Origin of the sequence: Glutamicibacter arilaitensis Re117, from assembly GCF_000197735.1 — a bacterium.
In the GTDB taxonomy this organism is placed as follows: domain Bacteria; phylum Actinomycetota; class Actinomycetes; order Actinomycetales; family Micrococcaceae; genus Glutamicibacter; species Glutamicibacter arilaitensis.
Genome location: NC_014550.1, coordinates 283,484 through 340,852 on the forward strand (window position 1 = coordinate 283,484; position 57,369 = coordinate 340,852).

The window sequence follows — 57,369 nt, forward strand, 5'->3', positions numbered from 1 at the left end:
CTGTCAGCAGAATTGGCCTATAACCCGGAAAAGGCCAAGCAGTTATTGGACGAGGCCGGATGGAAGCCGGGCGCAGATGGCATTCGGGAGAAGGACGGGAAGAAGCTGGAAGTCACGGTTTCCACCTCCAATAACTCCGTAGTCATCAAGCCAGCGTTCGAACTGATTGAGCAGCAATGGCGCGAGATCGGCGTCCAGCTGATCAACCGCGCGGCGGACAATACTTTCCTGACCAACGCACTTGTCGACGACAAGGTGGAGTTCTACGGAACTCGCCAGTTTGCGTACGGCGGACTGGGCCCGGTCTATGCACCTGCGAACAACAACCAGACCCTTCGCGCTGATCCTGAACTGAACAAGCTTTTCACCAAAGAGCAGTCGGCGACCACCGATGAGGAACACCTGAAGCTGGTCGAAGAAGAACAGCGTGCCCTGGTGCTGGACAAGGCCCTGACGCTGGTTCTTTGGGACGAAGTCCAGGTCTATGGCGCCAATAGCTCGGCGAACGTCGAGTTCACTTCCGGTACCGCGCCCATCTTCCAAGGTGCTTGGAAGAGCGAAGGCTAGGAACCAAATCCATGGGCACTTACATCGTAAAACGACTGGGACAGGCGCTTCTGGTCATCTGGCTTGCCTACACAGCGGTTTTCATTGCCGTGCAATCCTTGCCGAATGACCCGGTCACGATCTTCCTGAGCACTGACTCGGCGGCGGATCCGGCCACCATTGCCCAGATGAAGGCATACTACGGATACGACCAGCCGCTCTTCGTGCAGTACTTCTCGCAGTTGCTCGGGCTGCTTCGCGGGGATCTTGGATATTCGTTATCCAATGGTTCGGAAGTGGCAACGCGCATCGGGGAAGTCGCTGGATCAACCTTGATTCTGGCTGGCAGTGCATTCGTTCTTTCAGTGGTATTCGCCCTGATCATCGCGTCGGCTGCGAGCCTAGCCAGAGGCGGGAAGTTGCGCAAGGCGCTGCTGAACCTGCCACCTTTGATGGTTTCGATACCTGTTTTCTGGTTGGGGCTGCTGCTCTTGCAGCTGTTGGCCGTGCAGCTCGGCGTGATGTCGCTGTTCCCGGATGGATCGTTCATGTCGTTGGCGGTGCCAATCTTCGTGTTGGCCGTGCACCTGAGCGCTCCGATTGCCCAGGTCCTGATCAAGAGCGTGCAGGAAGTGAATAGGCAACCGTTTATTGAAGTTTTGCGCGCCAAAGGCGCAAGCGAAGCATGGATCTTCTACCGGCACACCTTGAAGAACGCGGCCCCGGCCGCGCTATCCATTGCCGGTATCACCATTGGTGCCTTGCTCGCTGGTTCCGTCATCACCGAGACCGTGTTTTCCCGCGCGGGATTAGGCCAGCTGATCTTGCAGTCAGTGACGGCGCAGGACATTCCACTGGTCCAGGGATTGGTGCTGCTGACCGCGGTCGTTTTCACCGCAGTCAACTTGCTCGTTGATCTCATCCACCCGCAGCTCGATCCACGCATCGTCACGTCAACAAGCGGCGCAACCCGCTCGCTTGTTGCGTAAGGAAAGTAGGACTAATGAGTCTCATAACCGAACACGTTGGATCGGTGGCCAGTGATGTCCAGCCGATGGCTTCAACCAAGCCTGCAACCAAAATAGGAAATCCAGCAGCACGCTGGTTTGCCGCCTGGTGGGTTCTCATTCCGCTGGCCGTATTTGTGGCGTGGGCTTTTCTTCCATCGCTCTTTACGGGCCACGACCCGATTACTGGTGTGCCGGCTGACAAGCTGCTAGCGCCATCCGCGGATCACCTGTTTGGAACCGACCATCTGGGGCGTGACATCTACAGCCGAGTTGTCTACGGAACGCGCCAGACGCTGCTGACCGCGGGCCTGGCGTGCTTGGTTGGAAGCGTTGTCGGGTCGATCCTCGGTCTGCTGGCGGGCACTGCTGGACGTTTCGCAGATACCGTGGCAATGCGATTTGTCGATATTGTCCTGGCAGTTCCGGCCTTCCTCATTGCGCTGATTCTGGTCACCGCGACTGAACCTGGACCGCTGTCCTTGGGCCTGGGTGTAGGCATCGCCTCGATCGCTGCATTCGCACGCCTCGTGCGCACAGAGGTGCTGAGGGTCCGCTCTCGAGATTTCGTGCAGGCAGCGTTAATGAGTGGCGGGAAGTACTTCACGGTGCTGCGTCGGCACATCATCCCGCATATCGTCGGTCCGGTGCTGTCCTTGCTAGCTGTGGATCTGGGTGCTGCAATTCTTGCGATCTCCGGTTTAGGGTTCCTCGGCTTCGGGTCGCCACCGCCAACCCCTGAATGGGGACTGCTGATTTCCGAAGGCCGCCAGTACCTTTCGGTGGCTTGGTGGCTGACGACATTGCCGGGATTGGTCATCGTGTCGGCGGTCATGCTGACAGCCGTACTGGGACGTGCCATCAACAAGGCATTCCGCTTCTAGCTCTACTCTTCGATGAACGGACAAGACCATGAACGCAACCAGCAACGCTTCTTCTGCGGTGATCCGCATAGAGGACTTAACAGTCCAGTATGCCCAAGGCACCGTAGCTGCTGACAGCATCAACTTGGAAATTCCAGCGGGACAAATCGTTGCCATTGTCGGTGAATCCGGCTCGGGCAAATCAACGCTGACCAAGACCCTGATTGGCCTATTGCCACAGGGGACGGAGGTCCAGGGAAGCGTGCGTTTCGGCGGTACTGAAGTCACCAATCTTTCTTTGTCCGACTGGCGTGCCATTCGTGGTGCCGGAATCGGCTTGGTCCCGCAGGACCCGGGCGCCTCGCTGGATCCCGTGAAGACCATTGGCTCCCAGATCATCGAAGTATTCCGTTTGCATCCGTCACGCTCAGTGCCAAAGGCCCAATGGCGCTCTAAGGCAATCGAACTGATGCAGAGCGTTGGCATCGACCGGGCGGAAAGCCGGCTGGATCAATTTCCGCACGAGCTTTCTGGCGGGCTGAAGCAACGTGTATTGATTGCCATTGCCTTCGCGTTGAATCCTCAACTGCTCATTGCGGATGAACCCACCAGCGCCTTGGACGTCACCGTCCAGCGCACGGTTTTGGAAGTTTTCGTATCGCTGGCCCGGAAGAAGGGAACCACTGTACTCTTCGTAACTCACGATCTGGCTGTTGCGACTGACATCGCAGACCGGGTACTGGTCATGAATTCGGGGAGGGTCCTCGAAGATCGCAGCGTTCCGGCGCTGGTTGCACAGAGCACTGAACCGTACACCAAGGCACTGCTCGATCAGGCCTATGCACATCAGGACCGGCAGCAACCTTCAACCTCAGACGACATCGCGATCACAGTGGAGGGACTCGGCAAGGTCTTCGGCAAAGGCAGCAACGAGCACCAGGTTCTTTCTGGCGTCAGTTTCGAAGTGCAGCGAGGCACCACGTTCTCGCTGGTCGGTGAATCCGGCTCCGGAAAATCCACAACAGCGAAAATCATCATGGGAATGCATCCAGCCACCGAAGGATCCGTGCGGGTCAACGGGAGAGAAGTCGCCAACATCAGCGGCAAGCAGCGCTATGACCTGTGGAGGGACGCGCAACTGGTCTATCAGAACCCCGACTCCGCTCTGGACCCGCGACAGTCGATCGGCTCGATCATCGCTGAACCAATGGTCAACTACCGTCTGGGTGATTCCGCTTGGCGTGCCCAGCGAGTAGCGCAGTTGATGGAACAGGTGAACCTGCCTGAACAGCTAGCAGGAAGACGCCCAGCAGAACTTTCCGGTGGACAGCGCCAGCGCGTCGCCATTGCCCGGGCTCTGGCAAGCGGTGCCAAAATTCTCGTCCTCGATGAAGCATTGAGCGCACTGGATGTACTCACCCAGGAACAAATACTTGAGTTGCTCGACCAGTTGCAGCGCGAAGAACAACTGACCTACCTGTTCATTTCCCATGATCTGCATGTGGTGGAACGGATCAGCCACCGCGTTGGCGTGATGTGCCGTGGACAAATTGTCGAGTCGGGAACCGTCGATGAAATCTATTCCAATCCCCAGCATGAGTACACCAGAACCCTGCTTGCAGCGAATCCCGGCAAGGTACTTCGCGAATTGGCCGATACGCGTACCGTCTAGCCATTTCACACCAATTCCAAAATCTACAAGGAGCATCCATGAGCACTGAAGCCTTGGCAACATTCCGCCCTTCCGCTCAGCAGCACACCGAGGCCGCTTACCAAGAACTTTTGGCACACTTCAGCCAGGTATTTGCCCGTATCGCGCAGGGCGCTACCGAACGCGAGCAGCAGCGCATTCTGCCTTTCGAGCAGGTGCAGTGGCTCAAGGACGCAGGATTCACCACCTTGCGCGTGCCAGCCAGCCACGGTGGTTCGCCGGTTAGCCATGAGCACCTGTTCCGCCTGCTTATCGAGCTGGCGGCAGCCGACTCCAACGTAGCCCACTTGCTGCGCAGCCACTTCTCGTTTGTGGAAACGATTGCCCTGCAGCCGCAGGAGTTCCAGGACCGCTGGTTCCCGCGGGTGCTTGCGGGGGAGATCTTCGGCAACGCCGCCACCGAGCGCGGCGGCAACGCCCTGGGCAGCACCAACACCAAGCTCGTCAAGACGGACGCCGGGTGGGTGCTGCGCGGCGAGAAGTACTACACCACCGGATCGATCTTCGCGGACTGGGTTGTCGTCATGGCCACCACCGACGGCGTTGAGGGGCGGCAGTACGCGGTAGTCGAACGCCACGCCAAAGGCGTCAAAATTCTGGACGACTGGGACGGCTTCGGCCAGCCGCTGACCGGCACCGGCACCGCGATCTTCACCGACGTCGCGGTGGACGAGCAGAACATCATCCAGCGCAAGGTGGCTTCCACCCTGGAGCCGGCGTTCTTCCAGCTCTGCCTGCTCTCGGTACTGGTTGGCATCGGCAAAGCAGCCCGCAACGAAGCCGCCCGCATCGTGGCGACCCGCACCCGCACCTTCAACACCGGCTCCGGCGCGCTGTTCAAGGACGACCCGCAGATCCAAGAGCTCGTAGGACGCCTTGCCTCGAACGTATTCGCCGCAGAATCAATTGTGGTGTCGGCGGCCCGTGACCTCGACGCAGCACTGGATGAGAGCCTCGGCCTGAACGCGGAGGAAGCCTTCCTGCGCGCCGAGCTCGCCGTGCAACAGGCGCACGTGGCCGCACCGAAGCTGGTCTTGGATGCCACCAGCGAACTCTTCGACGTCACCGGCGCCTCGGCGGTATCCACTTCGAAGTCGCTGGACCGTTTCTGGCGCAACGCGCGCACCGTTGCCACCCACAATCCGGTGGCCTTCAAGGCACGTTCGGTCGGCGACTACTTCATCAACGGAACCATCCCGACGGGTCTGCACTCGATCGGCGAAGCCAAGGGAGCCAAGTAGCCATGGGAACCTTCGAATCCCGGCCGCGCTTCCTGCTGTCGGCCTTCCTCATGAACACCTCAAGCCACATCCTCGGCGGCATGTGGCGCCACCCTGAGGCGCAGCAGCACAAGTTCAACGAGCTGGAACTGTGGGTGGACCTGGCCAAGAAACTGGAAGACGCCAAGTTCGATAACTTGTTCTTCGCCGACGTGGTGGGCCTCTACGGCGACCACGAAGGCGGCTGGGCCTCCCACGTGCGCAAGGGCATGCAGGTGCCCAGCCACGACCCGATGGTTCTGCTCTCCGCGCTGGCCGCTACCACCAAGGATATTGGCCTGGCGATGACCAGCTCGGTCATCCAGGCGCACCCGTTCCAGTTCGCCCGCCAGCTGTCCACGCTGGACCATCTCTCGCGAGGCCGCGTGGCGTGGAACATCGTCACCAGCGTGCTGGAGAACTCGCACCGCAATTTCGGCGGTGCGAGCCTGGTCGCGCACGATGACCGCTACGCCTGGGCCGAGGAATATGTGGAAGCGGCCTACAAGCTGTGGGAAGGGTCCTGGGAGGACGACGCGCTGTTGGCCGACAAGGAGTCGGGCATCTACGCCGACCCTGCACGGGTCAACAAGATCAATCATCGTGGCGAGCTGTACTCCATCGATGGCCCGCATCTGGCTTTGCCCAGCGCGCAACGCACCCCATTCCTATTCCAGGCAGGCTCCTCGCCACGAGGCTCCCAGTTCGCCGCGACGCATGCGGAAGCGACGTTCCTCTTTGCCCCGCACCCGCAGTATGTGGCGAAGAAGAATGCGCAGTTGACCAGCAACCTGCAGGCCGCCGGCCGCACCCGCGAAGACATCAAGGTCTTCGCCGGACTGTCCTTCGTGGTCGGTTCCACGGAAGCTGAAGCCAAGGCCCTAGAAGCTGAATACGACCAGTACCTGGATCCGCACGCCATCATCGCCCACATCGGCGGAGGCATCGGAGTGGATCTGGGTGGACTGGATCTGGATACCCCGCTGGGGAATGTGAAGACCGAAGGCGCCCAAGGCGTGCTGGAAGCGGCGCTTGCCTCGACCCCGGGACGCAACCCAACCCTTCGCGACCTGGCGCACTACCGCGCCAAGGCGCAGCAGATTGTCGGAACTCCGGAACAGATTGTCGATGAGCTTGAACGCTGGCAGGACGCTGGCATTGACGGGCTGAACATCATGAACCACATCCTGCCTGGCTCCTATGACAACTTTATCGAAGGCGTGCTTCCAGAACTTCACAAGCGCGGTCTGGCTCAGCGGGAGTATGTTCCGGGCAGCCTGCGTCAGAAGTTCTTCGGGCGCGGTGACAAGCTTCCGCAGAATCATCCCGCCGCGCAGTACCGCGGCGTGTTCTCCGAGCTCTCAGCGGCGAATACCGAGGTGAGCTTGCAGGAACAGGTCTAGTTCTGAAACCCAGGAGGCAGCTGGCGGGAGAGGTCCCGCCAGTTGCCTCCTGGCCGTTTGACTCTTGAATTCCGAGCATTTGCGTTTCGGGCGTATCGTGTTGGCCATGAGCGCTACACACCACAATGACCCGGAAGTTATCCGCCAACTGCTGTCAACTCCTGCGCGCTGGGCAGTGGTTGGATTAACCAACAATCCGCGACGTGTGGCACCCTCGATCGCGTGGTTTCTGAAGAACGATCTGGGGATGGAAACCCTGCCGGTTTCACTGACTGGAGAAGCGGTTTTTGAGCAACCCGGGTATCACCGTTTGGCTGCAATTCCAGGGACGATTGACGTTGTTGACTGCTTTGTAAATTAACAAAAAGTCGGAGAAATTATCGATCAGGCCATCGAGGTCGGTGCCCGCGCAATCTGGATGCAGCTTGGTGTGATTGACCACGAAGCGGCTCGCCGCGCGACCCTTGCGGGACTGGATGTGGTGATGGATACGTGCCCGAAAATCGAGTATTCCAAACTAGTTTCATGACAGATTGTGACGCGTAAATTTGTTGCTGTGTTGCGCAAAGTTGGCGGTTGCCGGATAGGCTGATCGCAGAATCATAAATTCGGGGGCTGGGGAGCCGAAGAATACTTCGAGATTCGCTCTGACTTGGGTCTGAGTGATCAATGAGGTGTGGGTTATACCTATACCTCCGATGGTGTTTAACGCGTTCCAGCGTCCCATCGAAATTGGGGAATTTCAATGTTTGGCAAGCCTGATGGGGACGGCTTTGTGCGCTCTCGCGACGCCCAAAACCGGCAGTCTCGGACTTTACATCGTGATGGGACTTGGAAAAACCGCACCCTCCGCGCAGTTGGGGGACTGTCGCTGAGTGCTGCTCTCGTGGCATCCATGTCGTTCTCGGGAGTCGTTCCTTCCTTCGCCGCCGGTACCAACCAAACGGACGAAACGGTTACGGCCACTGCAGAACCTAGCGCATCGCTGCAAACGAGCCCTTCGGATGAAGAAACGAGCTCTGCTAAGAGCCTTGACGAGGTTTCGGAGCCGACCGCTGAGAGCGAATTGGCAGAATCGTCGCGTGACGGTTCGTCCTCGGACATCGAAGCTGCGAGCGATGCTCCAGAAGCTGTGGATGAAGATGTTGCCGAACGGCAGGCCGATGTTGCTGTTTCTCCGCTAAGCCTGGACGCGAACGGAAACAGTGTTGTCAAAACACCAACACGAACTTCCACGATCATCAAGGTCACCAAGGGGGACGTGCGTACGGCGGAAACAACCATCGCCAGCAACTTCTCGACCGGGGCTCGATTCCAGCTGTACTATGTACGCTGGAATGGTTCCATCGGAGATGCAGTGACCGAGCCCTGGGGTACTTGCCAGATCGAAGCCGGCGACAACGGGATTTGCTACTTCTCAGTACCGAATACAAATAACGGCGGAGCAAATCGGACAAAGTTCTATATCCGCGAGTTAGCGCCTGCAGCTGGCTCTCTCGCAGCTCAGAACTATAATGTCTTGAGCAAGTTCAACACCGGTGCGAACGGTTCGACAGAATCTACGTATCAGTACCGCACCAAAACCTTGACTTCGAACTCCACGATTTCGATGCCTGCGGATCATGACGGTGCCTTGCGGACCGCAGACGCCAGCAGCGGGACATGGGCCAATTCAATCAAGAACCCTACACTTCCAGTTACCTGCGAATTGGGTATCAAAGTTGCTTTGGTGTTTGACCTCTCAGGCTCCGTCAAAAACGCTGGTGCGGCCGATACCCTAGGTAACGCTGGAAAAGGATTCGTTGATGCATTGAGCGGGACGAATTCATCCGTGGCCTTGTTTTCGTTTGGCAATACTTCACCGCGTGCAGGAACCCCAAACTTTCCTGAACTTCGGAATATTGACTCCGGTACGAACAGCACGCGTATCAAAAATGACATACAAGATTACATCAATTCTTTTAGCGGCGAGGGATACACGTCCAACGGAACGAACTGGGATGCAGGTCTTTGGGCTACTGCTCAAAACGCAAAACAGTATGACCTCGTAGTCGTGCTGACCGATGGAAACCCGACGTTTTCTGGCATCGAAAGCACCGTTGGGCCAGGTACCAGCACCTACTTCCGTGAGCTCGAAGCAGCAGTGTTCTCGGCCAATGCCGTCAAAGCGCAAGGAGCACGCATTATTAACGTTGGCATCGGCGAAGGCCTGAATGCGGACAATAATCTTGCCGCAACCTCGGGACCCGTCAAATACTCACCTGGCGCTTCGCTGAACACGGCCGACTACTTGAACGTAGGCTGGGAGGCCTTGAAGCCTCTGCTTGAAGACTTTGCCAAGTCAATCTCATGCCAAGCCGGTGTAACTGTTACCAAAAAAGTTAAGGATCTGGGAGGAACCACCAAGGTAGCTTCCGGGTGGACGATCGATGCCGCGACGCAGACCGGAAATGCGAGCCTGACACCGGAAACTTCGCAACAGACCAACACCGACGGTGAAGTGAAATTTGATCTCGGATTCTCGAAACCAGATGGAAAAGAAACTGTCCAGATAGCTGAAACTCAGCAAAATGGGTACAAACTCTCGTCGGTAATCTGCACGATTAACGATCGCACCGTTCAGGTCTCGCAATCGGAGAAGTTCACTCTGGCATTGACCGTAGGCGACAAGGCAAATTGCGTGATCACCAACGAAATGAAGCCTTCAACTCCCACTGTAGTCAAGACGTCCAACCCTGTTTCAGGTACCGAAATTCAGCCTGGAGAAGAGATCGAGTACAAGCTGACCTTCTCTACAGAAGGAACCTTCTCGACGGATATAGACTATGTCGATCATCTGGAAGGCGTTTTGGACGATGCTGATCTGGTGGCGGGCTCGATAACGGCCGATCCTGGGTTGAACGCAGTTCTCAGTGGAAAAACTATCAAGATCACCGGCGCTGTTTCACCGGGCAAGCCACTGAACGTGACCTACAAAGTTAAGGCGAAAACCGAAAACTTCGGTGATGGCAAGGCTATCAACTTTGTGGTGCCGAACGGACAGACACCTCCTGAAAAGTGCGGACCCGAAGATACCACCTGTACTGAGCACCCAATTGCTGGAAACCTCGTGGTTGAGAAATCTTCAGATCCGGAATCCGGAACTTCGGTGCTGCCGGGACAGCGTGTGAACTACACGCTGAACTTCGCGAATACCGGCGCTTCTGAGGTAGACGTCAACTACATCGACTACCTTGCTGACGTACTTGATGACGCCAACTTCGTCGAAGGGTCACTTGAAACTGGCCAAGGCCTGGATGCCACATTGGTTGGCGATCAGATTCAGATCACCGGCAAGCTCAAGGCCGAGTCTGCTGCAAGCGTGAGCTATTCGGTGATCATCAAGGAATCTGAATTCGGAAATGGTATCGCGAAGAATTTCCTGGTTCCTGACGGAGAAGATCCAGTTTGTGATCCGGAACAGAGCAACTGCACCGAACACCCTGTGTTGGGATCAGTGACCTGGGAAAAGGTCGACGGCGGCGGGACCGCCCTCGCGGGTTCGGAATGGGAACTGAGCGGTCCGGGTGCCGATGGGCAGCAGGTTGCAATTGAAGACTGCATCGAAAAAACCGCCGCAGAATGCACCGGAGCGGATAAGGACCCGGCCGCCGGAGCATTCAAACTGACCGGGTTGACCTGGGGTGAGTACACCCTGGTGGAAACCAAGGCTCCGGCCGGGTACGTCCTGGACGATGCCGAACACCGATTCACCATTGGGACTTCAGATGATGCCAAGCTCATCTGGGACCTGGGAGACATGGAAAATGAGCAGCGTCCTGCGCTGGCCTTGCCGCTGACCGGCGGCATGGGTACGCAGTCGTTTATCATCACCGGTTCCATCGCCTTAATGGCAGCCCTTGGGGTTGTTGCCTGGCGACGCAGAAAGGCCGCGGCTCAGGGGTAATCCCGGCTTCCGGCTGAAGCACCAACACTCAATTCACGTACTAGAGCTCTACCAAATTTCACTCGCGGCCGTCACTGGGGACATTGCGGCTCAAAAGAAAGGAACAGCTGAAATGGCTGAAATCAAGCACACTCGGGGGAAGCGTGTATTGTCCGGTTTGGGCGTACTGACCCTTGCCGCGGCGGGACTGCTCGGGGGAACCGGGGCCGCGCTGGCCGATGACAACTCCGCGTTGAACACCGGCAACATCGATCAGGGGCGTGAAGGATCGATCAAGATCCACAAGCACAAGCACCAGAACGGCACCTCCGCCACGCAGAATCCTGCTGGCACGGGGGACGCTATCAACTCCGAAGGTATTGCCGGGGTTGAATTCACCGCCTACCAGCTGACCGACATCGACCTCAGCGACACCAATGACTGGGACCAGCTCGATAACCTGGATCTGTCCAACGCCTGCACCTCGATCCCGGGTCACACCTTGGGCACCCCGATCGTTGCAGATGTCACCAACAGCCAGGGTGTTTCCACCCTGACCGACCTGAAGCTCGGCGCGTACGTGGTGTGTGAAACCGACGCTCCGGCCTCCGTCGTCGACCGTTCGCAGCCGTTTGTGGTTGCCATCCCCACCCCGTATGAGAACGCCTGGGTCTACGACGTGAACGTGTACCCGAAGAACGGCACCTCGGACATCACCAAGAGCATCGACCCGCAGTCGGATCTCGGACTTGGCGGTGTGGTGAACTTCCCGGTGACCGTCACCGTTCCGAAAACCAAGGGCGACGAGCTGCTAACCAAGTTCGAGATCGTTGATACCTTCGACTCGCGACTGGGCCTGAACGACGACGGCGTGGCCTCGGTGAAGCTGGGCGGCGCGGATGTCGATTCCTCCTACTACACCGTTTCCAACGACGGCCAGAGTGTGAAGGTGACCTTCAACGAGGCAGGCCGCCAGTGGCTGAAGTCCCAGGGCGAGAAAAAGGTTGTTGTCACCTTCTCCGCAGAGGTCAAGGAGGTTGGCGAAATCTCCAACGACGCCACCGCCTACATCAACACACCGGGTCATGACGGAACCATCGAATCCGACCCGGTCAACACCAACTGGGGCGATCTGGTCATCCAGAAGCTCGCCGCGGGTTCAAACGCCACCCTGGCCGATGCGGTCTTCGAAGTCTACGCGGCAGAAGCCCCGTACGCCGGCGGAAGCTGCGACACCGCAGTTGCCACCGGTTCGGCCCTGGAGGTCAACGGGCGCACCGAGTTCACCAGCGGTCCCAACGGTGTGGTTGACATTGCCGGTCTGTTCGTTAGCGACAGCGTGAACCCGACCATCAATGCCGAACAGCGCTGCTACGTGCTCAAGGAAGTTAAGGCACCAACCGGCTACGTAACCCCAACCGGCGCCAAGGCGTTGACCGGTGTTGCGGTCAAGACTGGAGCCAACACCGCAAACGTGTACGACGCAACCATCGTCAACAGCCAGCAGGATGTTCCTGAACTTCCGCTGACCGGTGCCAACGGCCAGATCCTGATGGTCATCGGCGGCACCGCAGTGTTGCTGCTCGCCGGTGGCCTGGTCATCGTGAGCCGTCGCCGCTCGGCTCGCGAGGAAACCAAGTAGGACCACACAAGTAACCGCTACCGGTCCACTTCCCCCTGATGGCGGGCGGGCTCACTGCCCGCCCGCCATCAGCGGCTTTACCCTTATGATGGTCCCAAGGCCCTTCCTGCAGACGCTTAGAGGACATGCCATGCCCGACACCATGACACCACCAGCCGGCCCGCGACCGGCGGGCGTTCACCGCGCCCGACGAGCATCGCGCCGTTGGCGTCCGGGACTGCTCACCATCGCCAGTTCGTTACTGGCCCTGGTCGGTCTAAGCGTCCTGCTGTACCCCTCGGCCGCCAGCTGGATGTCCTCCTACAACCAGTCACTGCTCATTGAAGACATGGGCCGCAGCCTGGAGAACGCATCTCCCGGGGTTGACGAACAGCTCTCCCTGGCGCAACGGTACAACGAGGCCCTGAGCACCGGGGTGAACCTGGACGCCAACGCCAACGTCCCAACGGGCAGCGGCACCAGCTCGGACGCTTCGCTGCGCTACGAAGACATGCTCAACACCGGATCCTCGGATGTCATGGCCCGGGTCCGGATCCCGGCCATCGACGTGGACCTGCCGATCTACCACGGCACGAGTGATGAGACCCTGCTGCGCGGGGTTGGACACCTGGAAGGCTCCAGCCTCCCGATCGGTGGGGCAGACACCCACTCGGTGCTCACGGCTCATCGCGGACTGGCTCAGGCCGAAATGTTCACCAACCTGGACAAGGTCGACGTGGGGGATCGGTTCACCATCGAGGTGTTCGGCGAGGTGCTCACCTATCAGGTGCGTGAAACCAAGGTGGTGGACCCGGACGACACCGACACCCTGCATGCTGTGGCGGGAGAAGACCTGGTCACGCTCGTGACGTGTACCCCGCTGGGAATCAACAGTCAGCGCATCCTGGTCACCGGTGAACGGGTCACCCCGACCCCGATTGAAGATGTCCAGGCGGCCGGCCAGGCCCCGGACATTCCCGGGTTTCCGTGGTGGGCGCTGATCTTCGGCGCCGGACTGCTGCTCATCGCAACCTATTTCTGGCGTTCCGGATACGGGGATGCCCGCCGCGCCGCGGCCCGCAAGCGCTGATACCGTAGGCTCAGAAACAAACCCGGGGGTTACCGAAGGGCAGGGTCATGGCCGAGGCGGATAAACAATCAGTTGAGCTCGCCTGGGCCGAGCTGTGCCTGCAACTGCCCTGTTCTTACGTGGATCACCCGTTTGGGCCGGATTCCACCGTGTTCAAGGTCGCCGGGCCGGACCGGTCACGGGGCAGGATGTTTGCCCTGCTGCTGAACCTGCACGGCGAAACGGTGCTGAACCTGAAATGCGAACCCGCGCTCGCCGACCAGCAACGCAGTGAGCATCCGCAGATCACCCCGGGTTATCACATGAACAAGAAGCACTGGAATTCGGTCCGACCCGGCTTGGACCCGCACTATGTGCGCGAGCTTATCGAGGATTCCTATGATCTGGTGGTCGAAGGCCTGCCCCGACGGGACCAAGAACATATCCGGCTGCAGACCAAAATTGCCGACGGGTCAATAGACTAGGAGCATGTACTTCATCGTTGTTAAATATCAGGTAAAGCCAGAATTCGCTGCGACCTTCATGGAGCACGTCGCCGAATTCACCCGGGCCACCCGCGCCGAAGAGGGCAACCTCTGGTTTGACTGGTCGGTGAGCGTCGAGAACCCGAACGAATATGTCCTCGTTGAGGCCTTCCGTGACGATGACGCGGCCGCGGCCCACGTGAACTCGGACCATTTCGCTGCGGGAATTGATGCCATGCGCCCGCTGCTGGTCTCCACCCCGGACATCGTCTCACGCAAGGTTGACGGCGAAGGCTGGGACAAGATGGGCGAACTGGTTATCGACTAGGTTGCGGTTGTCACCACAACAGCAAAGCCACGGCCTCGGCGTCCACTCCGACAGGAGTGAACACCGAGGCCGTGGTGTAACTACCGGTTAGTGGCTCCGGCGGCGGCTCAGGCTGCGAACCAGCACCAGGCCGAGGCCCAACACCACGATCACACCGGCGCTCAGGCCCAGCCACCTGGCGTTGAAACCGGTCTGGGCCAGATCGTCGCGGTCCCCGTCCGGGCTCCCCGACGTGCTCGGAACCGTACTGGAGCTACCCGAAGGGCCGGTCGAGGAGCTACTCGACGGGCTGGTCGATTCCGAGGGCTGCGCGCTAGCCCGGGTATTTCATGAAGGCCGGTAGTCATTAACTGACTTAAAAGATGAAAAGGTGACCTGAACTGGGAAAATGGGAGTGTCTAAGCTTCCAAAATACCCGTTCAAAGGATCACCTTTTCTGTGAACCATTCTACCCACGTTTTCCCTGCCATCCCGACCCAACTCACCGGCCAGTCCCTGGTCTCCCATGCAGGGTTGTCTGTCCTGACCAGCTTCCTGAACGCCTTGGACTTCCGCAGGCTCTGCGAAGACAGGTTCAGCCAATTCGTGCCCGCCACCGCAACGCACCGGCCAGGCAAGATCCTCGGCGCCCTGACTCTGTCCTTGGCAGCCGGCGGCGAGCAAGCCACAGATATTGACCAGCTACGAGCCGCACCAGATCTCTTTGGCTCCGTAGCGTCGGATGCCACGGTCAGCCGGTTCATGGGCCGGATCAAAGAACAGCCAGAAGCTTTCTCCTACGGGTTCGCCACCATGACCCGCAGCCTGCGCTCCAAAGTCTGGAATGCGGCCGGGCCGCGGAATCCAGCCCGGCTGGCTACGGCAGCCAATCCGCTGATTATCGACCTCGATGCCTCGTTGGTTCATGTCCATTCCGAGAAAGAATCCAGCGCTGGGACGTATAAAGGTGGGTACGGTTTTTCACCGATGATCGCCATGGCCGACTACGGCAAAGCCAACGGCACCGGTGAAGTCCTCGCCGTGCACCTGCGCCCGGGAAACAGGGGCGCGAACTCCGCAAAATCCCATATCGAGGTACTCACCCAAGCGCTGGCCCAGCTGCCTGACGATTTCTATGACGAGCACGGGAACCTGCACGGTGAGAAGATCCTGGTCCGTACCGACAGTGCTGGGTCGTCCAGGGAGTTCTTGCACCACCTGGATTCGTTGGGGCTCCAGTTCTCCACGTCGTATTCGCTGCCGGTGCTCAAGGAACGCTTCATCCGCTGGATCGATGAGAAGAAGTACTGGGAACCAGCCCTGGACGCTAACGGAGATCAGCGTGATGATGCGTGGGTGATTGATGCAACGAAGGTCTTGGAGTTGAGGCAATACCCGCCTGGAACTCGGATTTACCTGCGTGCTGAGCCGTTGCATCCCGGGGCGAAAGCGAACTTGTTCGATACGGATGGCAATCGGGTGACCGCGTTTCTCACGAATGCTCCGCGGTTCAACGTGGCGTTCCTTGATGCTCGGCATCGTGCCCGTGGCCGGTGCGAGAACAGGATTAAAACGCTCAAGAGCACGGGGTTGGGCAAGCTGCCGTATTGGTCTTTTGCTGCGAACCAGGCGTGGGCTGACCTGGCAATGTTCGCCTTGAACTTGGTCGCATGGCTGCAGTTGGCGGTGCTGCCTGGTGGTCATGAAGCTTCGGTGTGGGATTTGAAGCGGTGGCGGTACCGGCTGTTTTCGATGGCTGGGAAAATCGTCTCTGGTGGCCGGCAGCGCCGGCTGTTGATCCCGGTGAGAGCACCAGAAGCGCAGTTGCTTTGCCAGTTGCAGGAAGGTATTGGTGTGTTCTTCCAGCGGTGGCGGCGCGGTGAGCTGGCTGCTTGAATTGGCGGTTGTCCTGTTGTTTCTTTGGTATTGAAAGATCATTTCAGTCCAGGTCGGTGGAGCCTGGCACCCAGCGCTGGTGTTTCGGCGCTCTTTGGCGTGGGCGGAATCAGAAGCGGCCACCGCGAATCCTGGGTAGTGGATTTCGATGACCGTCAGAGACCTCATGAAAAATCTGGGCTAGGCGAGGTGGACTCGGTCGGGGTCGGGGTCGCGGTGGGCTGCGCTGCGACGACGCTGAACGCGGTCACGATGTCCTCGCGCTGGGTCTGCGAAACGATCAACTCGTAGTCGCCCGGGTCCACATCATCGCCCACCGGCAGGGTGAAGCTCACGGTGCCTGCGGCGTCGGCCGCCGGCAGGTCGGTGAACTCGGTGGTGCCCGCGAAGGCCGAGGCGGAAATCTGTGCCCCTTCGGCCAGGCCGGAGACAGTGACCTCAAGCTCCTCACCCGGGGCCACCTCGGAGGTGGACAGTGTCACCGTGGCCCACTCGGTGCCGGCCAGCACGGCGCGGCCCAGCGGAGCGGGGGTCACCACGTCGTGAGACTTGAAGTAGTTCACCGTGGCGTCCAGATCGATCTGCCCCGAATCGGCATGGTTGGTGCCCTCGGCGAAGGCCGTGAAGTTATCGCCGCCCGCGGCCAGGAAGGCATTGGCCACCACGTGGAAGGTTGCCGCTTCATCCAGCGGCTCACCATTGAAGGTGATCTGCTGGATGTGTTCGCCCACAGGGGCATCCTCAAGGTAGGTGTAGGCCAGGGCCTCGGAAATCCCCAGATGCAGCTTGGCCCGCTCTGAGCCGGCCGGCTGCCACTGCTGTTCCAGCACCTCACGGATCTGTGCTCCGGTCAGGTCGAAGGTGACCAGCGTATTGGCGAAGGGCTGCACCTCGGCGGCGTCCTTGTAACTGACCGTGCCGTCCTCACCATAGAGCAGGTCCGCGCGCAGGCCACCGGGGTTCATGAAGGCGATCTGGGTTGGCTCACCGCCATAGTTCTCATTGCTGGTGGCCCACTGGTGAATATCGGCCACGGTGTTGCCCAGGGTGGATTCCACACCACGGTCAGCCCCGGAAGGCTGGCCGCCGCGCAGGATGTCCTCGGAAATCTTGCCGACCTCGATGCTGCCGACTTCTTCGGAGTCCGCGATGGCCTGATCCACGATCTGCTGTACGGTGCTGTTGGCCGGGTAGTTAGTCTGCCAGTTGCCCTCGGCATCCTGGGAGGTCAGTGCGAGCAGTTCGGTCGAGGAGGAGACCACCTCGCCGCTGTCCTCGTCGATCTCAAGGGAGACCTTGCCCAGCGTGGTGCCATACTGGTGGGCCTGGATGACCGGGCGCTCACCGTCCGGTCCGGCGATCTGGCAGTCATAGGACTGGTGGGTGTGGCCGGAAACGATGGCATCGATCTGGGCGTCGGCCTCACGCACCAGCTCACCGTAGGAGGTGGTTTCGGAGGCAATCGTGGAGCAGTCGGCGCTTTCCGAGCCGTTGTGGGTCAGCAGGACAATGACGTCGGCCTCGCCGTTGGCGTCATCTCCATCCGAAAGCTGCCCGGCTACCCGGTTGGCGGCCTCCAACTCGCTGCCAAAATCCAGTTCGGTGATCCCGGAAGGAGAGACCAGCGAGGGAACGTCCTCGGTGACGGTACCGATGAAGCCGACGCTGACCCCGTTGACCTCGCGCAACGCATATTCGGGTAGGGCAGGGGTCGTGCTGCCCTTCTCATACACGTTGGCGCCGAGCGTGTAGTCGCCGCCGTCCCCACCGGAGGCCTGTGCATAGCGGTCGGTGACCCGGCCGATGAGGTCCTCGAAGCCCTTATCAAACTCGTGGTTGCCGACCGCGGAGACATCCAGACCGCCAAGGCCCAGAGCATCGATGGTCGGATTGTCATCCTGCGAGGCCGAGGCGAAGGTGGAGGCGCCGATATTGTCGCCGGCCGAAACGAACAGGGTGTATGGGTTCGCGGCACGCAGCTGATCCACCGCTCCGGCGAGCACGGCCGCGCCGGCCGAATCGCTGCTGGCGCCGATGCGTCCGTGGAAGTCATTGATGTCCAGCAGGTCCAGGGTGAAGGTCGACTCGGCGTCGGCTTCCGGGGTTGTGGTCGCCTGGGCTACCGTGCAGCCAGCGGCGACGAGGGCCGCGGTTGTCAAGGTGCTCAGGGTAATGGTTCTGATCCGCCCGATGGCAGGCATGCTTCTCCTCAGGGTTAAACGCGTGATGTGATTCATGTCTATCGGATGAACGTGAACCTGTCGATACCCCTGAGTGAATTTCGCGAGTTAAAGCTGGGGATTTGTCCGGGTGGAAGACTACCGCCGACGTTTGGGCCTGGCTTCTCCGGCGCTGACCGATGAGGCGCCGACAATGCCGCTGAGTAGCAACATTGCGGCGCAGATGAACATCAGGGTCGAGGTCACCCAGCATGCTGTGGCCACCGAGCGCTGGGAGGTGTCCAGGGCGAAGGCAAACAGACCGATACTAGCGAAGAGCAGGGCCGCGCCGAGCACTCGTGTTTTCATTGCACATCCTTGCACCGTAGATTGTGGCCGTGAGTTCCGACCGCGCTTTTACTGCGGAAAATAGCGAAACCTATTCGCTATCGTGTGGAATAATATCCATGCTCTCATACAAGTGATGGAAAAAACATGGTCCGCAGGTGTTAGTTTGCTGGGAACCGATCCGCCCGTGGGTGGAATCCTTAGACGCAGGCGGTGAGCAGCTGCTCAATGGCGTCGTGCTCCGCCTGTGTCATCCACGCATCATATTTCGCCTTGACTTGAGTTTGCCGGGCCACATACGCGCAGCGGAAACTCTTGTTCGGTGGCAGCCAAGACGCGGCATCCTTGTCACCCTTTGAAGCATTCGCGGATCCGTCCGAGGCCATGAGGTTCAACGGATCATTGGCAAATTCGAGTCTGGTCTGTGCATCCCATTGCTGGGCTCCCTTCTGCCAGGCATCCGAGAGCGCCACCACGTGATCGATCTGCACAGCGGTGCTTGTACCCTGCCCTCGCAGGAATTCAATGGTGGTTCCGGTATACGGGTCATCGAAGGTCCCGGTGAGTACCACGCAGGAACTACTGCCCTTATAGGTCACATCTTGTAGATCGCGTGCCAGAATGTCGTTGCGCGCATCGCAGCCGTTGCGGTCCGGATCTTTCCAGCCATCACCGAATTGGTCACGCGAATACCCGGTCTTGGGGGCACGACCCTTGATATCGATCTCATCCAGTAGCTCCAGTGCCGCGGCGTAATCCTCGGTGGAACCGTAGGCACCGGAGGTGGCGGCCTGAGCGCCATCGGTTGTTGTGAAATCCAGCGATTGCAGCGACGAACACGCGCCGAGGGTAAGCGTGGAGGCAAGAAGGACGAGCGAGAGTGCGCGGCGCGGCAGTCGCATGCGGTGGTACTACTCCTGACGGAAGGGGCAAAGACGATCATGGGGCTGAACAACTGCCCGACCCCTGAACGACTCTAGACCGTGCACCCGACACCGTGCCGATGGCAGCCCTAGCGTGTTGCCCACACCCGGGCCGGTGTCACCGATGCCGGAATCTCCGTGGGTCCGTCTCGTTGGTCCGTGCCACCAGCGTAATCTCGGGTGATGCGCAGCGAGCGTATCGAAGCAGATGAATCAGGCACCTACCTGAACCTATGACTTCACCAAGCTTGATCAGCTCGGACCGACCACAACCGCTTAGCACCTCATCTCCGGAGAAAGTTGAAATCCTCTGTCGGGTCAAACCCCAGATACGTGGTTCAGCACCTGCGGCATCACTGGAACCCCACAAGACACGCTCACCCGCAGACTGGCCCATGAACCATTCGGTCGGCGGCCGACCACACGGGTCACCCGCCACCGCCATGATCGCCGCCCAAATTACCGCCACCCGTGGCGATAAGACCTGAGCAAGGTAACTGATCCCCGTCAGAAAATCTCCCGCACCGGCCAATGCTGCCCTGGCGGGGCTGGCCTGCCATCACCTGTCAGCGGCCGGCCCTGCGCACCCTAGACCGGCGGGTCCAGATGTGGTGTGCCCATGCGAACGGGGAACTTTGAAGAATCGAGCGACGTCCCGGACTGGGAACCGATCCGAAGGATGTGGTAGTAATGGGTCATAGTGACACGGGGTGCCGCCACGCGGCTGAGATGAAACCCGTCGAACCTGATCCAGTTAGCACTGGCGAAGGGAATGTCCTGGACACCGCGATGCCCCGCATCTGACCCGGGTTCCGTTCGCCTTGATCCGCTGCTTTGAACCGCAGCTCAAGGAGTACACCGACCATGAACGCAACCACCTCACCCGCACCGGCGAGCACCACCGCTGCACTACAGCTCAAGGACCAGCTGGTCCTGGTCACCGGAGGCGCCCGCGGCCTGGGTGCCGCAATCAGTACCGCCTTCCTGGAAGCAGGTGCGCGGGTGGTCATCAACTACCGCAACTCGGCGCAGGCCGCGGCCCAGCTGGCGGCCCGCTACCCGGAGCGTGCCCTGGCGATCCAGGCCGATGTGCGGGACCCCGAGCAGCTGGCCGCGCTGGCGGCCGCAGCCGGCGCACACTTCGGCCAGCAGATCACCACCCTGATCAACAACGCCCTGGTGGACTTCTCCTTCAACGGCGAGGCCCGCTCCAAGGCCGATGAGCTGAGCGCCGAGGAACTGTCGGCCCAGTTCGCCGGGTCGGTATTGGCCCCGGTGGCAGCGATCCAGGCCGTGCTGCCGGGCATGCGCGCCGCCGGATTCGGGCGCATCATCAACATCGGCACGAACCTGTTCCAGCATCCGGTGGTCCCGTACCATGACTACACCGCGACCAAGGCGGCCCTGCTGTCTCTGACGCGCACATTCGCCGATGATCTGGGCCCGTCGGGTATCAACGTCAACATGGTCTCCGGCGGCCTGCTGCGCACCACCGACGCATCCGCGGCCACCCCTGCGGAAGTCTTTGACCTGATCGCCTCCGGCACGCCGCTGCGCCGGGTCACCACCCCCGAAGAGCTGGCCGACGCCGTGCTGTTCTTTGCCGCGCCCGGCTCCCGCGGGGTCACCGGACAGAACCTGATCGTTGACGGCGGGCTGGTCAAGGGATGAGCCTGAAACAGGCGCACTTCAACCTGTTTGCCTACGGCACCGGTCACCACCAGGCCGCCTGGCGTGCCGCTGATTCCTCCGCCGAACGGCTGGGGGAGCTGGACTACTGGGTTCAGCTGGCGCACACCGCCGAACGCGGGCTGTTCGATGCCTTCTTCCTGGCCGACGGGCAGAGCCTTTCCCCGGCCGCAGCGCAGGCAGGACCGACCTGGTTCTATGAGCCGCTGACGCTGCTGTCCGCGCTCAGCCAGCACACCGAATACCTGGGCCTGGTCTGCACGGTATCCTCCAGCTTCTTCGAGCCCTATGCGGCCGCGCGCCTGCTGGCCAGTCTGGACCATCTGTGTGCCGGCCGGGCCGGGGTCAACGTGGTCACGAGCATGTGGGATGCCGAGGCGCAGAACTACTCCCGGGAACGGTTGGGGGAGCACGCCGAACGCTATGCCCGGGCCGAGGAGTTCCTTACGGTGCTGCGCGAACTGTGGGGCAGCTTTCCACGCACGGCCCTGGAGACCGACCGTGCCGGACGGTTCGTCGATCCCTCGCAGCTGCGCGAACTAAACCATGTGGGTGAGCACTTTGCCGTGCGTGGGCCGCTGAACGTGCCCGGCAGCCCGCAGGGGCACCCGGTGATTTTCCAGGCCGGGTCCTCAGGCCCGGGCCGGGCGCTGGCCGCACGGCATGCCGAGGCCATCTATGCGGTGGCCGCAGATGAGCGGATGGCGCTGGATTATGCCCGGGATATCCGCGCCCGCGCCGCGGCCGCCGGACGTGCGGCACACCCGCCGCTGATCATGCCCGGGCTGGTCGCCTACGTGGCGCCCACCGAGGTTCAGGCCCGTGAGCTGCAGCGCCGGCTGGATGCACTGCTACCCACCGCGCAGGCGTTGCACCAGCTGGGCGTGTTCGTGCAGCAGGACACCAGCGGCTGGGACCTGGACGCTCCGGTGCCCGACCTGCCGTCGGTGGAGCGGTTTACCGGGCCGGCCGGGCGCTACACCACGATCCTGCGGCTTATCGAACTGCACCGCCCCACGGTGCGCGAACTGTTGGGGCTGCTGGCCGCCGGCGGCGGGCACTGCACCATGGTCGGCACCCCGCAAACCCTGGCCGACCAGATCGAACGGTGGCTGGATTCCGGGGCGGCCGACGGCTTCAACCTGATGCCGCCGGCCCTGCCCGGATCGCTGGAGGACTTTGTGGACCTGGTCATCCCCGAGCTGCAACGCCGCGGCCGCTACCGCACCCGGTATGAGCACCACACGTTGCGCGGCAACCTGGGGCTACCGGAGCCGACCCGGCTCGCGGGCCTCACCCGGGAAGAAACGGCTCAGGCCGGTTAGCAGGCGCGGGGCCCACCAGGCCCAGTCGTGACCGCCGGAGATCGGCTCAAAGCCGATCCGCCGGGCCGATTCACTTCCTGCGAGCGCCTCCAAGACCTGCTCGCAGGAAGTGAAGATCTCCGTTTCGTAGCAGCCGGCCTGTATGGTCACGTGCACCTGCGGGGCCAGATCGCCCAGCGCCGAGGACAGGTCGGTGTGCCACAGTGAGGGTGACTGCGCCAACGCGCGTCCGAACAGCTGCGGGTGTTCGGTGACGGCCAGCAGCGCGGCCAGCCCGCCGAAGGAGGACCCGGTGACCAGCGTGTGCTCGGGTAGCGCAGAGACCGGGAAGAACTCCCGCGCCCAGGGCAGGAACTGGGTGGCCAGCGAGGCGGTGGTGCCCGAAGCGACCGGAAGTTCTGCGGAGCGGATCTGCACCGTGGTCGAATCGACGAACATCACGTGCAGCGGGGCCAGGGTGCCGGCGTTGATCGCGGCATCCAGCGAGGCGGCGATGTTCAGGTAATTCACCCAGGTGGCCCCGTCATGCACGATGACCAGCGGGGAGTCCTGTCCGCCGTGCGGCGGCCGGTACATCCACAGGTTGCGTTCGCGCGCACAGTTCTCATCCCAGAGCACATGCCGGCTCAGCCGCGGGTGTTCCACGGCCGGCTCCGCGTCCGCCGCGCCGCCCCAGCCGCCGATGGCCGGGCCGGTGCGTTGCCGGTCGGGGGTGGCCGGGGCCAGGTGCTCGTTGCGTTTCGCGTCCGGGCCGTAGACCACGCTGACCGGTGCCCCGTTCATCGAGGCGGACACGTGCGGGTTGAGCGGGTCGGTGCCGCCGGTATCCGCGGCCAGCCGGATGGCGCGGCGCTCGGTTTCGGTGCGCCAGGGCGCCGGTCCGGCCCCGCGGTGGGGCGTGATCCGGTAGGAGGCCACCCAGTCGGTGGGGACCTGCAGGGTGATGGCCCACAGCCCCTCGCGTACCGGTTCGAATTCGCAGGCCTCCAGCTGTTCGTGGTCCACCAGCGCGTTGGCCGATAGGATCACGGATCTGACCGGGTCCTCGCCCGGGGTGTCGACCCACAGGAAGGTGACATAGGCCTGCGCCGGAGCGTCATCCTCGGTTGCCTCCGCGTCTGACGGGCGACGGTCCACCAGTGGGTAGGGCAGCTGCCCGCTGCGCAGTGCGTCGAGCACCGCGTCGATCCCGCCGGCGGCGACGCGTGAGGAGAAGAACCCGGGCACCCGCGGGGTGGCCGCGCCGCTGCCGCGCGGTTCGGGGCGCCGGAACGTGGGCCTAGTGCTCATGGGCGTGCTCGTGGTCGTGCTCGTGGTCGTGGTCGTGGTGGTCGTGTTCGTGGCCGGGGCGTTCGTAGGCCATCTCTCCGGCCACCCGGTCGTGGTTGGAGTCCTGCGCGTAGGCCACCTCGTTCATGTCCAGGTGCCAGTAGCCGATGATCAGTCGGTTTTCGCGTGCGATGCCCACGGTGGCGGCCCAGCGGCGGGCGAAGCGCACCACCTCGGACTCGGCCGACACCCACAGGTGCACCCCGGCGTAGTCGAGGCCTTCGGGCAGGGTGAACCGCTCCATGGCCTCGATGAGCAGGCGGGTGCGTCCGGCGGGCACCCCGCCGCGCGGCAGCCAGTGCACCTGCACCCCCTCCGGTTTGGTCAGCTCGTGGATCTCGGCCTCGTCGAGCACCTCGATGAACACCTGTCCGGTCTGGTCGGCCGGCATGTGCTCCAGGGTGTCGCTGATCGCCGGCAGCGCGGTCTCATCGCCGAACATCAGGGCGTAGCCGCCGGGCTTGAGCACCCGGCCGCCGCCGCCCAGTGCGCCAAGCTCATCGCCCGGCACGATGCGTTCCACCCAGGCGCTGGCCAGTCCCTCGTCGCCGTGGCGCACAAAGTCGATGGCCAGCCGTCCGGCCTGCGCGTCGGCCCAACGCACGGTGTAGGTGCGCACCCGTGCCCGCTGGTCTCCGGTGAATACCCACCGGCCGCGCTCGTCTTCGCCGGGCTGATCCAGCGGTTGTCCCGGTTGCGGGAAGTAGATCTTGATGTTTGGGACGCACGGGGGTGCGGCAAGGTAGTCGGCCACCCCGCGGCCGCCGAACACCACACGGCGCAGGTGGGGGGTGTAGTCGACGACTTCCTCGACGGTCATGACATGAGTCGGCATGGGCACTCCTTCGGATTGGTGAAGCGGTGGATTCAGGTTCGGGTCTGCGGACGGGTCAGCAGGTAGAGCAGGTACAGCCCGCCGGCCAGCGAGGTGGCCAGGCCGATGGGCACCTGGGCCTGCAGCGGCAGGTGCTGGGTGATCACGTCGCAGGCGACCAGCAGCACGGAGCCGGTGAGCGCGGCCTGCCAGATCGGCACGCTGCGGTTGCCGATTAGCTGGCGGATGATCTGACCGGAGGCCAGGGCCACGAACGCGATCGGCCCGGCGGCTGCGGTGGCCGCGGCGGTGAGGCAGACGGCGGCGAAAATGGTCAGGCGGCGGACCGTTTCGGCGCCCACGCCCAGGGCCTGGGCGGTGTCATCGCCCATCTCCAGCATGGTCAGGTTGCGTCCGTGGGCCACGAGCAGCGGCAGCAGCACCAGCAGCGCCACCCCCACCAACGCCGCGTCGGCCCAGGTGCGTCCGCCCAGCGAACCGGAGAGCCAGAGGTTGGCCTGTGCGGCCAGGTCGGCGTCGCCCTTGGCGAGCAGGATCGTGTTGACCGCGCCGAGCATGGCGCCCACGCCGATGCCGATGATCACCAGCCGCTGTCCGCCGGTGGCGTGTTTGGAGAAGGACAGCAGGTAGACCACCGCGGCGGTGAGCAGGCCGCAGATCATGGCGGAGGCGCCGGTGGCCCAGGCTCCGGCGTTGAACAGCACGATCTGCGCCACCGCGCCGGTGGCCGCGCCGGTGGTGAAACCGATGATGTCCGGGCTGCCCAGCGGGTTGCGGGAGATCGATTGGAAGCAGGCGCCGGCCGCGCCCAGGGCCGCACCCACCCCGACGGCGGTCAGCACGCGCGGGACGCGGATCTTCTGCACCACCATCACGTCCTTGGGTTCCCCGGACCCGAAGAGTGCGGCGAGCACCTGCTGCGGGCCGAGGGTGATGGTGCCGGTGCCCATGGCGGTGACGGCCACCGCGGCCAGCAGCACCAGCAGGGTGCCCAGCACGATCCTGCGGCGGGCCGGGGTAAAGCGGCGGCGGGAGGTTGTCTGGGTGCTCATCGGCCCACCTTCAATCGGCGGCGGGCCAACAGGATGAAGACCGGTGCGCCGATCAGCGCGCTCATCGCGCCGGCACCGATTTCCAGTGGGGAGGCCACCAGGCGCCCGGTAATATCCGCAATGAGCAGCACCCCGGCACCCAGCAGCATGGACAGCGGCAGGTAGCGCACGTGGTGCGGTCCGACGAGCATCCGGGCGGTGTGCGGGGCGGCCAGCCCGATGAAGCTGATCGGCCCGGTGGCGGCGGTGGCCGCGCCGGCCAGCAGCATCACGGCCACGGCGGACAGCAGCCAGGCCCGGGTGGGGTTGACCCCCAACGATCGGGCGCTGTCCTCACCCAGGGCCAGGGCATCCAGCGCACGGCACAGGCCTAGGGCGATCACCGCACCGATGAGCACCACCACGGCGGTCAGCGGCAGCACGTCATAGCCGCGGCCCTGCAGCGAACCGGTGGTCCAGGCGGCGAAGCGTTCATGGGTTTCGGTGCCGCCGCCGATGACCAGGATCTGGGTGGAGGCCATGAGCATCACCGACATGCCGGCCCCGGCCAGCACCAGGCGCACCACGTCATTGCCGGTGCCCCGGCCGCGGCCCATGAGGTAGACGATGACGCTGGCCGCCGCGGCCCCGGCGAAGGCGAAGAACAGGTAGCCGGCGGGCTGGACATAGCCCAGCGTGATCGCCACGGCCACGGCAAAGGCCGCGCCGGCGTTGACCCCCAGCAGGCCGGGCTCGGCCAGCGGGTTGCGGGTCATCGACTGCATTAGGGCGCCGGCCAGGCCCAGCGCCGCGCCGACCACCACGGCCAACAGCGTGCGCGGCACACGCAGTTCGCGCACCAGCAGGTGGTTGTTGTTTTCCGGGTCAAAGGCGGTGACCGCCTGCCAGGTTTCGGCCAGGGAGATGTTCTTGGTCCCCAGCGCACAGGAGAGCAATCCCAGCAGCACCAGGATGGCCGAAGCCACCAGCCACGGGGAAACCCGTGACCGGTGGCCGGTGATCGTGCGTTGCAACATGTGCCGTACGGTTATTTCTGCTCTACTTCGCTTCGTTCAGTCCCGGGAAATCGTTCTCGAAGTAATCCAGGATGCCGCTGGAGGAGTAGTAGTCCAGGCGGAAGGAGTTGGCCAGCGGGAAGACGTTGTCGTTCTTCACCGACGGCAGGTTGGCCAGGGTGGCGTCGTCCTTGAAGGCCTTGGCGATTTCGTCGGTGGCGGAGATCAGGAACACGGCGTCGCCGGTGGCGGACTCGGCCAGGCCCTCGTAGCTGGTGAACGCGAAGTCTTCGCGCACCTGGGTGGAGGTGTCGTACTCGGCCGGCGGCTCAACGATGTCAAAGCCCAGGGAGGAGATCAGCGCGGCGTGCGGGCCGGTGGTCTTGCCCACCGGGGAGTCATCGCCCTGGTTGTAGGAGACGATCGAGGCGGTGGTCCCGGCCGGGATGGCCAGCTTCTGCTTGATGCTCTCGGCACGCTGGTCGAATTCGTCGATCACGGCCGCGGCGTTGGCCTCGGTACCGGTGGCTTCACCGAGCTCCTCGGTCAGCTCCTTCCAGTCCTTGTCACCGTAGTTGACCACGTAGGTCGGGGCGATGTCCTGCAGCTGGGCCAGATTGTCGATTTCCGAGTCGGCACCGGAGGTGGAGACCACGATCAGGTCCGGATCCTGGGCCACGACGGCTTCCAGGTCGAAGTTGCCCAGCTGGTAGATCGGCTCCAGGTCGCGCTCCACGGCCACGTCGGCCCACTGGGTGAACCAGCCGTTCTCATCGCTCTGCGGGCTGATCGCCGCGGTGGCCGAACCCACGAGCGGGGCATCCAGGGCCAACAGCGAACCGGTGGTGGACACCGTGGTGGACACGATGCGCTCGGGCTTGGCCGGGATTTCAACCTCGTTGCCGGCGTCGTCGGTGACGGTGCGCGGCCAGGTGCCGGTCTCCGCCTCGGCGCTGCTGCCGTCGGTGGTGGTTTCGGCGGTGCTGTAGGATGCGCAGGCGCCAAGAGACAGGGTCAGGGCCGCCGCAGCGGCGGCGGATGCGAACTTGAAGACGTGTGAATGCACTGGGGCTGCTCCTCGGAGGGTGATCGCGCAGGGCGCGGTAGGGGTATCCAATAGATGACAGTCTTCGAGCCTAGCCGGGTTAATTTAGGCTCACCTTGTCCAGCCCGACCCGGTTTCGGTGATTTTCCCCGAGAACATCACGGTTTTTCGAGGTTCGTGACCCGGGCGGCGACCCAGCGCGTCTGTCGTAAAATGATTAGAAAATGTCCGTTGGTAGCACGTGGGTGGCGGTCTTCGGGCGGTAGCCGCGCAGTTTCTGATAGGCGCGGGCGAAGTTTCCCGGCTCGGTAAACCCCAGCTGGGCCGCGACGAACGGGACAGCGAAACCCGAGTTTAACAGGGCATCGGCATGCTGGAAACGATGAGCCTGACGCCAGGGCCGCAACCCCAGCCCGGTCTCGGCCAGCCAGCGACGCTGCAACTGGCGCAGGCTGAACCCGTGCCGTGCGGCCAACTCCGCGGCGCGCACCTTGCCCCGCACATCCGTGGTCAGTTCCCCGGCGATGCGGCGCAACACCGGATCGCGCGGATAGCGCAGCCCCGGGAAGTTCGGGACATGCTCCAACAGGCGCAGGGTGTTCACCCGGTCAAAGTGCACGGGGCGTAGCAGCGTGATGTGGGAGATCGCCCGGTGCAGCATGGTCTGAAAATAGTCCGCCGGCAGCTGACAGGGCATCCGGTGCGCCGGGTCGGCAGGCAGCGAACCGGCGGGCAACGGCAACGGTATCAGCAAGGACCCCTGTTCGATCTCCACACGCAGCGACTGTCCGGCCGGCACCAGCAGAAACTGTCCGGCCTGCAGGGCCTGGGTGGACTCGGCGGCGGTATGATCCCCCGGGGACAGGCGGTGCACGCTGGCCCGCCCGCGCAAGGCCCAGAGCACCAGATCATCGCGGGTCAGGTGCATCCACCGGGTGGTGAACGCGGGAACCTGCTGGGTGCGCAGCGGCAGGGCGCGGTCCAGCCCGCCCAGCTGTGCCTGCTGTCGCCACTGCCGAAAACCCAACCCGGTGTCGGTGCGAAAAGCCCGGCGCAACGTCCGCTCGGAGACGGATAGCTGGGCCGCGAAGTCCTCCAGTCGCAGCTCACTACCCGGATCGGAGAGCAGCCGTGCGGCCACCTGACGGGCGGCCGGGTGCCGCGGCATGACCAGGGGCAGCGGCGGTGTCTCGGAACGTTTGTGCGCCGCGAAATGCGTGAGCATCTCGACGATGCGCTTGCCGGGAACCTGCCCCGAATGCAGCGGGGAGAGCGTGAGCAGCATCAGGTGGAACATCCACTGCGCATGTGAGGGCGGCACATCGATCAGCACCGGTTCGCTACCCAGCCCCCAGCCGCGCCGGGCGGTGACCATGATGGACAGGGCGAGCGACTCGGCATCGTGTTCCACCATGTGCGCCACGTAGGGCGGCACCCACAGCGCCTGCCCGGCACGCAGCTCGCGGACCTGGTCCTCCAGATGGATCCGCGCCGTCCCCGAACTGACCCACACCACAATGCTGTAGGTGAGATTGCACTTCCAATGCACCACCACCGGTTCGGGGCCCGGAATCCCGGGCGCCTGTAGCCGGCTACCGCTCATGCCGCACCCCGGGGCTCGCAACCTGAACCGATTGTTTTCCTGCTCTTGGGATCCGGCGCGCACGGGCACGCCACATGAACGAATCATACTGCTGCGTCATGGGCGTTTCCCTGTCGAATCCAATGTTGCCGATGATGTGTAGCCCGCCGAACCGGGCCCGAACCTCGTTCAGCGCAGCAGGCGCCCTTCGCGCAGCGTCCAGTAGGACGAAATATGGCTGGCGCGTTTGTCCGTGTTCCAGCCAGAGCAGATGCGCCCGATGTTTTTGATGGTGGTGCGTTCGGCGTGGGCAATGACCCCCAGACCATGCCCGGGAACCTGCAGGGTCTGCATGGTGTAGGGCAGCGCATCGCTGCGCCCGGCCGGGGATCCGTCGCGTGAGAGCCAGCGCAATTCAACTCCTGCCGGATGTTTCACGTCAAACATTGCGCCTTCATCGGCCACCTCCAGCAGTGCCACGCCCTCGGTGGTGTCCGGCAGGGCCTCAAGCACCTTGCTGATGGCCGGGATGCCGGCCTCGTCCGCGGCCAGCACGTAGTAGGGCGCGGTGAGGTTCACCGAATGCTTGCTGCGGGCCGGGGAGATGACCAGCGCCGCCCCCGGCTCCACCTGCCCGGCCCAGTGCCCGACCGTGCCCGGCTCGCCATGCACCACGAAGTCGATTGCCAGTTCGTCGACCACCGGGTCGACCCAGCGGATCGTGTAGGACTTGGAGCGCGGCACCTGCTCGCGCGGCAGCCGCTGACGCAACGCCTTAATGTCATAGGGCGGCACCAGGCCCAGCGCGGGATCGGCGACGAACACCTTGACGTACTCATCCAAGGCCCCATTGGAACGGTATCCGTCCAAGTCCGGTGCGCTGGCCACGATCCTGACCAGCTGGTCACTGAGGCGTTGTACCCGGGTGATGGTCAGTACGTGCTGCGTCACCTTGCCACGTGGGGCCTCGTGATAGCTGATGGGTGGCCGGTACTCGGCCAGCGGCTCCTCATAGGTCTGAGCGTAGGGGAGAGCCGGTGGCGCTTCCTGCGCGGCGGGAGCCGGAACCGCGGTCGGAAAAGCGGTTGGAACTGCGGCCGGGGGAGCGAGCGGTGCGGTGGGGGCCGCTGGTTCGGCACCGGCGCCGTGAAAGGAGGTCCGCACGGTCTTGTCCAGAACCTTGCGGGCCGCGCTCAGCGCTGCCGCGGCGCCCGCGCGTTCGGCCGCGGCCAGCAGTTCCTCGGCCTGCGGCCCGGTGAGTGCGGAGCCCGTGCCGATGCTTTGATACAGCATGGCCTTGGCGACGTCATGTCCGGCCTTGGCCCCGGCCTTCTCCGCTTGCCGAATCACGTCCAGCGTGATGCCGTCGCGGGCCGAAACCGTCACCTGGGGTCCGTACTTGTTGTACTTGTGGTGCTTTGACATGCTGTGCCCCTTAGCGCAGGTCCGGACGTTGCTTCCTAAGCCTTAGTTTGCGCGACTTTCCCGGTCTTTACAAGACGGTTTGCCCGTGAGCGGAACGGGCAAATCTCACATCCATTCCGTCCGATTTTCGGTGTCTGCACCCCGGCCATTCGATAACCGACCTGTTCGACAAACCCCTGGTCGGCTCACTAAAATTGGCCGCATGTCTGAAACCCTGCCGCCGTGCCCACAGTGCTCCAGCCCGTACACCTACGAACTTGACGCACTGTTGGTCTGCCCGGAGTGCGGCCACGAATGGAACGCCGAAACCGAGTCGGCCGAGCCGACCGAGCAGGTCATCAAGGATGCAGTTGGCAACGTCCTGCAGGACGGTGACACCGTCAGCATCACCAAGACCCTGAAGGTCAAGGGGGCGCAGGGCGCGCTGAAGGCTGGCACCAAGGTCCGCAACATCCGTCTGGTGGCCGGCAACGGTGACCACGACATCGCGGCCAAGGTTGACGGTTTCGGCCAGATGGAACTGAAGTCCTCGATCGTGAAGAAGATCTAGCGAGGGCTTCTTACCCGCACCCACGGTGCACCCGCGGCCCCCGCCGCGCAACCGTGACGTGCCTGAATCGCAACGCTCCCGTGCTGTGACACGGCGGAGGGCAAACCTAAGGTTAAGAGCACCACGCCCGAGGAATCTCTGAAAGGAGAATCATCATGTGGTCTCATCGGTTTGCCCGCCGGGGAATCCCGGCGCTCCTCAGCTTTTGCCTGGTGCTGAGCTCTTGCAGCGGTGGCACCGGCTCGGATCCGTCGGCCTCGCAGTTGCCGACGGCGAACGACATGACCTCCCCGGCCACCTCCACCCCGGCTACCTCGTCGCCGGCCACGACGGATACGCCCACCGGCACCAGCCCTTCCCAGCAGACGGCCGCGTTGACGCTGTTTTATGTCGCCGTCGGGGACGACGGGGTTGCCGGTCCCGAAATTGGCTGCGGTGACTCCATCATCGCCACCTACACCGGGGAGAAGACCTTCTCCGATCAGCTCGCAGCCGCGATGACGAGTCTGCTGGCCGACAAGCAGGACACCCACGGCGAATCCGGGCTGCGCAATGCGCTGTCCGCCTCGGACCTGACGTACGTGTCGGCGCAGGTTGCCGATGACACGGTCACCGTGGACCTGTCCGGCCTGGTCGTCTCCGGCGGGGTGTGCGATGACCCGCGCATTGTCGAGCAACTCAAATACACGGCCATGACGGCCGCCGGCACCGGTCGGGCGGAAATCAGGGTCAACGGAGTTGAGCTCGATGAGGTGTTGAGCCAGAAATAAGTACGGCGGCCCGCCTCCCCGGCAAGGGGGAGGCGGGCCGCCGCATGGTAGCCGTGTGGGCTTAGCCGAAGTACTTGGCCATGGTGCCCTCATGGGCCTGACGCAGTTCGTCCACCGTGGCGGTGAACTCGCCCTGGATCTCCAGGGCGTTGGACTGTGCATCAACGATGCCCAGACGGGCCACGGTCACGCCGCGGGCGCCGGTCATGTCGTTGAAGCGCACCTCTTCGCTGCGCGGCACGGCGACCAAGGCGCGGGCCTGGGACTCGGAGAACAGGGCCGTGAACGAGTCGATGCCGTCACGCTCCTTGATCTCATTCAGGGCCACCCGGGCACCGACACCGTAACGTAGCACCATCTCCGCCAGGGCCGCGGCCAGGCCGCCCTCGGACAGATCGTGTGCGGCGTCGATCATGCCATCGCGGCTGGCGTTGATCAAGATGGCGCCCAGTTCCTTCTCGGCAGCCAGGTCAACCTTTGGCGGGGTGCCGCCCAGGTGTCCGCGCAAGTTGGCGAACTCCGAACCGTCCAGCTCATCTTCGGTGGTACCGATCAGGTAGATGGCCTGACCATCGGCCTCGGCGCGCCACCCCGACGGGGTGCGGCGAGCCACATCGTCGAACTTGCCCAGGGTCGCCACCACCGGGGTCGGGTGGATGGCCTTGTTGCCGGTCTGGTTGTACAGCGAGACGTTGCCGCCGGTGACCGGAACACCAAGCTCCATGCAGGCATCGGACAGGCCGCGGATACCCTCGGCCAGCTGCCACATGACATCCGGATCCTCTGGGGAACCGTAGTTCAGGCAGTCCGAAACAGCCGCAGGGATCGCGCCGGAGGTGGCGACGTTGCGGTAGGATTCGGCCAGTGCCAGCTGGGCGCCGACGTATGGGTCCAGGTAGGTGTAGCGGCCGTTGGCATCGGTAGCGATGGCAACGCCCAGGCCGGTGGACTCGTCGATGCGGACCACGCCGGCATCATCCGGGGCGGCCAGCGCGGTGTTGCCGCCGACGTAGCGGTCGTACTGGTTGGTGATCCAGGACTTGTCGCACATGTTCGGGCTGGCAATCAGCTCCAAGGTGGCTGCTTTCAGCTCGTCGCCGGTCGCAGGCAGGTTCTTGCCGGCTTCCGAGGACTTGAAGGTGTCAGCCTGCAGCGCATCCTGCCATTGCGGGCGGGCGTACGGGCGGTCGTAGACCGGGCCGTCGTGGGCGACGGTCTTCGGATCCACGTCCACGATGACTTCGCCATCCCAGGTGATGATCAGGCGGTCGGTATCGGTGACCTCGCCCAGCCAGGAATACTCCACGTTCCACTTGGCCATGACAGCCTCGAACGCTTCAATGTTCTCCGGGGTGACTACGGCCATCATGCGTTCCTGGGACTCCGACATCAGGATTTCGCCCGGGGTCAGGGTGGAATCGCGCAGCAGCACGTTGGTCAGCTCTACCTGCATGCCGCCTTCGCCGTTGGAAGCCAGTTCGCTGGTTGCGCAGGAGATGCCTGCAGCGCCCAGATCCTGGATGCCCTCGACCAGCGAAGCCTTGAACAGCTCCAGGCAGCACTCGATGAGCACCTTCTCGGCGAACGGGTCGCCCACCTGCACCGCAGGGCGCTTGGAAGGCTTGGTGTCATCGAAGGACTCGCTGGCCAGCACCGACGCGCCGCCGATGCCATCGCCACCGGTGCGCGCACCGAAGAGCACTACCTTGTTGCCCACACCCGAGGCGTTGGCCAGGCGCAGATCCTCGTGGCGCAGTGCGCCCACGGCCAGTGCGTTGACCAGCGGGTTGCCCTGGTAGATCGGGTCGAAGACGGTTTCGCCGCCGATGTTCGGCAGGCCCAGCGAGTTGCCGTAGCCGCCGATGCCCGAGACCACGCCGTGCACGACGCGCTGCGAGTCCTCGTGGTCGATCGCGCCGAAACGCAGCGGATCCATCACGGCGATCGGGCGGGCGCCCATGGAGATGATGTCGCGCACGATGCCGCCGATGCCGGTGGCCGCACCCTGGTACGGCTCGACGTAGGAAGGCGAGTTGTGGGACTCGATCTTGAAGGTCACGGCCCAGCCGTCGCCCAGGTCGGTGACACCGGCGTTTTCGCCCATGCCGACCATCAGGTCCTTCTTCATTTCCGGGGTGACCTTCTGGCCGAACTGGCGCAGGTGGTTCTTGGTGGACTTGTACGAGCAGTGCTCGGACCACATGACCGAGTACATGGCCAATTCAGCGGCGGTCGGACGACGGCCCAGGATCTTGACGATCTCGGCGAACTCGTTGTCCTTCAGGCCCAGCTCTGCCCATGGCAGTTCTACATCCGGGGTGCCCGCTGCGTTATCGACGGTGTCGATATTGAATTCCTTAGTGGCTTCCTGGCTCACTTTTTGCCTCCAACAAGGTGGGTCAGAACGCTGGTGAAGAATGCCAGCCCGTCGGTGCCGCGGTGATCCGGGCCGAAGCCGGCCTCAATGGCGTGCTCCGGGTGCGGCATCAGGCCGACAACGTTGCCGGCCTTGTTGCTCACGCCGGCGATCGAGCGGCGCGAGCCGTTCGGGTTCCAGCCCACGTAGGAGAACGCGATGCGGTTTTCAGCTTCGAGCTCGTCCAGGACCTTCTCGTCGGCCACGTACTGGCCATCCTGGTTCTTCAGCACGATGGTGATTTCCTGGCCTGCTTCGAAGCCGTTGGTCCATGCGGTCTGGTTGTTCTCCACGCGCAGCAGCTGGTCGCGGCAGATGAACTTCAGGTGGTCGTTCTTGATCATCGATCCGGGCAGCAGGTGCGACTCGGTGAGGATCTGGAAACCGTTGCAGATGCCCAGCACGGGCAGCTTGGCATCGGAGTTCGCGGCATCTGCGATCTTCGCCATCATCGGTGCGAAGCGGGAGATCGCGCCGGCGCGCAGGTAATCGCCGTAGGAGAAGCCGCCGGGGATCACCACGGCGTCGACATCCTGCAGGTCGGTGTCGGCGTGCCACAGGGACACCGCTTCGGCACCGGCTGCGCGCACGGCGCGAGCGGCGTCGCGGTCATCGAGGGTGCCCGGGAAGGTCACCACGCCGATGCGCGCTCCGGAAAGTTCAGTGCTTGGCGTTGAATAGTCGCCAATCAGGGGAAGTTCGGTGCTCATTAGTCTTCGACTACCTCGACGTTGACGACATCTTCGATCACCGGGTTGGAAAGCAGGGTTTCTGCTGCCTCGCGCGCCTGGGCGAGGATTTCTTCGGTCACCTCGCCGTCCACGAACAGTTCAAAGCGCTTGCCCTGGCGGACAGCTTCGAAGGAGGTGAAGCCTAGGCGGGGAAGAGCTCCCGCGATGGCCTTGCCCTGAGGGTCAAGGATTTCTGGCTTGAGCATGACATCTACAACGATGCGGGGCATCCGGCATATCTCCTGTTGGCGAGGTTAAGTTAAATGCCACACGGAGATGCCGTCTCACACCAGGGGGGATTTGGCGCTCCGCGAGCTTGCCTTCATAGTCTACCCGTGAATGTGATGCGGAAAACGTGCCTGTGCGCGATAGCACCGATATCCCGTGCTTTAAGTCATGTGATCTTAGGCTCATGGGGCACGGGTTCGTCCTTGGCGCGTATGCTGAAACTGTGAAAAACACTAGTCAAACGATCTGCGCCTGCCGTGTTTTGGAAACCGGGGAGCTTTCCTACGAGAACTGCTGCAAGCCGTTTCATGACGGAAGAAAAGATGGTTCCCTGCTGCCATCCAGTGCAGAGGAGTTGATGCGCTCGCGCTACAGCGCTTTCGTGCTGGGATTGGCCGGGTATTTGCTGGCGACCTGGCATGAGAGCACGCGGCCTAAAGAACTGGAATTGGATCCGCAAATGCGCTGGACCGGGTTGGAAATCATTTCTACCCGCGCCGGCGGTGCGGCTGCTTCACGCGGAGTGGTGGAATTTGCTGCGCACTACCTCGATGGCCGCATTGACGCGCAACAGCACGAGGTCAGCACGTTCGTGAAGCAAGACGGCGCCTGGTACTACCTCGACGCACTTTAAGCGATTATCGCTTGCTGGCGGCCTGCAGCATGGTCAGCATCTGTTTCTGCTGGCGTTCGCGGGCGAGCTTGAACGCATCGGAGCCGGAATGGTCCTTCAGATTCGGGTTGGCCCCGTTGGTGATCAGCAATCGAGCAATGGTGATGGCATTGTTGGTGCCCTGGCCCAGAACGATGGTTTCGTGCAGGGCAGTCCATCCCAAGTCGTTGACGTAATCCACGGGAATATCGGTGCGCAGCAGGTGGCGTACTGCCTGAACCTGGCCATTCTCGCTCGCAACCGTCAGTGCGGTGCCGCCCATGCGGTTCACCGCGGTAATGTCCGCCCCGCCGTCAATGAAAAGCTTCAAGGTTGCCACCTGGCCATTGGCGCTCGCCCGCAGGAATGCCGACTCGTAGAAGTCATCCTTCACATCTGGATCAGCACCCGCTTCGAAAAGCTCCTTGGCGATTGCAGGATTCTTCTTGATGACCGCACGCATCAGCGCGGTGCGGCCGGACTCGTCTTTCGCGCTGAGATCGGCACCGTTTTTGATGGCAGCCTTGACGCCCTTTGGCTTGCCGGCATTCACCGCAGCGAAGAGCTGTGCGGTGGCCTTGGACATGGGAGCCGCTGAGCTGGGCAGCGCCTTGAGGGAAGCACCGGTTTTAGCGCCGGTGGCGAGAGGCGAAAGCGAGGTTTCAGAGCTTTTCGGCGTTTCAGCAACGCTGGAGGTTTTAGCAGCTGTACTGCTGGGCGCCTTGGTTGGAGCGATGGTGCTGGGCTGGGAAGAAGCAGATTGCTGACCGCGGGAGCTGGCTGGCGAATTGCCGAGGCTGGGGGTGGCCTTCGGCGGTGAGATGCTGGACGAAGTGGCAGGAACCGGATCGGATACAGCTTCTTGGGCTTGGGGCGAGGACGGCGCGCAACCAGTGCAGGCGCCGATCGCTGCAGCGAGGGGAAGCGCAATCAATGCAATGCCGCGGCGTTGCGCGGATAGCCCGGAATGTAGTGCCATCTGTCCTTTCGCGGTTCAACTAACCATTCCCAGAATGGGGTCAGCCGTTCGGGGTTTTGCTCTATAAGATTTGATCACTCGTGAGCCTATCGGCCAAAGCTGAAAATTTGCGGTCAATAGGCAGCGAGTGTCCTCGGTGCTGGGTTCCAGTGGATCTTCGCTAAAATCATAAGTACCATGGAATGCCTTTACTTTTCTGCCTCCCGCTGCCGCTCATGCACCCTGATGACGGTGCCCTATGCCCAGCAACTGCAATCAAAGGTCGAGGATTGCAAGCGACTGCTCGCAGATTTTCCGGACCTGGAATTTCTTCCCGCCCAAGCCAGCAGCGAACAAGGCTTCCGCAATAAGGCCAAAATGGTCATTTCCGGAACCACCGACAAGCCGACCATCGGCATCTTGGATGCGGAGGGCCGCGGCATCGATCTGCGCAACTGCGGTGTGGTTGCAGACCAGCTGCGTGCCGTGTTCCCGCTCATTGAGCGATTCATCCATGAGCTCAAGCTCATTCCCTACGACGTTCCCAAGCGCAAGGGCGAACTCAAGCATGTGATTCTCACCGTTTCGGACACCGGCTCGGTGATGGTCCGCTGGGTGCTGCGCACCAAAAAGCACTTTGTTGCACTGCGCGATTCACTGCCGCAGTTCCTTGAACAGCTTCCACGCCACAGCGTGGTGTCGGTGAACTTCCTGCCAGAGCACAAGGCGGTGCTTGAAGGCGAGGAAGAAATAATCCTTACCCGCCGCACGACTTTGGAATTCGGTTTGAACGGCGTACCGATGCATTTGCGTCCGCAGGGATTTTTCCAAACCAATAGCGAGGTCGCGGCGGCCCTGTACCGGCAAGCCCGCCAATGGATCAATGATGCCAACCCGGAAAGCGTGTGGGACCTGTACAGCGGGGTGGGTGGTTTCGCATTGCATTGCGCAGCCGAGGACCGCACCGTGTACGGCATCGAAACCAGTACAGAAGCTGTAGAAGCGGCAGAGACCAGCGCTAAAGCCATGGAACTTGATGACATTCACTTCAAAGCCCAGGATGCAACAGAATTTGCACTGGGTGCCGGTTGGGCACCAGAAGCAGTCATCGTGAATCCTCCACGCCGTGGAATCACGGCCGACTTGTCCACGTGGCTCAACGGTTCCGATGTCCAGCAGATCATCTACTCCAGCTGCAACGCCAAGTCCCTTGCCCGGGATCTGGAACGTCTTGAGAACTACACTCCGACGCTGGCCCGGGTGATGGACATGTTCCCGCAGACCAACCACTACGAGGTCATCGTGAAGCTGGAACGCAAGGCCGCCTAGCGGTCCAAGGTCGCGGTGCGCCGGTCAAGGCGTCCGACGATCTCGTCCACCAAATGCGGATCGACGTTCGGTTCGCGACGGGCCTTGAGAAGCTCGTCGCGAGCTGCTTCCAAGGCGATGGCCTGGATGGAATCAGCCTTGGCGATGACGGCGCGAACCTGGGTGTACTTCTCATCGGAAATAGCATCGTGCGGATCCGGGTCCTTGGCCAAGATGGTGTGAAGCGAATTCATTCTGCGGCGCACTGCCTGCTGGTAGTTTTCGGGAAGTTCTTGCAGGTCAAGATTCTTTTTTAATGCTGAGAGCGCAACAGCTTCAGCACGCCGTGCCAAATTCCGCTTGGCACGCTTGGTGTCTTGCTCGTTATTGCGCAATTTCAGCACGCGCATCAAGGAGGGCAAGGTCAGGCCTGGCACTACCAAGGTGCACAGCAAGACCGTGCAAGCTGCCGCAACGATGAAGTTGCGCCCTTCGATGGGCGAGCCGTCGGCTGTGACCTTAGGCAACGCCAAAGCCAGAGCCAAGGTAGCCAACCCGCGCATGCCGCACCACGTAAGCACCAAGGCATCCTTACGTGCAGGAATTTTCGGGTTCTTCCGATTGGGCAGGTAGTAAGTGCCCAGCATCCACAATGCGCGTACAGCGATGACCACAAAACAGATGGCAGCGATGCCTGGAATGAAGCCAATCAGGTTTCTGCCTTCTTCCTGGATGACCTGGTTCATTTCGATGCCCATCAACCCGAAGGCCAAACCCGTTGCGAGCAGTTCCAGCACTTCCCAGAAGGATTGGCGGGTCAGCCGTTCGGCAGAGTCCTGGGGACGGTCGCGCCTTACCATTTCCAATGCTGTCACCACTACAGCAATCACACCGGAAGTATGCAACTCTTCAGCGATCACGTAGACCGCATACGGGGCTACCAAGGTGGCGGCGCAACGCGCAGCCAAGTTAGGTACGAAACGGTTCAGGGCACCAATAGCCCATCCCATTGCCAGACCGAGCGCTACAGCTCCGGCAGCTCCGATGAGGAATTGTGGAATGATTTCCAGTCCAACCTGGGTCTTGTCCACGGTTGCCTGTACTGCAAGCTGGAAGAGCACGATTGCCATGGCATCGTTGAAAAGGCCTTCCGTTTCCAGCAACGAGGTTAAACGCCGCGGCATCTTGACCTTCGTAGCGATCGCATCCACGGCAACCGGGTCAGGTGGAGCAACGACTGCGCCAAGAGCCAGAGCCAGTGGAATTGAAGCAATCGGGGAGAACGCCAACGCCGTCGCAGCGACAGTGCCTGCAGTCACCACAATGAGCACTACTGCCAAGCGAATCAGTGCTTTCCAACGGAAGCGGAACACCGACCAGCTGCTTCGCTGAGCTGTAGCGAAAAGCAACGGAGGCAAGAAGATCGGCAAGATCAGATCAGGCTCGATATGCATTTTGGGCATGAATGGCAAGAAGCCCGCCAGCGTCGCAAAGATCAGCATGAGGATCGGATAGGGCAGCTTGATCCGTTCTCCGATGCCGACAATCAGAATGGTGGCGAAAAGTAGCGCGATAACCAGCAGGAAAAACTCCATAGTCAAACTATTCTAATTTCTTCGCGCGTATTTTCGCATCTATTGCCTCATGAATTTACGGATCCAAGCAGAAACGAGGCGCTTTCCCAACGCTCAATGGCGCAACCATTGTGCCGAGAAAAATTGGCATTCACCGGATCGCCATGCAAAGTTCCCTCGATTTCCGCCCGTTGCGGACCCCCATAAATTTCCGTACAGGCTTGCTGGGGATCAATTTCTTCAGTAGTCACGCTGGGATCAAGTGCCAATTGCAAGCAAGCTTTGGAAGCATCGGGCAAGGTACTGGCATCAGTGGATTGCTCGCCATCGCATTCCAATAAATACTGCTGCGAAATTTCGCTGCCATCAGCGCGAATGGTGATGTCCAAGCGGGTTTGCGATCCAACCGTGGTGCTCGTGGAGCAAGAAGCCAAGCACAAGCCCAGGGAGCTGGCCCCGATACAGGCCAAAACCAGACGAAAACTCCGAGTAGTACCCATGGCTCCATCGTGGCCTCGACCCGGTGGTCAGGTCTAGTCTTCTCGGGGGATTGGGAGGCTATTGGCAATTTCCAGTAGCGACAAGCGCAATGAATCGGCACGTGCGGCAAACTCTTTTTGCATTCGCACGTACGTAGCCTTGCCCTCGGGGGTTTCAATGCGAATCGGATCATGACCCCAATCGGCCAAGTCATAGGGGGAAGCTTGCATATCCATGGTGCGGATATCCCATGCGAGTTCGAAGCAGTCCATGACTAATTCACTGGGTACCGCCGGAGACAGCTTGTAAGCCCATTTATACAGATCCATATTGGCGTGCAAGCAAGCAGGCTGCTCGAGATCGCGCTGGGTTTCCCGGGTTGGTTGCACTTCATTCAGGTCGATGGCCTGGGGAGTGTAGAAGCGGAAAGCATCAAAGTGGGTGCACCTGATCTTATGCGTTTCAACTACTTCGTCGGTGCCTTGCGCCCCCAGGCGCAAGGGCAGATATTCATGGCGGATGCCGTTGGCTTCTGACTTGTAGGCCATGGCCCACTCGTGAAGCCCGAAGCAGGAGAAATTGCCTGGGCGTTGCGCGGTGCCGGCCAGGATGATGCGAGCGAATTCAATAGCCCGAGCCCGGGCCTGGCCGAAAGCTTGTGCATCAAATTCGTATCCGGGACCGCTGGATGTCTGGACGCTGCGATAGAACTTCCAAGTTCCACGCTCCCGAGCCTCGTGGCCAACTAGTACCACGGCCATCCCCGGATGCCAGCGGTAGAGCTGTCCCGGTTTTTGCGTGTAGTAGGTGAAAAGGAAGTCCTCGATAGGGTGCTTCTTGCCCTTCATGCGCCGATCCACGAATGGCTCGCCAAAGGCCCTCGCGCGCGTTTCATGCTCAACAGCACGAGGCGTCCACTGCGAGGGGTCCAAAATGGTGGCGGTTAGGGGCATACTTCTCATTATTCAATTCATGGGCCGGTGAAACCAGTTTGGTACGCCAACTCACACTTCTTGCGATGGAGCTAAGCGATGGAAAATCTACCACTGTGGGAACCGCCAATGAGCGGTACGGAAGCGCAGCACCTGTTTGGAATGCTCGACAGGCTGCGCACCACCTTCCGGTACAAGGCAGACAAGCTGGACATCGGCCAGCTGGCAACCAAGCTGCCCAGCAGCCAGCTGAGCCTAGGTGGATTGCTACAGCACCTGGCTCTTGTTGAAGATGAGAAATTCACCTATTTCATCGCGCGGCAGCGCCCCGAGGTACTCCTCGCGCTCACTGCCGACGGGCGTGAGCATTTCGACGTGGATTTGAACGACGACCCGGAAATCCTTTATCAGCGCTACGACGAGGCTGTGGCCAAGAGCCGGAAAATCCAGCAATCACTCATCGAGGAAGGGGCTCTGGATACGGACTCGGGGTTGGAGTTCGACGGCAAGCATGTGTCGGTTCGCAGAATCATCTGCGACCTGGTCGAAGAGTACGGCCGGCATGCAGGGCATGCAGATCTCTTGCGCGAGGCAGTTGACGGGCGAGTGGGCGAAGATGCGCCGTTGGACTATCTTCCCGCGTGGTATCGGGAGTAGGGCCTGGACTGCATAAATTCCCTTCTGCCGAGGCAGTTTCCAGGAGCCTGAAATCTTGGTGGGTAATGAGCCGGCGCCAGCGCGATTTATGGATGAAGCCTGAAAGCTGCGGGGCAAAGCTAGCCCCTGCGAATACTATGGGGCCATGACGCTCAACCGCTCCAGCCAGCTACCCGCATCTGCACCTGTCGTCTTCGACTGGTTCTCCCGACCTGGTGCCATTCAGCGGCTCTTGCCGCCGTGGCTTCCGCTGAAAGTCATGGAGGAAGCGACCTCGCTGAAGGATGGAACAGCCGTTTTGGGTCTTCCCGGCGGATTGCTGTGGAATGCCAAGCACCAGCCCGAAGGTTTCTCGGAGAACCGCAGCTTCGTCGACCAGCTCGAACCCGAAGGGCTGCGCGGCATTCCTGCGCGCGTGGTGCGGTGGCGGCACGAGCATTACTTCGAGCCCGCTGGCCCGGAGTCCACCACCGTGCGCGACTGCATCGAGTCGAATATGCCCGGCCGGCAGATCGAATCCATGCTCGCCTACCGGCATCGCCAGTTGGCGAACGACTTTGCCGCCCACAACCGTGCGGCGCAGTCCGGGCTGGAACCGCTGGTGATCGCCGTAACCGGTTCAAGCGGACTGGTCGGCCAGGCCTTATGCGCCTTCTTGTCCACCGGAGGGCACCAGGTCATTAAGCTCGTGCGGCACGCGCCGCACACGGCAAGCGAACGGCGCTGGGATCCCGCAGATCCCGACAAAGACCTGCTGGAGGGGTGCGATGCAGTCATCCACTTGGCTGGGGCCAGCATCTTCGGACGGTTCAGCCAGGCCCATCGCCACGCGATTGAGTCCAGTAGGATCGAGCCCACCCGCTCCCTCGCCCTTCTCGCGGCACGTTCAGGTGTCCGCACCTTCATCAGTTCCTCGGCCATCGGGTTCTATGGCGCCTCAGCCGGACCGGACCCGCTGGATGAGTCCGATTCCGCGCCGGCCAGCAACCAGGACTTCCTCTCTGGCGTCGTGCAGCGCTGGGAGCAAGCCGCCCGGGAAGGCAGCGGTTCAATGCGCCGGGTGCAGATCCGTACCGGTGTCGTGCTGAGCCCCAAGGGCGGCATGCTCGCTGTTCTGCGCCCGATATTCACCGCAGGCCTGGGTGGGCCTTTGGGCGGGGGACAGCAGATGCTTTCGTGGATCGGGCTTGATGACCTGCTGGACATCTACCATCGCGCGCTATGGGATTCGCAATTGGCTGGCCCTGTCAATGCGGTTGCACCGCAGCCGGTCAGCAACGCCGAATTCACCCGTGCCTTGGCCCGCGCAGTGCGGCGCCCCGCAGTAATTCCAGTTCCCGATGCGGCCCCGAAATTGGTGCTTGGCGCCCAAGGCTCCCAACTGCTGGCCATGGCCGACCAGCGGATCGTCCCGCGCAAGTTGCTCGATGGCGGCCACCAATTCCGAAATGAGCGGATTGAGCTCGCGTTAGCTCATAGCCTTGGCGCCAGCTAGCTGCTGGAGCCCCGCCATGCTGCGGGGATTCCAGCGCGGGACTGCTGCACGGGAACCGGGCGCGAGCACCCGGGTGCCGGCGCGTTGGAGATAAGCTGGCAGGGGGATTATCATTAGCCTGGCTAGATAATAGCTAATCTAGGTAAATGTTGCATCTGCCGGCTCTGGGAGGAATTTGCCCATGCTGGCATTTGTTCCAGGAGAAAGTGTGGAAGATCCCGATGGGAAACATGTCGGTAGCCCCGTTTGATGCAATCTTGCTTATGTCCTTTGGCGGACCGGAGAAGCCAGCTGATGTCCTTCCTTTCCTGCAGAACGTTACCCGGGGACGAGGGATTCCCGTTGAGCGTCTCGAAGAGGTGGGCGAGCACTACTACATGTTCGGCGGAAAGTCCCCGATCAACGAGCAAAACCAGGCCTTGGTGCGGGCCTTGCGCGATGAATTCGCGGCCCGCGGTATCGATACGCCGTTGCTCTGGGGCAACCGGAATTGGCAACCGTATCTCGCTGAGGTAGTTGGTAACCATGCGCGCATGCACGGCTCGCGCAGGTTCCTGGCCATTGACACTTCGGCATACTCCTCGTATTCCTCCTGCCGGCAATACCGGGAGGATTTTGCAGGTGCCGTGGCCGCACTGGAAGAACAAGGCATCGAGGTGGTGATCGATAAAGTGCGCCAGTACTATAACCACCCGGGATTCGCCCAGGCACAGCTGGATTGCCTCCGGAGAGGGCTGGGTGAGTTCAAGCAGCTTGTCGGCGGTCTGGACCGCAGTCGCCATAAGATCCTATTCGTAACTCATTCGATTCCGACTTCGATGCAGAAATCATCGGAGAAGTTCACCGTTGGCTACCAGGGACAGCATGAAGAGCTCATGAAGTGGCTTAGCGCGGAATTAGATGGAGAAGAGCAACTAGACGCCGAGCTGGTGTTCTGCTCCCGTTCCGGATCTGCGCACACTCCTTGGCTGGAACCGGATATCAATGACCGCATGCGCGAGCTTTCGGATTCCGGAACCGAAGCGGTACTGGTAGTCCCGATCGGCTTCGTCTCTGATCACATGGAGGTGAAATTCGATTTGGACACCGAAGCTGCACAGACGGCGCGTGAGTTGGGGATGGGGTTTCTCCGTGCCGACAGCGTCGGCATTTCGCCGTCCTTTGTCAGCGGCTTGGTCGATCTGGTTGTGGAACGGGCAGCTCAAGTGCGTGCAGAGGAGCCGGAGCAGAGAACCATTTCCGGCAGCAAAGCGCTGGGCCCGGGCAGTGGTGCCTGCTCGCTGAATTGCTGCGAAGGCGCCAGGAGTAAAAATACGGTTCCGAACTGGAACGTCGACAAGCCGGCAAGCTAGGCCGGCAGTTGCTGGCTGGCCATCGCCGACTGCTGGCGAGCCCCCGGAACTGCAACGGTAGCCGCTGGGCACCGGAATCCGGGTGATGGTGCCGCGGGCTGCGGAACGGCGGGCATTCCGGAGCCTTGATGATTGATTTCTTCTGGATCGAGCCTGGCGTCGCTGTCTTTGTGCGGTCCGCGAACCCTTGGGCGCCTGAGCAAGAAGCCAGCTAGGTGCTCTCAGCGTCAAAGGGAGGCGGGCCGGAACGCGCTGGCAGTGGCGATGCACGAGGCGGCGTGGGCTTTCTCGAAGTGGCAGAATCCACGAGAAGCCGAGCTGGCTGATCGGATGCCGGACGCGGGGTTTCCGGTGAGCCTCCATCAGTATCCAACTCAAGGTGCCGGGCCCAGCTTAAACACCGGACTCCGCGCTACCCGAATCGAGAAATCCGGGTGGCGCGGAGCCAGGCTGACGACGGACCATCGGTCCTAGGGGCGTTAGCCCATGTGGATGACACCGAGGAGCATGCCTGAAGCAAGCATGACCAAGGAGACCACCAACGCACGCCACAGCACCTTCTTGTGGTGATCGCCCAAGTCCACACGAGAGAGCGACACCAGCAACAAGATGGCCGGAACGAGCGGAGACTGCATGTGCACCGGCTGTCCGGTGATGGAGGCGCGCGCCATATCCACCGCTGGAACACCGAAGTGCGCGCCGGCTTCGGCGAGAACTGGCAAGACACCGAAATAGAAGGCATCGTTGCTCATGAGGAAGGTGGCCGGGATGGAGATCAGCCCGGTGAGCACCGCCATGTACGGGCCCATGGAGGTCGGGATGACATCCACAAGCCACTGGCTCATCGCATCGACCATGCCGGTGCCGGAAAGTACGCCGGTCAAAACCGCTGCACCGAGCACCATGGAGACCACGGCGATGATTTCGCTGGAATGCGCGGCAATCATCTTCACCTGGTCGGAGACCTTGGGGAAGTTGACGACCAAGGCGATCGCCGTGCCGACCATGAACAGGTAGGACAGCGGCATGACATCGACCACCAGCAGCACCATGATGGCGACAGTCAACGCAAGGTTGAAGTAGAAAGTTTTGGGACGCAGGGTCTCGCGATCCGGATCCAGCACGGTGCCGTCCATGGTGGAGAACTCGGTGCCATCGCCCTTGCGGGCTACGGATTCCAGAACTGCCAGGTTGCCCCCGGCAGGGGAGGTGCCGCCCGGAGCCTTGCCTCCGGTTGGGGCGGCTACGTTGCCGCCGCCGAGCTCGGTGCCCCAGATTTCCGGACGCTCGCGCTGCAGGCGACGGCGCTCGGAAACACCCATCTGCCATGCGAATAGGGCAATGACGACGAGGGCAATACCCAGCGAAGGCAGCATCGGCACGAAAATTTCCGAAGCGTCCACACCCAGTGCCGCGGCGGCGCGGGCCGTTGGGCCGCCCCAGGGAACGATGTTCAGAGTGCCGTTGGTGAGGCCGGCGACACAGGTCAGGACCACTGGGCTCATGCCCAGGCGCTGGTAGATCGGCAGCATGGCGGCGGTGACCACGATGAAGGTGGTGGAACCATCGCCATCCAGGGAGATGACCGCGGTGAGCAGCGAGGTGCCCATGACGACCTTGGCCGGGTCGTTGCCAACCAGTTTCTGGATGCCGGAGACCAGGCGGTCGAACAGGCCGACATCGATCATGATGCCGAAGTACATGATCGCGAACATCAGCAGGGCCGCGGTGCCGGACATGTCCTTGACTGCGTCTATGACCATATCGCCCAGGCCGAATCCGGCACCGGCGAACAAGCCGAAGATGGTCGGTACCAGAATCAATGCCAGCAGGGGCGTCATGCGCTTTGTCATGATCAGCACCATGAAGGTGGCGACCATGAGGAATCCGAGTGCAACAAGCATTGACCCGACCTCCATTTCAGTGTGAGTGAGTCCTTTGGCCCCGCAAGCCGGGCGAGGCACTAATCCAAGGTACGTGGCGGTGCTCACGTTGCGCGTCTTGTGCTTATTGTTGAACGGTTAAGTTCTTTGCCATCTTTTTGCTCATTAAACTCACGAGTGCGGAAAAGATGGGTTTATGCTGGGTGGCATGTTCCGTTCTGGCGCCGGTACCCGGCATTTCGCCTCCCGCATCATGCGACTGCAATTCCTGGTCGTAGGTGTCTTGATTGTCCTGGTTACCGCAGGAACGCTTTTCGCCAGCTATGACCGGGTGTATTCGAAAGCGGAAGACACTTCGCTGACCATCGCCCGCACCGTGGCGGTACTGCCGGAAGTCGTTGAGCAGGTTTCACGCTATGCCCAGCAGGACAAGCTGGATCCGCAAGCGCTCGCCGAGGGGGGAGCTGCAACGTCTCGCTGACGCTGTCATCGGGCAGGAGCAAGCCTATTTCGTGGTGATTACCGAAGACCGCGGACTGCGCTTGAGCCATCCGAACCCGGAAGAACTGGGCAAGATGGTATCCACCGACCCGGTCGCCTTGGAAGGTATCGAAGCGGTCTCGCGGGAACACGGAACTCTTGGGGAATCAGTCCGCGCCAAGGTCCCGATCTACAGCAACGCGGGCGCCGTTGTCGGTGAAGTTTCCGTGGGCGTGACCACTGACTCCTTGACCGGGGCACTGCTTGGATCCTTCGCCTGGATCGTATTGTTCGCGGCGCTCTCCGCGGCCCTGGCGGTGTTCGCCGGACGAGTGACCGTACGCCGCTTGAAACGCCAGACATTAGGACTGGAACCGAACGAAATCGCCCAGCTAGTCAGGGATCAGCAGGCAGTGCTCTACGGCGTCACCGAAGGGGTCATGGGCATTGGCGCAGACAAGCGGATTACCGTGCGCAACAAGGCCGCCAGGCAGTTGCTGGGGCTGCCGCACCGCACCGAATTGGAAGACGTGGTGGGCCGCCACTTCGAATCCGCTGGCTTGGATCACCGGCTGGTCAAGGCGATCAAGGAATGCGACCCGGCACCTGTCCGTTTCAGTGCAAATGGCCACTCGCTCATTGCCCGCGTGACCAAGGTCGACCGTGATGGGGTGGATCTCGGGCTGGTCGTGCTGCTGCATGATGTCACCACCTTGGAAGCGCTGGGTACCAAGCTCGACGCGGTCCAGGACATGGCCGACGCGCTGCGCGCGCAACGCCATGAATTCGCCAACCGCATGCATGCGGTCCTCGGGCTGATCAACCTGGGCAAGATTGAACAGGCTGAAGACTACCTGCGCGAGGTGACGGAAGCCGGGCCGAAGATCGCCCAGGTTCCAGGGCTGGAGGCCATCCATGACGCTTACCTCGCGGCATTCATTTCGGCGAAAGCGGTGCGCGCCCACGAGCAGGGCATCGAGCTGCGGGTGTCTGGGCAGTCCATGCTTTTCGGCCATATTGCCTCGGCGCACGATGCCCAGGATGCCACTGCAGTTCTGGGCAATCTACTGGATAACGCCTTCACCGCGGCTCTTCGCACGGATGCAGAACCCTGGGTGGAAATAGACTTGCTGTCCGAGGGGAACACCTTGCACATTGCCGTGGCAGATTCAGGACCTGGCATCACCACTGACGAGGATATCTTCGCGCGGGACGTCAGTACCGGATCCCACCTGGGCAATGAGCATGGACAAGGCGTAGGGCTGCCGCTGATCAAACGGCTGGCCCAAGCCCGCAGCGGGGATGTCTGGATCGCTGACCGCGGCTCGGGCGGAGCCGGGGCAGTTATTGCAGCCAGGCTTCCCGCCGTGCTGGTAGAGCCAGCCATTTCAGAGAACGACCACAGTGAAGGAGCGCAACTTTGAACGAGAACAGCAGCGGAAACTATCGGGTGCTGATCGTTGACGACGACTTCCGGGTCGGTGAACTGCATGCGGACATGGTCAATGCCATCCCCGGGTTCCATGCTTTGGAACCTGTGCAGGATCCGCGCGTGATCCCCAAACTGGTGCAGAGCTTGAAACCCGATTTGGTCCTGCTGGACCTCTACCTGCCGCATGTGAGTGGAATCGAGCTTCTCAGAGAACTCGATGTCGATGCGATCATGATCTCCGCGGCGATCGAACCGAAGAACATCGATAAGGCGCTGCGCTCAGGCGCGCTGGCCTTCATCATCAAGCCTTTCGACGCCAAGACCTTGGCTTCCAAGCTCAAAGGCTGGGCGCGCTACCGCCGCCAATTGGCAGGGACCGGGGAATTCAACCAGCAGGGCGTAGACAGGTTGTACCGGTCGCTCCAAGGTGGAGAGGAAACCAATGCGTCAGTGGGTGCCGCCCCGACCGAACAAGCAGTGCTTTCATGCGTGAAAGAATCTGCCGAACCGATGAGCGTTGCCGAAGTTGCAGAAGCCGTCGGTGTTGCCCGTGCGACAGCACAACGCTATTTGGCAGCACTCGTGGCCAACGAATCCTTGGAGCTGCAGCTTGGATACGGAACCCGCGGCCGACCTGAGCATCGGTACGTGGCGAGTTAGCGCGATGGCATCCTACGTGGCGTCCCAGACCCCGCGGTAGAACGCGATTTTCCGTTCATCCGGTTCGGTGCAGTAGCCGGCGTAGACGTACTGTTCGAAACCAGGCCCGTAGTTCCACTCGGTGCTCCACGCGGCAATTGCCAGATCTGCCCAGCGGTCTGCGAGTCCCAGCTTGCCCATATCCACATGCGCGCTCAAAGCATGGTCGTCGGTGATGATCGTGTTTGGCAAGCACGCATCGCCATGGCACACCACAAGATCCAGTTCCGGGGCCTCGGCGAGCAATTCAGCCCGCTGCCCAGCTGGAAGGTGATGAATACGGGATTCCAGGTCCCAGTCGAAAGGGCATGCTCCAACGGGCAAAGCATCGTGCATTTGCCGCAGTCCCTGGCCGACAGCGCGGGCTGAGCGTGCAGGGTCGCTTTTGCCCAGGCTGCTGGCTGCACTGTGCCCGTGCAATGCAGCGGTGACGAGCAGCTGGCCGTCAGCGTGGTCCTCGCAGGAGAGTACTTCCGGGACCCGAATGAATTCTCCTGCCCAGCTCATGCGCTGGGCTTCAGCCGTCAGATCGCACTCTTCTTCGGGAGGGCATCCCGGCGACCACTTGGCGAAGCGCGTCCGCTCGCCATTTCCGATGCGGTAAGTGACTCCGCCAAGAGCGTTCTGCCATATACCCTCGATTTCTTCAGGACCAGCTGCAGCGCGCACCGCCGGGGGAATAGGATGATCCGCCGGTGGCGGGCCGGAAATCACTCGTGTTGAACCCATTTTCCAAGTCTGCCAGCATTCGGCGTTTCGGTGGCGGGCTGGATGAATCCAAAGCGGCTTGAAAATTCACGCAGGTGTGCTCGCTCGTTCATAGCCATTGGATTGCCGTTGCCAACGACACGCATGACTAGTATTTCGCGTCGCAAATTGCTCACCGGTACGCTCGGTGCAAGCGCCCTAACCCTGGTCGGGCCGACTGGAGCAGCGCTGGCATCCAGCAGCCCCCGTCTAGTGCGTTCCCGACTTGGCCTGACCAGCGGGTTTTCCATGGGTGATGTCTCCACCAGCAATGCCGTGTTCTGGGCCCGCAGCTCCGGCGAGGGCCGCTTGCGTGCTCAACTGCGCGCGGTAGACGAAACTGGAAATATCATCCGGGGCCGCGGATCATTCGCCAAGACTTTGCGCGGCGCCTACGCCCGCGAGACCACCGACTTCACTGCAAAGATCAATGCCCAGCATCTGCCTGCCGGGACGCGCTTCGCCGTCAGTATCGGCTTCGAAGACGAAAACGGAACCCTGGGCGAGATGCAGAACGGCTGGTTCAGCACCGCACCTGCACTGACCGGTCGCCGCAATCAAGATGCCTCCCGGGCCCAGAGCTTTGTCTGGTCCGGCGATACGGCTGGCCAGGGCTGGGGCATCAATGAAGAAATCGGCAGAATGCGCGCCTACGCGGCCATGCATGCGACAAAGCCGGATTTCTTCGTGCACAGCGGCGACACGATATATGCCGACGGCCCGATTGCCGGGGAGGTCATGGAACCTGACGGCCAGATTTGGCGCAACCTGGTCACCGAAGAAGTCTCCAAGGTGGCCGAAACCCTGGACGAGTACCGCGGCCGGCACCGCTACAACCTGATGGACCACAACGTGCGGGCCATGTATGCCGAAGTTCCGGTGATTGCCCAGTGGGATGACCACGAAACCCACAACAACTGGTGGCCAGGCGAGGTTATCCAAGATGAGCGCTACACCGTGCGCGATATCAACACATTGGCTGCTCGCGGCCGCCAGGCCTGGCAGGAATACCAGCCGATCGCCGACCCGCGCGCCATGAACGGCGGCACCGGATTCGAGGCTGCCCGCATCTACCGCAAAATCTCCCGAGGCCCGGTACTGGACCTCTTCGCGCTGGACATGCGCAGCTACAAGTCGGAGAACACCGCCGGAATGGAAGAGAAGGCCACCGCGATCCTCGGCGAGGAACAGCTGAACTGGCTGGTGGACGGGCTGGCCAAGTCCAAGGCCACCTGGAAGGTCATCCTCAACGATCTGCCGCTGGGCATCATTGTTCCCGATGGCAAGGCCCAGGAATCCATTTCCAATGCAGACCACGGCGCACCACTAGGCCGCGAACTGGAACTGGCGCGATTGCTCAAGGCCATCAAGGATCGCGGCATCAAGAATGTGGTCTTCCTGACTGCCGACGTGCACTACTGCGCGGCCCACCACTATTCGCCAGAGCGCGCCGCCTTCCGCGAGTTCAACGAGTTCTGGGAATTCGTGGCCGGCCCGGTCAACGCCGGTTCCTTCGGGCCAAATGAAATGGATGGCACCTTCGGCCCGAAGGTCGAGTTCTCCAAGGCCGGTACCACCAACCAGTCGCCTCGCGATGGCAAGGGGCAGTTCTTCGGCCATGTTGATTTGGACGAGCAGGATCTGTTCACCGTGACTTTGCGCAACGGGCTGGGCGAAACCGTCTACACCAAGACGCTGGAACCTGCCAAGTAGCTGATTAAGCGAAGAACGCCTGCGGAACTGAAAAATTCCGCAGGCGTTCTTCGCTATGTCTTGCTGCCGGCTAGCGGCCGGTGCCGCCGTAGACGGTGGCTTCCACATCGGTATCCAGATCAAACGCGGTGTGGATGGCGCGCACTGCGTCGTTGAGCTTGTCAGCGTCGGTGACCACGGAGATGCGGATCTCGGAAGTGGAAATCATGTCCACGTTAACGCCTGCGCGGTGCAGCGCTTCGAAGAAGGTGAAGGACACCCCTGGGTTCGAGCGCATGCCAGCGCCGATCAGCGAGAGCTTGCCAACCTCGTCGTTATGCTCGATATCCTCGAAGCCAATTTCCGGCTTGGCGGTGTTCAGCGCTTCAAGCACATGCTTGGTTTCGGTCATCGGCAGCGTGAAGGAGATGTCGGTGGCACCCGAACCGCGGGTCGAGATGTTCTGCACGATCATGTCGATGTTGGCCTGCGCCGCGGCGATGACACCGAAGATCTGTGCTGCCTTGCCCGGGATATCAGGCACGCCAATGATGGTGACTTTGGCTTCGGAGTGGTCGTGGGCGACACCTGAGATGATTGGCTGTTCCAAGGGTTCTCCCTCTTGAATTTTGATTTTGTCTTCGGGATCCGGGAGCACCCAGGTGCCCTCGTTGGTGCTGAATGAAGAGCGCACATGCAGTGGCACGCCGAAACGGCGGGCGTATTCCACACAACGCAGATGCAAGATCTTTGAGCCACTGGCGGCCATTTCCAGCATTTCTTCGCTGGTGATCGTCTCGATCTTTTTGGCCGAGTGCACTACGCGCGGATCAGCGGTGTAGATGCCGTCCACGTCGGTGTAGATTTCGCAGACATCGGCGCCTAGGGCTGCGGCCAGCGCCACTGCGGTGGTGTCAGAGCCGCCACGACCCATGGTGGTGATGTTTTTGGATTCCTTGCTCATGCCCTGGAAACCGGCGACGATCGCGATGAAGCCGCGGTCGATGGCACGGCGTACCCGCTGCGGCGAGACCTCCATGATGCGTGCCTTGCCATGGGTGGAATCGGTGATCAAACCGGCCTGCGAGCCGGTGAAAGAAGCAGCTTGCTCACCGAACTGGTTGATTGCCATCGCAAGCAACGACATCGAGATGCGTTCACCAGCGGAGAGCAGCATGTCCATCTCGCGTGCTGGAGCTTCATCAGTGAGCTGGCCAGCCAGATCGAGCAGGTCATCGGTGGTATCGCCCATTGCCGAAACAACGACGACGACGTCATGGCCCTTGGATTTAGTATCAATAATTCGACGCGCTACACGCTTGATGCCTTCGGCATCTGAAACGGAAGAACCGCCAAATTTTTGAACAATTAGGCCCATGGGCACTCACTCCACCTGTTGAAAGCTGTGCCTCGCCGCCGGTGGTTTTTTAAAGAACTTGGGCGCGAGACATCTACCAGATAAATATTGTGACAGCTACGGGGCGACATGTCCTAGTTGGGGCGGTAACCATTGGTCATATTGCCTAGGAACCTCAGTGCGAGTTGTTGAAAAACACTGGCTATCCCTTGAATTCAGCCAAAATTTGTCGCCAAAAGCTCTTCCACTCAGACACCTGCTCAGGTGTTTCAGCCTTAGTGATGTTTATGGCTACCGAGGATTTTTCACCCTTGAGCCCAATGTCTACCTGTGCCTTGGTGCCATCGCTGAAATCAGCTCGCCAATAGCGCCATCGCTCTGAGCCGCTGGTGCGTGCAGGTTCGGAAAGTTTATGGCCGTTGAACTCGTTGCGCCCTTGGACGCAGACGACCCAGCGTTCCAATGCCGTATCCAGATCAGCATCGATGGTGCTGCTTACCGAACCTTGGAAGGTGCCGTCTTGGGCTTGGCCGGGTAGGCGTCTGCTGATTTGCTGCTCATAGGCCACAGCCACGGATTGAGCCCACCAGCCTGGATTATCGACAGCTGGGGGAATGTGGGTGAAAGCCAGTTCGGCTATTTGCTTATGCGTAAGTTTGTCGGCTCCGCCGGCGCGCAGTTTGGAGCACCACTGGTCCCACTCGATGCCGGTGGCTTTGGCGATGGCTGCGAGGTTGCTGCTTTTGATTGCCATGAGGACAGTCTAGGACGGGTTTAGAACTGCCGGTACTCCGAAGCGATGCGCCGGGCCCAGAGGAGCCTGCCGCATTCTTGCTGGTCCTGCATCAGCGGAAGCAGCATCTGAACCCGTTCGTTCTGCTTCATGCCGCGCAGGCCGGCGGCATCCATGATGCCTGCCCATTCCTCCATGCTTGACCCAGTGTGGTTTTCGATTTTCTCGGCTCTGCTCAGTGATTCGCTCATGTGCCAAAACCTAGCAAGCTCCAACGACAAGTTGGCCACGGCTGCCGCCGCCTGGCGCCGAGGAATGGGCCTTGAATGGGGGAAGAGTCTTGAAGCCGTGGAATGCCCGTTCAAGCAAAGGCGATTAAATGCCCCCGGCCGGTTTTCTCGGTGATTCCGAGAAGACCGGCCAGGGTTTGGAACGCTCTAGAGGGACTTGATTTCCAAATTCAATCGGCTCAGAAGATCGATGAGTGCCGACAGATCCTCATTGTCCCAGTTGGTCATGCGCGAGCGGAGCTCTGTCCGCCACCCTTGGAAGCATTCATGCCACCTTTCTACCGCAAGCTCGGTAGGCAGGAGGTGGAAGACCCTGCGGTCTTCCGGATCGACTTCACGCTTGACCAGTGCCAGCTGTTCCAGCTTGGTGATCATGCGCGATAGCGCAGCTTTGTCGACCAGCAAGTGTTCGCAGATTTCAGACTGGGTGATGCGTTGGCTCCGCAGAATCATGCCCAGCACGGGCAGGTAGCCCGGGGTGAGCCGGCTGTCGAGCCGAGTGGCCAATTCCCGTTTGGCACGCGCTGTCAGCGCGATCAGTGAAAACAATTCCTGTTCGGCTGACGCGTAGAGATCGGGACGTTCCGCAGTCGGGGCGTCTTCGGCTTTGCTTGAAACCTGCACCGGATCTCCTAGCTGCCAGCTGGCGATTCTGGCTTGGTTCCGCCCTGGTCCTCAGCGGCGAGATCCTGCATGCGTTCGGTTGCGGTCTGGGTCTTCAGCGACTGGTTGGGGATCAGGCAAACAGCGATGACGACGATCAGGGACAGCGGTGCGGCAAGGGTGAACAGCGAAGGCACTGCATCACCGTAGATGGATTCGAAAATCACTCGGACTGGTTCTGGCATCGTGGCTACCGAAGGCAGGGTGCCCGATCCCAACGCCGCAGTCAGCTCCTTGGCTTGGTCTCCTATGGTCGCCAAGGCGGCGGCTAGGTCAGACTGGCGATCGGCGATCATGTTCGGCACGGTGGCTGCCAGCACGGCGCCCAAGCCAGCGGTACCCGCAGTACCGCCCAAGGTGCGGAAGAAGTTGACAGCTGACGAAGCAACACCCAGTTCCTTGACGTGGACCGAGTTCTGCACCACCAGCACCATATTTTGCATGACCAGGCCCATCCCGGCACCGAGGATGAACATGTAGGTGGCTACCAGCGCGTAGTTGGTGTCGTAGTGGATGGTTCCCAACAGGAACAGCCCGATTACGATCAGCACCGAACCGGTAACTACCAGCGCCTTCCACTTGCCGGTGCGCGAGATCATCGCACCGCCGATGGTGGAAATGACCAGCAGGCCGCCCATCAATGGGAAAGTCATCAGGCCGGCCATGGTGGCCGAGGCCCCGCGTGCCATGATCATGTACTGGCTGAGGAACACCGAGGTGCCGAACATCGAAACGCCAACGGCCAGCGAAGCGATGACCGCGTAGGTGAAGGTGCGGTTCTTGAACAGGCCCAGGCTGAGCAGCGGCTCAGAAGACTTGGCTTCCACTACAACGAACAGCGCCAGCATGACTACAGCACCGGAAATCATCAGGTAGCTGGTCATCGATGCCCATTCGAACTGCGAGCCGCCCAGAGACATCCAGATCAGCAGCAGCGAGACACCTGCGGAAAGCAGGAGAATGCCCCAGTAGTCGATCTTGACCTTGCGCTTGGGGATGGCTGGCAGGTGCAGCGTGCGCTGGATCAAGATGACCGCAGCGACGGCGAAAGGCAGGGCAATGAAGAAGTTCCAGCGCCAGTTGATGGCGTCGGTGACGAAGCCGCCGATCAACGGGCCGCCTACGGTGCCGACGGCCATGACTGCGCCGAACAGGCCCATGTACTTGCCGCGTTCGCGAGGGGAGAGGAAGTCGGCCATGACGATCTGGGCCAAGGCGCCCACGCCGCCGCCGGCCAGGCCCTGGATAACGCGCATGGCGATCAGGAAGCTGGTGTTCTGCGAGAAGCCTGCTGCGGCCGAGGCGAGGACGAAGATGCCCAGCGCAATCTGCAAGAGCAGCTTGCGGTTGCCCAGGTCGGCGAGCTTGCCCCAGATCGGGGTGGAAATGGTGGTTGCCAGCAGGGTGGCTGTGACAACCCAGGTGAAAGCGGTCTGGCTGCCGTTGAGATCGGAAACGATCACAGGCAGCGAGCTGGAAACTACGGTGCTGGCCAAGATGGAGACGAACATGCCCATCAAAATGCCCGTGAGGGCAGTGAGGATTTCGCGGTGGGTCATCTTGGGCTTGGCGACCGGTGCGGTTGCGGTCATGGAAGCTCCAAAAATAGGGTCAGGAATTAAGGCCTGAATGGTTGATTGATGTCAACTATACGGCGATAGTTGATGATTATCAACTAAGCGTGCTTTATGGCACATCCCGACGCCAGCAAGGAAAAACGCTCTGCGCCCAGGCCGATAAATCAGCAGGGCGCAGAGCGTTGAAACGCAATAAAATTATTGGCTGCGGCGGTTATCCATCTCGGGAACCACAGGATGCGAAGAAGCCTCACACCCGGTGCCGGAATCAACCGGCTTGCCGCCAACGTGCAGCAGGCGTGGCTCGGGAAGCTGGGCCTTGGGCTTCTGTGCAGGATCTTCGGATTCTTCCTGCTCATCCTTCTCCGTGGCCTCCTGCTTTTCGGCCTTGAGCCGGGCCGGCCCCGGAGCGGTGCGGCCAGCGGCGCGGCGTCCTTCGAAGGCACGAGCCAAAGTCACCTCATCGGCGTACTCCAAGTCGCCGCCAACCGGCAGGCCAGAAGCCAAGCGGGTGATGTGAATACCCAGGGGAGCCAGAGCACGCACCAGGTACACGGCGGTGGCTTCGCCCTCAAGGTTAGGGTCAGTGGCTAGGATCAATTCGGTGATCGAATCATCGGCCAAGCGCGTAACCAGTTCGCGGATGTGAAGCTGTTCCGGACCGATGCCCGCTAGTGGATTGATGGAGCCGCCCAGCACGTGGTACTTGCCGGAGAACGCGCGGGTGCGTTCAATGGCCAGCACGTCCTTGGACTCTTCGACGATGCAGATCTTGGTTCCATCGCGACGCTCATCGCGGCAGATGGCGCAGATTTCCTGCTCCGAGATGTTGAAGCAGATCTCGCAGAACTTCACCTTTTCCTTGACCAGCTGGATCGAGGCGGCCAGCCGGGTCATGTCCTCGGCATCGGCAT

General features: G+C 61.6%; 51 protein-coding genes, 1 pseudogene and 1 riboswitch (2 of these 53 only partly in view). Of the genes and pseudogenes, 26 read left to right on the forward strand and 26 right to left on the reverse strand.

What is annotated here, in order from left to right:
• The 13 genes and pseudogenes from AARI_RS01735 to AARI_RS01795 form a co-directional block, all read left to right on the forward strand.
• Positions 1-567: the 3' end of an ABC transporter substrate-binding protein gene (locus tag AARI_RS01735; protein ID WP_041648309.1), read on the forward strand. Its footprint begins 1,065 nt before the window's first position; the window shows 567 of its 1,632 coding nt (coding positions 1,066-1,632); its start codon lies off the left edge, out of view; its stop codon occupies positions 565-567.
• Positions 568-578: 11 nt separating this feature from the next.
• On the forward strand, positions 579-1,535 hold the full coding sequence (locus tag AARI_RS01740) for an ABC transporter permease (protein ID WP_013347654.1): 957 nt from the start codon (positions 579-581) through the stop codon (positions 1,533-1,535).
• Between the two features lie 14 nt (positions 1,536-1,549).
• Positions 1,550-2,437: an ABC transporter permease gene (locus tag AARI_RS01745; RefSeq protein ID WP_013347655.1), complete on the forward strand. Its 888-nt coding sequence runs from the start codon at positions 1,550-1,552 to the stop codon at positions 2,435-2,437.
• Positions 2,438-2,465: 28 nt separating this feature from the next.
• Positions 2,466-4,088 (forward strand): ABC transporter ATP-binding protein, encoded by a 1,623-nt coding sequence (locus AARI_RS01750; RefSeq protein ID WP_013347656.1) that lies wholly within the window; start codon positions 2,466-2,468, stop codon positions 4,086-4,088.
• Positions 4,089-4,126: 38 nt separating this feature from the next.
• Complete coding sequence (locus AARI_RS01755; RefSeq protein ID WP_013347657.1) at positions 4,127-5,368, forward strand: acyl-CoA dehydrogenase family protein; 1,242 nt, start codon at positions 4,127-4,129, stop codon at positions 5,366-5,368.
• Between the two features lie 2 nt (positions 5,369-5,370).
• Positions 5,371-6,789, forward strand: a complete 1,419-nt coding sequence (locus tag AARI_RS01760; protein WP_013347658.1) for an NtaA/DmoA family FMN-dependent monooxygenase — start codon at positions 5,371-5,373, stop codon at positions 6,787-6,789.
• Between the two features lie 106 nt (positions 6,790-6,895).
• Positions 6,896-7,318: pseudogene (locus tag AARI_RS19070) on the forward strand (CoA-binding protein).
• A 216-nt stretch (positions 7,319-7,534) separates the two neighbouring features.
• Positions 7,535-10,735, forward strand: a complete 3,201-nt coding sequence (locus AARI_RS01770; RefSeq protein ID WP_013347659.1) for a DUF7927 domain-containing protein — start codon at positions 7,535-7,537, stop codon at positions 10,733-10,735.
• A 112-nt stretch (positions 10,736-10,847) separates the two neighbouring features.
• A complete protein-coding gene (locus AARI_RS01775) occupies positions 10,848-12,356 on the forward strand; it encodes a SpaH/EbpB family LPXTG-anchored major pilin (protein WP_041648316.1) in 1,509 nt (502 codons plus the stop codon).
• 130 nt (positions 12,357-12,486) lie between these two features.
• Entirely contained in the window at positions 12,487-13,425 is a 939-nt protein-coding gene (locus AARI_RS01780; protein WP_013347661.1) for a class C sortase, read from the forward strand.
• Positions 13,426-13,472: 47 nt separating this feature from the next.
• Entirely contained in the window at positions 13,473-13,889 is a 417-nt protein-coding gene (locus AARI_RS01785; RefSeq protein ID WP_013347662.1) for an MmcQ/YjbR family DNA-binding protein, read from the forward strand.
• A 4-nt stretch (positions 13,890-13,893) separates the two neighbouring features.
• Positions 13,894-14,217, forward strand: a complete 324-nt coding sequence (locus AARI_RS01790; RefSeq protein WP_013347663.1) for a putative quinol monooxygenase — start codon at positions 13,894-13,896, stop codon at positions 14,215-14,217.
• A 438-nt stretch (positions 14,218-14,655) separates the two neighbouring features.
• Positions 14,656-16,092, forward strand: a complete 1,437-nt coding sequence (locus AARI_RS01795; protein ID WP_013347665.1) for an IS1380-like element ISAar8 family transposase — start codon at positions 14,656-14,658, stop codon at positions 16,090-16,092.
• Between the two features lie 164 nt (positions 16,093-16,256).
• Here the strand turns inward: AARI_RS01795 and AARI_RS01800 are convergent, their stop codons facing one another.
• The 4 genes from AARI_RS01800 to AARI_RS20245 form a co-directional block, all read right to left on the reverse strand.
• Complete coding sequence (locus tag AARI_RS01800; RefSeq protein WP_013347666.1) at positions 16,257-18,293, reverse strand: bifunctional metallophosphatase/5'-nucleotidase; 2,037 nt, start codon at positions 18,291-18,293, stop codon at positions 16,257-16,259.
• A 117-nt stretch (positions 18,294-18,410) separates the two neighbouring features.
• Positions 18,411-18,620, reverse strand: a complete 210-nt coding sequence (locus AARI_RS01805; protein ID WP_041648318.1) for a hypothetical protein — start codon at positions 18,618-18,620, stop codon at positions 18,411-18,413.
• A gap of 179 nt (positions 18,621-18,799) precedes the next feature.
• Complete coding sequence (locus AARI_RS01810; RefSeq protein ID WP_013347668.1) at positions 18,800-19,501, reverse strand: HNH endonuclease family protein; 702 nt, start codon at positions 19,499-19,501, stop codon at positions 18,800-18,802.
• Positions 19,502-19,611: 110 nt separating this feature from the next.
• The gene (locus tag AARI_RS20245) at positions 19,612-19,743 is read right to left on the reverse strand and encodes a hypothetical protein (RefSeq protein ID WP_269446606.1); all 132 of its coding nucleotides are present in this window, start codon (positions 19,741-19,743) and stop codon (positions 19,612-19,614) included.
• 475 nt (positions 19,744-20,218) lie between these two features.
• A riboswitch (TPP riboswitch) is annotated at positions 20,219-20,312 on the forward strand.
• Positions 20,313-20,386: 74 nt separating this feature from the next.
• Between AARI_RS20245 and AARI_RS01815 the strand changes: the two genes are divergently transcribed.
• A complete protein-coding gene (locus AARI_RS01815) occupies positions 20,387-21,193 on the forward strand; it encodes a 3-oxoacyl-ACP reductase (RefSeq protein WP_013347670.1) in 807 nt (268 codons plus the stop codon).
• Complete coding sequence (locus AARI_RS01820; protein WP_013347671.1) at positions 21,190-22,536, forward strand: NtaA/DmoA family FMN-dependent monooxygenase; 1,347 nt, start codon at positions 21,190-21,192, stop codon at positions 22,534-22,536. Before AARI_RS01815 ends, AARI_RS01820 begins: the two co-directional genes overlap by 4 nt.
• On the opposite strand, the gene AARI_RS18370 is transcribed toward AARI_RS01820, so the two are convergent.
• From AARI_RS18370 to AARI_RS18375, 7 genes are all read right to left on the reverse strand, one after another.
• Entirely contained in the window at positions 22,477-23,826 is a 1,350-nt protein-coding gene (locus tag AARI_RS18370; RefSeq protein ID WP_013347672.1) for an esterase family protein, read from the reverse strand. The two genes, AARI_RS01820 and AARI_RS18370, sit on opposite strands and share 60 nt — an antisense overlap.
• On the reverse strand, positions 23,816-24,700 hold the full coding sequence (locus tag AARI_RS01835; RefSeq protein WP_013347673.1) for a siderophore-interacting protein: 885 nt from the start codon (positions 24,698-24,700) through the stop codon (positions 23,816-23,818). Before AARI_RS01835 ends, AARI_RS18370 begins: the two co-directional genes overlap by 11 nt.
• A gap of 32 nt (positions 24,701-24,732) precedes the next feature.
• Positions 24,733-25,752, reverse strand: a complete 1,020-nt coding sequence (locus AARI_RS01840) for a FecCD family ABC transporter permease (RefSeq protein ID WP_013347674.1) — start codon at positions 25,750-25,752, stop codon at positions 24,733-24,735.
• The gene (locus tag AARI_RS01845; protein WP_013347675.1) at positions 25,749-26,768 is read right to left on the reverse strand and encodes a FecCD family ABC transporter permease; all 1,020 of its coding nucleotides are present in this window, start codon (positions 26,766-26,768) and stop codon (positions 25,749-25,751) included. The genes AARI_RS01840 and AARI_RS01845 overlap by 4 nt, the downstream gene beginning before the upstream one ends.
• A 22-nt stretch (positions 26,769-26,790) precedes the next feature.
• A complete protein-coding gene (fepB, locus tag AARI_RS01850; RefSeq protein WP_013347676.1) occupies positions 26,791-27,813 on the reverse strand; it encodes a Fe2+-enterobactin ABC transporter substrate-binding protein in 1,023 nt (340 codons plus the stop codon).
• A gap of 196 nt (positions 27,814-28,009) precedes the next feature.
• A complete protein-coding gene (locus AARI_RS01855; protein ID WP_013347677.1) occupies positions 28,010-29,395 on the reverse strand; it encodes a helix-turn-helix domain-containing protein in 1,386 nt (461 codons plus the stop codon).
• Between the two features lie 168 nt (positions 29,396-29,563).
• Complete coding sequence (locus AARI_RS18375; RefSeq protein WP_013347679.1) at positions 29,564-30,799, reverse strand: siderophore-interacting protein; 1,236 nt, start codon at positions 30,797-30,799, stop codon at positions 29,564-29,566.
• A gap of 202 nt (positions 30,800-31,001) precedes the next feature.
• Here AARI_RS18375 and AARI_RS01865 point away from each other — a divergent pair, with 202 nt between their 5' ends.
• Both AARI_RS01865 and AARI_RS01870 read left to right on the forward strand, forming a co-directional pair.
• Positions 31,002-31,349: a zinc ribbon domain-containing protein YjdM gene (locus tag AARI_RS01865; RefSeq protein WP_013347680.1), complete on the forward strand. Its 348-nt coding sequence runs from the start codon at positions 31,002-31,004 to the stop codon at positions 31,347-31,349.
• A gap of 155 nt (positions 31,350-31,504) precedes the next feature.
• Entirely contained in the window at positions 31,505-32,119 is a 615-nt protein-coding gene (locus AARI_RS01870) for a GerMN domain-containing protein (protein ID WP_013347681.1), read from the forward strand.
• A gap of 61 nt (positions 32,120-32,180) precedes the next feature.
• Here AARI_RS01870 and purL read toward each other — a convergent pair whose 3' ends face one another.
• Genes purL through purS form a run of 3 tightly spaced genes read right to left on the reverse strand, consistent with a single transcriptional unit; the run spans position 32,181 to position 35,496 of the window.
• Positions 32,181-34,496, reverse strand: a complete 2,316-nt coding sequence (gene purL / locus AARI_RS01875) for a phosphoribosylformylglycinamidine synthase subunit PurL (RefSeq protein WP_013347682.1) — start codon at positions 34,494-34,496, stop codon at positions 32,181-32,183.
• A complete protein-coding gene (gene purQ / locus AARI_RS01880; RefSeq protein ID WP_013347683.1) occupies positions 34,493-35,245 on the reverse strand; it encodes a phosphoribosylformylglycinamidine synthase subunit PurQ in 753 nt (250 codons plus the stop codon). Before purQ ends, purL begins: the two co-directional genes overlap by 4 nt.
• Positions 35,245-35,496 (reverse strand): phosphoribosylformylglycinamidine synthase subunit PurS, encoded by a 252-nt coding sequence (gene purS, locus AARI_RS01885; protein ID WP_013347684.1) that lies wholly within the window; start codon positions 35,494-35,496, stop codon positions 35,245-35,247. The genes purQ and purS overlap by 1 nt, the downstream gene beginning before the upstream one ends.
• 221 nt (positions 35,497-35,717) lie before the next feature.
• On the opposite strand from purS, the gene AARI_RS01890 reads away from it, so the two are divergent.
• Positions 35,718-36,128, forward strand: a complete 411-nt coding sequence (locus tag AARI_RS01890; protein WP_231849424.1) for a YchJ family protein — start codon at positions 35,718-35,720, stop codon at positions 36,126-36,128.
• Positions 36,129-36,132: 4 nt separating this feature from the next.
• Here the strand turns inward: AARI_RS01890 and AARI_RS19075 are convergent, their stop codons facing one another.
• On the reverse strand, positions 36,133-37,125 hold the full coding sequence (locus AARI_RS19075; protein WP_013347686.1) for an ankyrin repeat domain-containing protein: 993 nt from the start codon (positions 37,123-37,125) through the stop codon (positions 36,133-36,135).
• 177 nt (positions 37,126-37,302) lie between these two features.
• On the opposite strand from AARI_RS19075, the gene AARI_RS01900 reads away from it, so the two are divergent.
• The gene (locus tag AARI_RS01900) at positions 37,303-38,433 is read left to right on the forward strand and encodes a methyltransferase domain-containing protein (RefSeq protein ID WP_013347687.1); all 1,131 of its coding nucleotides are present in this window, start codon (positions 37,303-37,305) and stop codon (positions 38,431-38,433) included.
• Here the strand turns inward: AARI_RS01900 and AARI_RS01905 are convergent.
• The 3 genes from AARI_RS01905 to AARI_RS01915 form a co-directional block, all read right to left on the reverse strand.
• Positions 38,430-40,007, reverse strand: a complete 1,578-nt coding sequence (locus tag AARI_RS01905; protein ID WP_013347688.1) for a cation:proton antiporter — start codon at positions 40,005-40,007, stop codon at positions 38,430-38,432. The genes AARI_RS01900 and AARI_RS01905 overlap by 4 nt on opposite strands.
• A 47-nt stretch (positions 40,008-40,054) precedes the next feature.
• A complete protein-coding gene (locus tag AARI_RS01910; RefSeq protein ID WP_049862532.1) occupies positions 40,055-40,375 on the reverse strand; it encodes a hypothetical protein in 321 nt (106 codons plus the stop codon).
• A 144-nt stretch (positions 40,376-40,519) separates the two neighbouring features.
• On the reverse strand, positions 40,520-41,419 hold the full coding sequence (locus tag AARI_RS01915) for a hypothetical protein (protein WP_013347690.1): 900 nt from the start codon (positions 41,417-41,419) through the stop codon (positions 40,520-40,522).
• A 78-nt stretch (positions 41,420-41,497) separates the two neighbouring features.
• Between AARI_RS01915 and AARI_RS01920 the strand changes: the two genes are divergently transcribed.
• The 3 genes from AARI_RS01920 (at position 41,498) to AARI_RS01930 (ending at position 44,902) form a co-directional block, all read left to right on the forward strand.
• The gene (locus tag AARI_RS01920; protein WP_013347691.1) at positions 41,498-42,055 is read left to right on the forward strand and encodes a mycothiol transferase; all 558 of its coding nucleotides are present in this window, start codon (positions 41,498-41,500) and stop codon (positions 42,053-42,055) included.
• Positions 42,056-42,200: 145 nt separating this feature from the next.
• The gene (locus tag AARI_RS01925) at positions 42,201-43,550 is read left to right on the forward strand and encodes a TIGR01777 family oxidoreductase (RefSeq protein ID WP_013347692.1); all 1,350 of its coding nucleotides are present in this window, start codon (positions 42,201-42,203) and stop codon (positions 43,548-43,550) included.
• 221 nt (positions 43,551-43,771) lie between these two features.
• Positions 43,772-44,902 (forward strand): ferrochelatase, encoded by a 1,131-nt coding sequence (locus AARI_RS01930; protein ID WP_013347693.1) that lies wholly within the window; start codon positions 43,772-43,774, stop codon positions 44,900-44,902.
• A gap of 479 nt (positions 44,903-45,381) precedes the next feature.
• Here the strand turns inward: AARI_RS01930 and AARI_RS01935 are convergent, their stop codons facing one another.
• Positions 45,382-46,806 (reverse strand): CitMHS family transporter, encoded by a 1,425-nt coding sequence (locus tag AARI_RS01935; protein WP_013347695.1) that lies wholly within the window; start codon positions 46,804-46,806, stop codon positions 45,382-45,384.
• 175 nt (positions 46,807-46,981) lie between these two features.
• Here AARI_RS01935 and AARI_RS19080 point away from each other — a divergent pair, with 175 nt between their 5' ends.
• From AARI_RS19080 to AARI_RS01945, 3 genes are read left to right on the forward strand one after another with little or no spacing between them, the layout of a single operon-like run.
• Positions 46,982-47,266 (forward strand): hypothetical protein, encoded by a 285-nt coding sequence (locus AARI_RS19080; RefSeq protein WP_049862533.1) that lies wholly within the window; start codon positions 46,982-46,984, stop codon positions 47,264-47,266.
• Positions 47,202-48,689 carry a sensor histidine kinase gene (locus tag AARI_RS01940; RefSeq protein ID WP_081461071.1) on the forward strand — a complete coding sequence of 496 codons (1,488 nt, stop codon included), beginning with the start codon at positions 47,202-47,204 and terminating at the stop codon, positions 48,687-48,689. The genes AARI_RS19080 and AARI_RS01940 overlap by 65 nt, the downstream gene beginning before the upstream one ends.
• Positions 48,686-49,357 carry a response regulator gene (locus AARI_RS01945; protein ID WP_013347696.1) on the forward strand — a complete coding sequence of 224 codons (672 nt, stop codon included), beginning with the start codon at positions 48,686-48,688 and terminating at the stop codon, positions 49,355-49,357. Before AARI_RS01940 ends, AARI_RS01945 begins: the two co-directional genes overlap by 4 nt.
• Positions 49,358-49,369: 12 nt before the next feature.
• Here AARI_RS01945 and AARI_RS01950 read toward each other — a convergent pair whose 3' ends face one another.
• Entirely contained in the window at positions 49,370-50,125 is a 756-nt protein-coding gene (locus tag AARI_RS01950; RefSeq protein WP_041648329.1) for an aminoglycoside 3'-phosphotransferase, read from the reverse strand.
• A gap of 123 nt (positions 50,126-50,248) precedes the next feature.
• Here AARI_RS01950 and AARI_RS01955 point away from each other — a divergent pair, with 123 nt between their 5' ends.
• Complete coding sequence (locus AARI_RS01955; protein WP_013347698.1) at positions 50,249-51,856, forward strand: alkaline phosphatase D family protein; 1,608 nt, start codon at positions 50,249-50,251, stop codon at positions 51,854-51,856.
• A gap of 70 nt (positions 51,857-51,926) precedes the next feature.
• On the opposite strand, the gene AARI_RS01960 is transcribed toward AARI_RS01955, so the two are convergent.
• The 6 genes from AARI_RS01960 to recR form a co-directional block, all read right to left on the reverse strand.
• Positions 51,927-53,213, reverse strand: a complete 1,287-nt coding sequence (locus AARI_RS01960) for an aspartate kinase (RefSeq protein WP_013347699.1) — start codon at positions 53,211-53,213, stop codon at positions 51,927-51,929.
• A 181-nt stretch (positions 53,214-53,394) separates the two neighbouring features.
• Positions 53,395-53,946 (reverse strand): hypothetical protein, encoded by a 552-nt coding sequence (locus tag AARI_RS01965; protein WP_013347700.1) that lies wholly within the window; start codon positions 53,944-53,946, stop codon positions 53,395-53,397.
• 20 nt (positions 53,947-53,966) lie between these two features.
• Positions 53,967-54,176 (reverse strand): hypothetical protein, encoded by a 210-nt coding sequence (locus tag AARI_RS19525; RefSeq protein WP_102598671.1) that lies wholly within the window; start codon positions 54,174-54,176, stop codon positions 53,967-53,969.
• Positions 54,177-54,362: 186 nt separating this feature from the next.
• Positions 54,363-54,839, reverse strand: a complete 477-nt coding sequence (locus tag AARI_RS18390) for a MarR family winged helix-turn-helix transcriptional regulator (RefSeq protein WP_013347702.1) — start codon at positions 54,837-54,839, stop codon at positions 54,363-54,365.
• A gap of 8 nt (positions 54,840-54,847) precedes the next feature.
• Positions 54,848-56,470 (reverse strand): MFS transporter, encoded by a 1,623-nt coding sequence (locus AARI_RS01975; RefSeq protein ID WP_013347703.1) that lies wholly within the window; start codon positions 56,468-56,470, stop codon positions 54,848-54,850.
• Positions 56,471-56,653: 183 nt separating this feature from the next.
• A protein-coding gene (gene recR, locus AARI_RS01980) for a recombination mediator RecR (RefSeq protein ID WP_013347704.1) crosses the window boundary here: on the reverse strand, positions 56,654-57,369 show its 3' portion. 97 nt of this gene lie beyond the right edge of the window; only the last 716 of its 813 coding nucleotides appear in the window; its start codon lies beyond the right edge, outside the window; the stop codon is at positions 56,654-56,656.

Coding starts and splice junctions, on each gene's coding strand:
- AARI_RS01740 (WP_013347654.1), top strand. CDS start 579: ATGGGCACTTACATCGTAAAACGACTGGGACAGGCGCTTCTGGTCATC.
- AARI_RS01745 (WP_013347655.1), top strand. CDS start 1,550: ATGAGTCTCATAACCGAACACGTTGGATCGGTGGCCAGTGATGTCCAG.
- AARI_RS01750 (WP_013347656.1), top strand. CDS start 2,466: ATGAACGCAACCAGCAACGCTTCTTCTGCGGTGATCCGCATAGAGGAC.
- AARI_RS01755 (WP_013347657.1), top strand. CDS start 4,127: ATGAGCACTGAAGCCTTGGCAACATTCCGCCCTTCCGCTCAGCAGCAC.
- AARI_RS01760 (WP_013347658.1), top strand. CDS start 5,371: ATGGGAACCTTCGAATCCCGGCCGCGCTTCCTGCTGTCGGCCTTCCTC.
- AARI_RS01770 (WP_013347659.1), top strand. CDS start 7,535: ATGTTTGGCAAGCCTGATGGGGACGGCTTTGTGCGCTCTCGCGACGCC.
- AARI_RS01775 (WP_041648316.1), top strand. CDS start 10,848: ATGGCTGAAATCAAGCACACTCGGGGGAAGCGTGTATTGTCCGGTTTG.
- AARI_RS01780 (WP_013347661.1), top strand. CDS start 12,487: ATGCCCGACACCATGACACCACCAGCCGGCCCGCGACCGGCGGGCGTT.
- AARI_RS01785 (WP_013347662.1), top strand. CDS start 13,473: ATGGCCGAGGCGGATAAACAATCAGTTGAGCTCGCCTGGGCCGAGCTG.
- AARI_RS01790 (WP_013347663.1), top strand. CDS start 13,894: ATGTACTTCATCGTTGTTAAATATCAGGTAAAGCCAGAATTCGCTGCG.
- AARI_RS01800 (WP_013347666.1), bottom strand. CDS start 18,293: ATGCCTGCCATCGGGCGGATCAGAACCATTACCCTGAGCACCTTGACA.
- AARI_RS01805 (WP_041648318.1), bottom strand. CDS start 18,620: ATGAAAACACGAGTGCTCGGCGCGGCCCTGCTCTTCGCTAGTATCGGT.
- AARI_RS01810 (WP_013347668.1), bottom strand. CDS start 19,501: ATGCGACTGCCGCGCCGCGCACTCTCGCTCGTCCTTCTTGCCTCCACG.
- AARI_RS01815 (WP_013347670.1), top strand. CDS start 20,387: ATGAACGCAACCACCTCACCCGCACCGGCGAGCACCACCGCTGCACTA.
- AARI_RS01820 (WP_013347671.1), top strand. CDS start 21,190: ATGAGCCTGAAACAGGCGCACTTCAACCTGTTTGCCTACGGCACCGGT.
- AARI_RS18370 (WP_013347672.1), bottom strand. CDS start 23,826: ATGAGCACTAGGCCCACGTTCCGGCGCCCCGAACCGCGCGGCAGCGGC.
- AARI_RS01835 (WP_013347673.1), bottom strand. CDS start 24,700: ATGCCGACTCATGTCATGACCGTCGAGGAAGTCGTCGACTACACCCCC.
- AARI_RS01840 (WP_013347674.1), bottom strand. CDS start 25,752: ATGAGCACCCAGACAACCTCCCGCCGCCGCTTTACCCCGGCCCGCCGC.
- AARI_RS01845 (WP_013347675.1), bottom strand. CDS start 26,768: ATGTTGCAACGCACGATCACCGGCCACCGGTCACGGGTTTCCCCGTGG.
- AARI_RS01855 (WP_013347677.1), bottom strand. CDS start 29,395: ATGAGCGGTAGCCGGCTACAGGCGCCCGGGATTCCGGGCCCCGAACCG.
- AARI_RS18375 (WP_013347679.1), bottom strand. CDS start 30,799: ATGTCAAAGCACCACAAGTACAACAAGTACGGACCCCAGGTGACGGTT.
- AARI_RS01865 (WP_013347680.1), top strand. CDS start 31,002: ATGTCTGAAACCCTGCCGCCGTGCCCACAGTGCTCCAGCCCGTACACC.
- AARI_RS01870 (WP_013347681.1), top strand. CDS start 31,505: ATGTGGTCTCATCGGTTTGCCCGCCGGGGAATCCCGGCGCTCCTCAGC.
- purQ (WP_013347683.1), bottom strand. CDS start 35,245: ATGAGCACCGAACTTCCCCTGATTGGCGACTATTCAACGCCAAGCACT.
- purS (WP_013347684.1), bottom strand. CDS start 35,496: ATGCCCCGCATCGTTGTAGATGTCATGCTCAAGCCAGAAATCCTTGAC.
- AARI_RS19075 (WP_013347686.1), bottom strand. CDS start 37,125: ATGGCACTACATTCCGGGCTATCCGCGCAACGCCGCGGCATTGCATTG.
- AARI_RS01900 (WP_013347687.1), top strand. CDS start 37,303: ATGGAATGCCTTTACTTTTCTGCCTCCCGCTGCCGCTCATGCACCCTG.
- AARI_RS01905 (WP_013347688.1), bottom strand. CDS start 40,007: ATGGAGTTTTTCCTGCTGGTTATCGCGCTACTTTTCGCCACCATTCTG.
- AARI_RS01915 (WP_013347690.1), bottom strand. CDS start 41,419: ATGCCCCTAACCGCCACCATTTTGGACCCCTCGCAGTGGACGCCTCGT.
- AARI_RS01920 (WP_013347691.1), top strand. CDS start 41,498: ATGGAAAATCTACCACTGTGGGAACCGCCAATGAGCGGTACGGAAGCG.
- AARI_RS01925 (WP_013347692.1), top strand. CDS start 42,201: ATGACGCTCAACCGCTCCAGCCAGCTACCCGCATCTGCACCTGTCGTC.
- AARI_RS01930 (WP_013347693.1), top strand. CDS start 43,772: ATGGGAAACATGTCGGTAGCCCCGTTTGATGCAATCTTGCTTATGTCC.
- AARI_RS01935 (WP_013347695.1), bottom strand. CDS start 46,806: ATGCTTGTTGCACTCGGATTCCTCATGGTCGCCACCTTCATGGTGCTG.
- AARI_RS19080 (WP_049862533.1), top strand. CDS start 46,982: ATGCTGGGTGGCATGTTCCGTTCTGGCGCCGGTACCCGGCATTTCGCC.
- AARI_RS01940 (WP_081461071.1), top strand. CDS start 47,202: ATGCCCAGCAGGACAAGCTGGATCCGCAAGCGCTCGCCGAGGGGGGAG.
- AARI_RS01950 (WP_041648329.1), bottom strand. CDS start 50,125: ATGGGTTCAACACGAGTGATTTCCGGCCCGCCACCGGCGGATCATCCT.
- AARI_RS01955 (WP_013347698.1), top strand. CDS start 50,249: ATGACTAGTATTTCGCGTCGCAAATTGCTCACCGGTACGCTCGGTGCA.
- AARI_RS01960 (WP_013347699.1), bottom strand. CDS start 53,213: ATGGGCCTAATTGTTCAAAAATTTGGCGGTTCTTCCGTTTCAGATGCC.
- AARI_RS01965 (WP_013347700.1), bottom strand. CDS start 53,946: ATGGCAATCAAAAGCAGCAACCTCGCAGCCATCGCCAAAGCCACCGGC.
- AARI_RS19525 (WP_102598671.1), bottom strand. CDS start 54,176: ATGAGCGAATCACTGAGCAGAGCCGAGAAAATCGAAAACCACACTGGG.
- AARI_RS01975 (WP_013347703.1), bottom strand. CDS start 56,470: ATGACCGCAACCGCACCGGTCGCCAAGCCCAAGATGACCCACCGCGAA.